Annotated in this window: 41 protein-coding genes (1 of these 41 cut by a window edge); 21 read left to right on the top strand and 20 right to left on the bottom strand. The window is 64.0% G+C overall.

What is annotated here, in order from left to right:
• The 6 genes from hppD to MnOB_RS19085 form a co-directional block, all read right to left on the bottom strand.
• A protein-coding gene (gene hppD / locus MnOB_RS19060) for a 4-hydroxyphenylpyruvate dioxygenase (protein WP_077525799.1) crosses the window boundary here: on the bottom strand, nt 1–904 show its 5' portion. 173 nt of this gene lie to the left of the window's left edge; 904 of the gene's 1077 nt are visible here — the first part of the coding sequence; the start codon lies at nt 902–904; its stop codon lies beyond the left edge, outside the window.
• A gap of 143 nt (nt 905–1047) precedes the next feature.
• Complete coding sequence (gene maiA, locus MnOB_RS19065) at nt 1048–1680, bottom strand: maleylacetoacetate isomerase (RefSeq protein ID WP_077525800.1); 633 nt, start codon at nt 1678–1680, stop codon at nt 1048–1050.
• 741 nt (nt 1681–2421) lie between these two features.
• Nucleotides 2422–4512, bottom strand: coding sequence for an LTA synthase family protein (locus tag MnOB_RS19070; RefSeq protein WP_077525801.1), 2091 nt, complete (start codon nt 4510–4512; stop codon nt 2422–2424).
• Nucleotides 4513–4729: 217 nt separating this feature from the next.
• Nucleotides 4730–5611, bottom strand: coding sequence for an RNA polymerase sigma factor SigJ (gene sigJ, locus MnOB_RS19075; RefSeq protein WP_077525802.1), 882 nt, complete (start codon nt 5609–5611; stop codon nt 4730–4732).
• 1 nt (nt 5612) lies between these two features.
• Nucleotides 5613–6044, bottom strand: a complete 432-nt coding sequence (locus MnOB_RS19080; protein ID WP_077525803.1) for a carboxymuconolactone decarboxylase family protein — start codon at nt 6042–6044, stop codon at nt 5613–5615.
• 342 nt (nt 6045–6386) lie between these two features.
• Entirely contained in the window at nt 6387–7295 is a 909-nt protein-coding gene (locus MnOB_RS19085) for a LysR family transcriptional regulator (RefSeq protein WP_077525804.1), read from the bottom strand.
• 174 nt (nt 7296–7469) lie between these two features.
• Here MnOB_RS19085 and MnOB_RS19090 point away from each other — a divergent pair, with 174 nt between their 5' ends.
• On the top strand, nt 7470–8795 hold the full coding sequence (locus MnOB_RS19090; RefSeq protein ID WP_077525805.1) for an MFS transporter: 1326 nt from the start codon (nt 7470–7472) through the stop codon (nt 8793–8795).
• A 174-nt stretch (nt 8796–8969) separates the two neighbouring features.
• Nucleotides 8970–9290 carry a DUF2025 family protein gene (locus MnOB_RS19095; RefSeq protein WP_077525806.1) on the top strand — a complete coding sequence of 107 codons (321 nt, stop codon included), beginning with the start codon at nt 8970–8972 and terminating at the stop codon, nt 9288–9290.
• Between the two features lie 79 nt (nt 9291–9369).
• Here the strand turns inward: MnOB_RS19095 and MnOB_RS19100 are convergent, their stop codons facing one another.
• The 3 genes from MnOB_RS19100 to MnOB_RS19110 form a co-directional block, all read right to left on the bottom strand.
• Complete coding sequence (locus MnOB_RS19100) at nt 9370–9651, bottom strand: VOC family protein (RefSeq protein ID WP_077525807.1); 282 nt, start codon at nt 9649–9651, stop codon at nt 9370–9372.
• Nucleotides 9652–9772: 121 nt separating this feature from the next.
• The gene (locus MnOB_RS19105; RefSeq protein WP_077525808.1) at nt 9773–10057 is read right to left on the bottom strand and encodes a hypothetical protein; all 285 of its coding nucleotides are present in this window, start codon (nt 10055–10057) and stop codon (nt 9773–9775) included.
• Between the two features lie 120 nt (nt 10058–10177).
• Nucleotides 10178–10834, bottom strand: coding sequence for a methyltransferase family protein (locus MnOB_RS19110; protein ID WP_077525809.1), 657 nt, complete (start codon nt 10832–10834; stop codon nt 10178–10180).
• A 102-nt stretch (nt 10835–10936) separates the two neighbouring features.
• On the opposite strand from MnOB_RS19110, the gene MnOB_RS19115 reads away from it, so the two are divergent.
• Nucleotides 10937–11311: a hypothetical protein gene (locus MnOB_RS19115; protein ID WP_077525810.1), complete on the top strand. Its 375-nt coding sequence runs from the start codon at nt 10937–10939 to the stop codon at nt 11309–11311.
• Between the two features lie 462 nt (nt 11312–11773).
• Here the strand turns inward: MnOB_RS19115 and MnOB_RS19125 are convergent, their stop codons facing one another.
• A complete protein-coding gene (locus MnOB_RS19125; RefSeq protein ID WP_077525812.1) occupies nt 11774–12754 on the bottom strand; it encodes a GlxA family transcriptional regulator in 981 nt (326 codons plus the stop codon).
• Between the two features lie 105 nt (nt 12755–12859).
• On the opposite strand from MnOB_RS19125, the gene MnOB_RS19130 reads away from it, so the two are divergent.
• The 5 genes from MnOB_RS19130 (at nt 12860) to MnOB_RS19150 (ending at nt 16417) form a co-directional block, all read left to right on the top strand.
• Nucleotides 12860–13414, top strand: coding sequence for a cysteine hydrolase family protein (locus MnOB_RS19130; protein WP_077525813.1), 555 nt, complete (start codon nt 12860–12862; stop codon nt 13412–13414).
• A gap of 117 nt (nt 13415–13531) precedes the next feature.
• On the top strand, nt 13532–14317 hold the full coding sequence (hisN, locus tag MnOB_RS19135; RefSeq protein ID WP_077525814.1) for a histidinol-phosphatase: 786 nt from the start codon (nt 13532–13534) through the stop codon (nt 14315–14317).
• Between the two features lie 303 nt (nt 14318–14620).
• The gene (locus tag MnOB_RS19140; protein ID WP_077525815.1) at nt 14621–14830 is read left to right on the top strand and encodes a cold-shock protein; all 210 of its coding nucleotides are present in this window, start codon (nt 14621–14623) and stop codon (nt 14828–14830) included.
• A gap of 200 nt (nt 14831–15030) precedes the next feature.
• A complete protein-coding gene (locus MnOB_RS19145) occupies nt 15031–15702 on the top strand; it encodes a class I SAM-dependent methyltransferase (protein ID WP_234358292.1) in 672 nt (223 codons plus the stop codon).
• Between the two features lie 88 nt (nt 15703–15790).
• Complete coding sequence (locus MnOB_RS19150; protein ID WP_077525817.1) at nt 15791–16417, top strand: cysteine hydrolase family protein; 627 nt, start codon at nt 15791–15793, stop codon at nt 16415–16417.
• Between the two features lie 114 nt (nt 16418–16531).
• Here MnOB_RS19150 and MnOB_RS19155 read toward each other — a convergent pair whose 3' ends face one another.
• A complete protein-coding gene (locus MnOB_RS19155) occupies nt 16532–20659 on the bottom strand; it encodes a sulfite reductase subunit alpha (protein WP_077525818.1) in 4128 nt (1375 codons plus the stop codon).
• Nucleotides 20660–21254: 595 nt separating this feature from the next.
• On the opposite strand from MnOB_RS19155, the gene nirB reads away from it, so the two are divergent.
• Both nirB and nirD read left to right on the top strand, forming a co-directional pair.
• Nucleotides 21255–23813 (top strand): nitrite reductase large subunit NirB, encoded by a 2559-nt coding sequence (nirB, locus tag MnOB_RS19165; RefSeq protein ID WP_077525820.1) that lies wholly within the window; start codon nt 21255–21257, stop codon nt 23811–23813.
• Nucleotides 23813–24181 (top strand): nitrite reductase small subunit NirD, encoded by a 369-nt coding sequence (nirD, locus tag MnOB_RS19170; RefSeq protein WP_077525821.1) that lies wholly within the window; start codon nt 23813–23815, stop codon nt 24179–24181. Before nirB ends, nirD begins: the two co-directional genes overlap by 1 nt.
• A gap of 327 nt (nt 24182–24508) precedes the next feature.
• Here the strand turns inward: nirD and MnOB_RS19175 are convergent, their stop codons facing one another.
• Nucleotides 24509–24781 carry a hypothetical protein gene (locus MnOB_RS19175; RefSeq protein WP_077525822.1) on the bottom strand — a complete coding sequence of 91 codons (273 nt, stop codon included), beginning with the start codon at nt 24779–24781 and terminating at the stop codon, nt 24509–24511.
• A 144-nt stretch (nt 24782–24925) separates the two neighbouring features.
• A complete protein-coding gene (locus tag MnOB_RS19180; RefSeq protein WP_077525823.1) occupies nt 24926–25585 on the bottom strand; it encodes a gamma-glutamylcyclotransferase in 660 nt (219 codons plus the stop codon).
• A gap of 377 nt (nt 25586–25962) precedes the next feature.
• Here MnOB_RS19180 and MnOB_RS19185 point away from each other — a divergent pair, with 377 nt between their 5' ends.
• From MnOB_RS19185 to MnOB_RS19205, 5 genes are all read left to right on the top strand, one after another.
• Nucleotides 25963–26619 carry a DUF3313 domain-containing protein gene (locus tag MnOB_RS19185; RefSeq protein ID WP_077525824.1) on the top strand — a complete coding sequence of 219 codons (657 nt, stop codon included), beginning with the start codon at nt 25963–25965 and terminating at the stop codon, nt 26617–26619.
• A gap of 187 nt (nt 26620–26806) precedes the next feature.
• A complete protein-coding gene (locus MnOB_RS19190; protein WP_077525845.1) occupies nt 26807–27145 on the top strand; it encodes a DUF3302 domain-containing protein in 339 nt (112 codons plus the stop codon).
• Nucleotide 27146: 1 nt separating this feature from the next.
• On the top strand, nt 27147–28106 hold the full coding sequence (locus MnOB_RS19195) for an HlyD family secretion protein (RefSeq protein ID WP_077525825.1): 960 nt from the start codon (nt 27147–27149) through the stop codon (nt 28104–28106).
• Nucleotides 28107–28350: 244 nt separating this feature from the next.
• Complete coding sequence (ppk2, locus tag MnOB_RS19200) at nt 28351–29169, top strand: polyphosphate kinase 2 (protein WP_077525826.1); 819 nt, start codon at nt 28351–28353, stop codon at nt 29167–29169.
• A 74-nt stretch (nt 29170–29243) separates the two neighbouring features.
• Nucleotides 29244–30779, top strand: coding sequence for an MltF family protein (locus tag MnOB_RS19205; RefSeq protein WP_077525827.1), 1536 nt, complete (start codon nt 29244–29246; stop codon nt 30777–30779).
• 55 nt (nt 30780–30834) lie between these two features.
• Here the strand turns inward: MnOB_RS19205 and MnOB_RS19210 are convergent, their stop codons facing one another.
• Nucleotides 30835–31335, bottom strand: a complete 501-nt coding sequence (locus MnOB_RS19210) for an outer membrane beta-barrel protein (protein WP_077525828.1) — start codon at nt 31333–31335, stop codon at nt 30835–30837.
• 38 nt (nt 31336–31373) lie between these two features.
• On the bottom strand, nt 31374–32051 hold the full coding sequence (locus tag MnOB_RS19215) for a DUF3313 domain-containing protein (protein WP_077525829.1): 678 nt from the start codon (nt 32049–32051) through the stop codon (nt 31374–31376).
• Nucleotides 32052–32337: 286 nt separating this feature from the next.
• Here MnOB_RS19215 and MnOB_RS19220 point away from each other — a divergent pair, with 286 nt between their 5' ends.
• Nucleotides 32338–33195 carry a winged helix-turn-helix domain-containing protein gene (locus tag MnOB_RS19220; RefSeq protein WP_077525830.1) on the top strand — a complete coding sequence of 286 codons (858 nt, stop codon included), beginning with the start codon at nt 32338–32340 and terminating at the stop codon, nt 33193–33195.
• A complete protein-coding gene (locus MnOB_RS19225; protein WP_077525831.1) occupies nt 33192–33662 on the top strand; it encodes a hypothetical protein in 471 nt (156 codons plus the stop codon). The genes MnOB_RS19220 and MnOB_RS19225 overlap by 4 nt, the downstream gene beginning before the upstream one ends.
• Nucleotides 33663–33723: 61 nt before the next feature.
• Here MnOB_RS19225 and MnOB_RS19230 read toward each other — a convergent pair whose 3' ends face one another.
• The gene (locus tag MnOB_RS19230) at nt 33724–33903 is read right to left on the bottom strand and encodes a hypothetical protein (protein WP_158713834.1); all 180 of its coding nucleotides are present in this window, start codon (nt 33901–33903) and stop codon (nt 33724–33726) included.
• Between the two features lie 805 nt (nt 33904–34708).
• Between MnOB_RS19230 and MnOB_RS19235 the strand changes: the two genes are divergently transcribed.
• Together MnOB_RS19235 and MnOB_RS19240 are read left to right on the top strand one after the other, a co-directional pair.
• On the top strand, nt 34709–35782 hold the full coding sequence (locus tag MnOB_RS19235; RefSeq protein ID WP_077525833.1) for a hypothetical protein: 1074 nt from the start codon (nt 34709–34711) through the stop codon (nt 35780–35782).
• Nucleotides 35782–36204 carry a hypothetical protein gene (locus MnOB_RS19240; RefSeq protein WP_077525834.1) on the top strand — a complete coding sequence of 141 codons (423 nt, stop codon included), beginning with the start codon at nt 35782–35784 and terminating at the stop codon, nt 36202–36204. Before MnOB_RS19235 ends, MnOB_RS19240 begins: the two co-directional genes overlap by 1 nt.
• 4 nt (nt 36205–36208) lie before the next feature.
• Here the strand turns inward: MnOB_RS19240 and MnOB_RS19245 are convergent, their stop codons facing one another.
• The 4 genes from MnOB_RS19245 to msuE form a co-directional block, all read right to left on the bottom strand.
• Nucleotides 36209–37330, bottom strand: coding sequence for a sigma-54 interaction domain-containing protein (locus MnOB_RS19245; protein ID WP_077525835.1), 1122 nt, complete (start codon nt 37328–37330; stop codon nt 36209–36211).
• A complete protein-coding gene (locus tag MnOB_RS19250) occupies nt 37327–38511 on the bottom strand; it encodes an acyl-CoA dehydrogenase family protein (RefSeq protein ID WP_077525836.1) in 1185 nt (394 codons plus the stop codon). Before MnOB_RS19250 ends, MnOB_RS19245 begins: the two co-directional genes overlap by 4 nt.
• Nucleotides 38512–38580: 69 nt before the next feature.
• Nucleotides 38581–39729 carry an FMNH2-dependent alkanesulfonate monooxygenase gene (ssuD, locus tag MnOB_RS19255; protein WP_077525837.1) on the bottom strand — a complete coding sequence of 383 codons (1149 nt, stop codon included), beginning with the start codon at nt 39727–39729 and terminating at the stop codon, nt 38581–38583.
• 10 nt (nt 39730–39739) lie between these two features.
• Entirely contained in the window at nt 39740–40303 is a 564-nt protein-coding gene (gene msuE / locus MnOB_RS19260; protein ID WP_077525838.1) for an FMN reductase, read from the bottom strand.
• A 283-nt stretch (nt 40304–40586) separates the two neighbouring features.
• Between msuE and MnOB_RS19265 the strand changes: the two genes are divergently transcribed.
• Both MnOB_RS19265 and MnOB_RS19270 read left to right on the top strand, forming a co-directional pair.
• Nucleotides 40587–41651, top strand: a complete 1065-nt coding sequence (locus MnOB_RS19265) for a sigma-54 interaction domain-containing protein (RefSeq protein WP_077525839.1) — start codon at nt 40587–40589, stop codon at nt 41649–41651.
• An 811-nt stretch (nt 41652–42462) separates the two neighbouring features.
• The coding region (locus MnOB_RS19270) for a peroxidase family protein (protein WP_077525840.1) at nt 42463–51338 on the top strand (8876 nt) is incomplete at its 3' end.

A 51338-nucleotide genomic window follows, 5' to 3' on the forward strand; every position in this document is an offset into this window, starting at 1 on the left:
CTTCAGTGGTGCCATCCAGCAGGATGCCGCGCGATTGCAACTCGGCTTCCGGTTCGCCGTGGTCCGGCAGGCGGCCCTGGAGCATCTCGTAGTAGGTGGCCGGCGGCGCGGTCATGAAGCGCATGCCGAGGGTTTTCAGTTCGTCCCAGGTCTTGACCAGATCGTCGGTGAAGAAGGCCACGTGCTGGATGCCTTCGCCGTTGAACTGCATCAGGAACTCTTCGATCTGGCCCGCGCCCTTGGAGGACTCTTCGTTCAGCGGGATGCGGATCATGCCGTCCGGCGCGGTCATGGCCTTGGAGGTCAGGCCGGTGTACTCGCCCTTGATATCGAAGTAGCGGATCTCGCGGAAGTTGAACAGCTTCTCGTAGAAGTCCGCCCAGTAGGCCATGCGGCCGCGGTACACGTTGTGGGTCAGGTGATCGATGAACTTCAGGCCGGCACCTTTCGGGTGGCGGTCGACGCCTTCGATGAATTCGAAGTCGATGTCATAGATCGACGAGCCTTCGCCGAAACGGTCGATCAGGTACAGCGGCGCGCCGCCGATGCCCTTGATCGCCGGCAGGCGCAGTTCCATCGGGCCGGTGGGGATCTCGATGGGCTGGGCACCCAGTTCCAGGGCGCGGGCGTAGGCCTGGTGAGCATTCTTCACACGGAATGCCATGCCGCAGACGGACGGGCCGTGCTCGGCGGCAAAGTAGGCGGCCTGGCTCTTGGGCTCGTTGTTGAGGATCAGGTTGATCTCGCCCTGGCGATACAGGTGCACGTCCTTGGAACGGTGAGTCGCGACCTTGGTGAAGCCCATGATGGCGAAGATGGGTTCCAGGGTATTCGGGGTGGGGGACGCGAACTCGATGAATTCAAAGCCCTGCAGGCCCATGGGGTTTTCGAACATGTCAGCCATTTTTTGGCACCTCAAGCAATTGATTGGAAGTTATAGGTCAATGCGAGGTGGCTGCCGGGGGCGCGCAGGAAATGCCGCGAACGCTGCGGGCGAGGTAGTCGCCGATGGTGACTTTGAATCCGAGGCTTTGCATGGACGTTGCCTCAGGCCGGTTTGTCGGCTTGCTGGTCAGGGTGCGCCTGGATGAAGGCGGGATGCTCGAGGGCAAGGCCTTCTACCCGGGTGATCTTCGGATAGTGTGACAGGTCCAGCTCGAAACGGCGGGCGGCATAGACCTGCGGTAGCAGGTAGACGTCAGCCAGGCCCGGTTCGCCGAAGCAGAAACCTTCCTCTCCTATCAGGGCTTCGACCGCATTGAAGCCTTCCGCGATCCAGTGACGAATCCAGTTCATCACCTCGGCTTCTTCAATCTTGAGGCCGCGCAGGCGGTTGAGCACCGAGACGTTGTGCAGCGGATGGATATCGCAGCCGATGATGGCCGCCACCGCGCGCTGTTGGGCACGGGCTTCCAGGCCTTGGGGCAGGAGGGCGGGCTGCGGATGGCGTTCTTCGAGGTATTCGATGATGGCAGGGGACTGGGTCAGTACCCGGCCGTCGTCGGTACGTAGGCTGGGCACGCGACCCTGGGGATTGAGCGCCTTGTATTCGGGACTGTGCTGCTGGCCGCCATCCTGGATCAGGTTTACCGGGATATGCCGGGCTTCCAGCCCCTTCAGCGCCAGGGCGATGCGCACCCGGTAGGAGGAGGTGGAGCGGTAATAGGTGTAGAGGTCCATGGCATTCGCTCGGCGGCAGGCGTTCCGGTGTGAGGTCCGGGTGCCAGCATTATTGTTTTCGTAATCAATTTACACTTTGCGTAATTTGCGGGCTGGGGGCGGGGCTGTCAAGCGGCGAGCGGAGCGAGGAAAACCTGTGGGGGCGAATTTATTCGCCAAGGGTTGCAACGGGCGAGGGGTGACTCGCGCTGGCGAGGGACAAGTCATCCTGAGGCCCACACGGGCCTGAAACCGGGCAGAGGCGGTGGGGCAGTGACCTCGCCCCTTCAGAAGGCCGAGCGGAATCGTTGCAGAGGGGGACGAGCGGCATGGATGCCGCGAGAGGCGTGTGGGGCCATGGATGGCCCCTCTCGCCGTGCCCCCGGCGCAACGATGGAGGGAGGGGACCCGACGAAGTCGGGCCGGATGCAGGGGCAAGCCCTTTTGGTTTCTTTTGGGGCGACTGCCAAAAGAGACTCGCCGGGAGGCGAAACCAGAAACATCCGCAGAACTCGGCAAGCAGCCTACTGCCTCTCATCGATGGGTATCGCTCCGCTCCACCCATCCTACGGACCTGCTCGTGCGGGACCTTCGGGTCTTTGTAGGGTGGATCACGCTCCATCGATCCACCGGTCGTGGCTCACCTGGACTCCGTTGGTGGATGCAAAGAGCGACATCCACCCTACGGGGCAGCTGTGCTGCCCTTGGCGAATGAATTCGCCCCTACAAAAAAAGGCCCCGCATCGAGCGGGGCCTGGGTCATCACTGGTTCTGCTTGGCGTCCTGGACGCCGGCCGTGTTGTTCAACAGGCTGCCGGTGGCGGTCTGCAGGAAGGCTTCCAGGTACTTCTGCAGGCGCGGGTCGCTGTCGCCTGGGATGCGCACGGCCTTGGCGTCGGCACCCAGTTGGTACTGGTAGAGGCGGGGCGGGAAGTCCTTGGGCTGGATCAGGATGCGGTCGGCACTGACGATGGCCACCGTCTGGTCGCTACCCGACGGTTTGATCACGCCGATGCCCGGATCGTCTTTCGGCAGGTTGAGCAGGTCACGGCCCCAGCACTGGTGGCGTACTTCCCCGCCCAGGCGACCCATGATGGTGGGCACGATGTCGATCTGGGTGGCGACGTTGTGGTTCAGGCTGCCGAACTTCTCCTGCACGCCCGGGCCGATCAGCAGCAACGGCACGTTGAAGCGGAACAGGTCCATCTCGGTGAGCTGCTTGTCGCTACCGAAGCCGTGGTCGCCGACCACCACGAACAGGGTGTCCTTGAAGTAGGGCTCCTTGCGCGCCTTCTCGAAGAACTGGCCCAGGGCCCAGTCGGCGTAGCGCATGGCGGTCAGGTGCTCGTCATGGGCGCCGTGGCCGGTGACCTTGTCCACCGGCAGGTCCACCGGCAGGGCATAGGGCGTGTGGTTGGAGAGGGTCTGCAGCAGCGCGTAGAACGGCTTGTCGGTGGGCATCTTCGCCAGTTCGGCGGCGCCCCGATCGAACATGTCCTGGTCGGACACGCCCCAGGTCTTGTCCATGAACACCGGATTGACGAAGTCCTCGCGGCCGATGAAGCGGGTCATGCCCTGGTTGCTGAAGAAGCCGGACTGGTTATCCCACTGGAAGTTGCCGTTGTAGACGTAGAGGTCGTTGAACTCGCGGGCGCTCAGCAGTTGCGGCAGGCCGGAGAACTTGTGCGCGCCTTCCGGGGTGCGCATCAGGTACTCGAAGCTCGGCAGGTTGGGGAAGCAGGCCATGGTGGCGAACATCCCCTGGTGGGTATGGGTGCCGTTGGAGAAGAAGCGGTCGAACAGCAGTCCCTCCTTGGCCAGTTTGTCGAAGTACGGGGTGATGCCTTCCTGGCTGCCCATGGCGCCGACATAACGACCGGCGAAGCTCTCCATCAGGATCACCACCACGTTCTTGATCGGCAGGGTGCCTTCAGCCGGCGGGGTGAAATCACGACGGATGGCTGCCGTATCGGCGTCCACCAGCTTGTCGTTGGGGGTCAGCAGCATCTGGCGCACGGCGGCCAGGGCCTCGTCTTCGGGCAGCGTCGCCTTCCAGGCATTGTCGCGGTGGGACGAGAAGCTGTTCTTGGCGGCGTCTACCAGAGTCAGGGTGCCATTCAGGCCCAGCTGGTTGGCGAACATCGAATCGGTGGTAAAGGCATCGCCCCAACGCAGCGGCGGCCCCTGGCGCAGGTGGCCACGGACGGCGACAACCGCAATCACCAGGCAGACCATGAAGATCGCCACGCGGCTGAACCAGGGCGCGGTTGCACGGGCGTTGGGCTGGGCGCTCACGACCCTCGTCGCGCGCGGACGACTGATCAGGTCCAGGCCACGGAACATCAAATAGAGCAGGGCGGTGGTGAGGGCCCAGGCGATCAGGTAGCGACCTACCGGGAAACCGTTCCAGATCATGCTGGCGACAGTGCCCAGGTCTTCCTGCAGGTACTGGAACACCAGGCCGTTCAGGCGCTGGTGGAACTCGCGGTAAAAGTCCAGCTCGCTGATGCCGAGGAACAGGGTGAGGCTGGCGAACAGGGTCAGCCAGAGCCGGTGCAGGCCGCGTGCGGCCATGGCGCGGACGCTGAACAGCGACAGCAGTAGCGGAACGAGGGCAAATACCACCACCCGCAGGTCGAAGCGCAGGCCGTTGAAGAAGGCCTCGACGAAGACCGAGGCTGGGCTGTCGCCGATCTGGTCGCTGTTGTACACCAGCAGCGCCACTCGCAGCAGGCTGTACATCAGCATCAGCGCAAGAGCGCTGAGCAGGGTGAAAGCCAAGTGGCTCTTGACGGTGGGGGTGTCCAGGTTGAACGAGGACTGCCGGGTGGCTACAGGTTCCTGTGCGGTCATGCGATCAAGCATCCATTGGTCTACTCAGGGCGGGGCGGCACCTTTGGAGGTGAACGATGCCGGGGGTCAAGTAGATCACCTGATGGCACATTGGTTCCAGATAGGTCCGCCGAAAGGGACGGACATTGCCAGAGGGAATGTGAAGAAAACGTCGAATGGCGGCCTGCGGCGGCGCCGAGATGTGTCGGACTGTTTCGTCGGATTGGGGCGGGCATCGTCAGTTGGGCACCCCGAGGCCCGCCAGTTTCTCCGGATTGCGCACGATGTAGATGTTACTGACCCGGCCGTCTTCGTCGTACGCGAAGGTGACCGAAGCCGCGATTTCGTCGCCATGGGCGAGAATCACTCCGCGCCCGCCGTTGAGCTCGGCGGGTAGCCAGTCATAGTCGCTCCAGTAGCCGCGCAGGGAATCGAAGATGAAGTCCAGCACCTCTTCCTTGCCCTGGAGGATGTGGCCCAGGGTCGGCACCTTGCCACCGCCATCGGCGCACAGCTCCACTTCGTCCGAGAGCAGGGCGGTCAGCCCGGCAGTGGCGCCGCTGACGATGGCGCCGTGGAAGGCCTCGAGCAATTGCTCCTGGCGTTCCCGTGGCGGCTGGTGACGCACCTTGCCTTCCGCCAGGCCGATGCGGGCGCGGGACACCAGCTTGCGGCAGGCGGCTTCCTGCACGCCGATGGCGCGGGCCACGTCCGCGTAGTCCTGGTCGAATATCTCGTAGAGCAGGTAGGCCGCCCGCTCCCGTGGCGTGAGGCGTTCCAGCAGCAGGAGGAAGGCGGTGGACAGCGAGGAGGTGAGTTCCAGCAGCATTTCCGGCGACTCCGTGGTTTCGCTGTGGATGGGCTCCGGCAGCCAGGTGCCGACGTACTCCACCCGCGCCCGGTGGCCGAGGCGCAACTGGTCAATGCAATGGCGGGTGCAGAGGGTGGTCAGCCAGGCATGTGGGTTGTCCAGGGTTGCGGGGTCGCTTTCGCGCCACTTGAGGAAGGTTTCCTGCACTGCGTCCTCGGCGTCGCTGCGCGAGCCGAGAATGCGGTAGGCCAGGTTCATCAGGAAGCGGCGGCTGTCTTCGAAGACAGCCGTGGCGTCGGCGGTTCTCACTTCAGTGCCTCGATATCTGGATGCGGTTCCAGAGGTTGATCATCGCCACGGTAGCGGTCAGCGCGCCGATTTCGACTTCGCTGAAATGCTCGCGCAGGTTGGTGCGCAGGGCAGCATAGTCGGTGCGCCGGTCGAGTTGGGTCAGCGCCTCGGTCCAGGCCAGGGCCGCTTTTTCACGCGGGGTGAAGTCGTTGCAGTGGTCCCAGACCACCAGGCGATCCAGGCGCTCGCTGGTTTCGCCGTCTTCCCTCGCCTCGCGGGTATGCATCTTCACGCAGAAGGCGCACTGGTTGAGTTGCGAGGCGCGCAGTTGCACCAGATGGTGCAGGCTGCGTTCGAGGCCGAGGGCATCCAGCGGCGTGTGCACCTCGCCCATGGCGTTGATGACATCGGGGATGACCTGCTGGTAGTTGAGGGGGCTTGCCTGGTTCATCACGTGTTCCTCGTTCGGGACTGGAAGGGGGTTACACCTTCACGACGAATCAGGGGTTGGGTTTGTGACGTGGCATTGGAGATTTTGCATTTGTGGAAGCGAATTCATTTCCACCGGGCAGGACTGTGTCCTGCTTCGCGATTGAAATCGCCCCCACAGGAAAAGTGCCAGGGCTGATCGCTCGCGCGGACTACCCCCTCTCCCTATGGGAGAGGGCTGGGGTGAGGGTTCTGTCCGGCCCGCTCGGTGCCAATCCTTTCGCGAATGAATTCGCTCCCACGGGGATCGGTCAGGGCAGGGCTGCGCCCTGCTTGGCGATTGAAATCGCCCCTACAAGGTTGCCTACCTGCGCTCGCGGATTGCCGCGGCCTCACGGGTCACCAGGTCGATGAACGAGAGCGCCAGGGGCGAGCGTTCGTCGCGCCGGCGCACCAGCCAGACGGCGGTGGTGGCGCCCGGATCGAGCAGGGTGCGGTAGACCACGCCGTCGACGCGGGTGCGGCGGAACGAGGCGGGCAATATCGAGACGCCAAGCCCTGCCGAGACCAGACCAATGATGGTCATGGCTTCGCTGGCTTCCTGGGCGACGCGGGGCAGGAAGCCGGCGTTGCGGGCGAGCGTGAGCATCTGGTCATAGAGCCCGGTACCGAAGGTGCGCGGGAAGAATACGAAGGGTTCGTCCGCCAGTGCGGAGAAGTGGATGCCGTCCTCGCTGCCAGCGGCCAACGGGTGGTCGGCACGCAGGATGGCCACCAGCGGTTCGCTGAACAGCTCCACCGCCAGCAAGTTGTCCGGCAGGCTGAGCGGACGGATCACGCCCACCTGCAGGCTGTCTTCCAGCAGCGCCTTGACCGTTTCCGCGCTGCTGCCTTCGGTGAGTTCCAGGTGGACGTCGGGGTAAGCCTGGCGAAATGCATGGATGCTGCGGGGAATGGTGGAGGTGAAGGGCGCTGAGGAAGTGAAGCCCACCTTCAGCTCTCCCAGTTCGCCACGGTGGGCGCGGCGCGCCAGTTGCACCGCCTTGTCCACTTGCACCAGTACCTGGCGGGCTTCATCGAGGAAGCGGCGGCCGGCTTCGGTCAGCTCGACGCGGCGATTGGTGCGTTCCAGCAAGCGTGCACCGATCTCCTCTTCCAGCGCCTGAATTTGCTGGCTCAGCGGAGGCTGGGAAATGCCCAGTTGCTCGGCGGCCCTGCCGAAATGCAGTTCTTCGGCCACGGCAATGAAATAGCGCAGGTGCCTGAGTTCCATGGGGATCTCCAGTGATATTTAAAACATATCAAATGTGTCGAACAATATATTGGAGATAATATAAACCGCTCGATATCCTTCGGCCCATAACCCCAACAACGAATATCCCCAGCCCCTGATCCAGGCGGCACGGCCTCGTTGTGCCTGCTCGCCGCTACATTCCGAAGGTGCCCCGTGAGCAAATCCCAGGCAGTACTCAAGACCGAAGACGAACCCGCGTTTAGCGAGGCGGCCCGTGACGCAGCCAGCAAGCTGCCGGATGCCGCCGCCAATGACCCTGAGCTCTCCACCTACATCCGCAAGGGCACGCCGCAATTCATGCGCACTTCCCTGGCGCTGTTCTCCGGCGGCTTCGCAACCTTTGCCCTGCTGTACTGCATCCAGCCCATGATGCCGGTGCTGTCCAAGACCTATTCCATCACCGCCGCACAGAGCAGCCTGGCCCTCTCGGTGTCCACCGCCATGCTCGCCCTCGGCCTGCTGGTGACCGGTCCGCTGTCTGATGCCATCGGCCGCAAGCCGGTGATGGTGGTGTCGCTGCTCGCCGCTGCGCTGTTCACCCTGGCCAGCGCCGCCATGCCGACCTGGGAAGGTGTGCTGCTGATGCGTGCCCTGGTGGGGTTGGCGCTGAGCGGCCTGGCCGCCGTGGCCATGACGTACCTCAGCGAGGAAATCCACCCTCATCACCTCGGCCTCTCCATGGGCCTCTATATCGGTGGCAATGCCATCGGTGGCATGAGCGGGCGCCTGATCAGCGGGGTGCTGGTGGACTTCGTCTCCTGGCAGGCGGCAATTGGCGTGTTGGGTGGCCTGGCGCTGGTCGCCGGGCTGGTGTTCTGGCGCGTGCTGCCCGAGTCGAAGCATTTCCGCCCGCAGCCACTCAAGCCGTCCACCCTGGTGGAGGGCTACCGCATGCATTTCCGCGATGCCGGCCTGCCCTGGTTGTTCCTGACCGGCTTCCTGCTGATGGGGGCGTTCGTCACCCTCTTCAACTACATCGGTTACCGCCTGCTGGCTTCCCCCTACCAGATGAGCCAGGCCGTGGTGGGTGTGCTTTCGGTGGTTTACCTCACCGGTATCTACAGCTCGGCCTGGGTCGGTTCCCTGGCCGACAAGCTGGGTCGGCGCAAGGTGCTCTGGGCCTCGATCCTGCTGATGCTGGGTGGCCTGGTGCTGACCCTGTTCAGCCCGCTGGGGATGATCCTGGCCGGCATGGCGATCTTCACCTTCGGCTTCTTCGGCGCCCACTCGGTGGCCAGCAGCTGGATCGGCCGCCGTGCCCAGCGCGCCAAGGGCCAGGCGTCCTCCCTGTACCTGTTCTGCTACTACGTCGGTTCCAGCCTCGCCGGCACCCTCGGCGGTCTGTTCTGGCACCACTACGGCTGGCAGGGCGTCGGCCTGTTCATCGGCGGACTGCTGGTGATCGCCGTGGCAGTCGCCCTGCACCTGGCGCGGCTGCCGGCGCTGCCGGGCAACGCCATCGTGCAGCCCGCACACTGATGTCTCCACCCGGGATCGCCACCGCGATCCCGGGTGCGACAACGCGCCCCTCGCAGCAATATCCCCGCTGATGACGAGGGCTGGCAGAATGGCCAGCCTACCCACCGACCAGAGTGGGAACCCACTGCCTTTCATGCGTGCACCACCCCTTCGAACCGATCAGGGAAGTACTGCATGAGCATCACCTCCACCGATATCTGCAATGCCGCCGATGCCCTCAACGGGTTCGTCGGCTTCAACCGCAAACTGGGCAAGTACATCGTGCGTTTCAGCGAGGACTCGTTCGGCATGGACGTGCCCGACGACAGCATTACGCCGGCCTGTGAGTTCGTCTGGACGACCAAGACCGACCAGGTGATGACCTTGAGCCGCGAGTGCCTGCAGATCCTGCTGGAACAGAACATCAACGATCGCCTCAACCTGAGCGACGTGCTGCTGGTCTATCTGCGCCGCACCGACTTGCCGGAAATCAGCGCCGAGCGCCGGCGTCTCTGACCTGTACTGGCATCGCCGGGGGCGCTTCCCCGGCGACGAACTCAGGGCAACCAGCGCAGCCCCATCACCCCTCCCACGATCAGCCCCATGCAGGCCAGCCGGCCAGGAGCCAGGGCCGTTGCAGGCCGTTGGCGCTTTTCAGGTCCAGGGCGAAGGCTACTTCCAGCACGGGCCGGTATGAGCGAGCGCAACTTCGCGCGGCGCTGATATGCAGGCATACGGGCCCCAGGCTCAGGCCGGCATAGGTCGCCGGTTCGCCGAAGCGAAAGTCCAGCTGGAAGCCCAACGGGCCGGTGTAGAAGGCGATCGACCGCTCGATGTCGGTCACATGGAATACCGTATTGCTGCCAAGGGGGTTCATTGCTGCGGTCCTTGCTCATCAGGAAATGCGTGCAGGATAGCCGGCCGCCGCAGCAGTGTTTGGGCTGGGCGGGCGCAACTGCATCACGTACTTCGTGGACTGAAGCTGCGCCCCGCCGGGATCAGACGTAGGGTTGGTTGCCGAAGCCGCGCGGCAGGCGTTGCCGGCCCGGTATTTGTCTGAGCCGTTCTACCCACACCGAGCGCCAATCGCTGGCAGAGTGGGCGGCCTTGGCCTGACGCGCGGCGCGCCTTGCAGCGTTTCGTGCGTCTCGACGAGCCTCTTTGAAGACGTCGGTATTCTTGCAGTTGCGGCATTTCACCCGCGCCAGTTCGGTGCTGGCGATCAGGTTGCTGCCGTGTCGGCCGCAGGCAAGGTGCTTGCCGACCTTGTAGTGAGTGATCATTCGCAGATCTCCTGAAACTCAGCGCCCGGCTATTCGCAGGAAGAGCGCAGGGCACCCGTGGGTTGCATGCGTTTTGACCGGACGAGAATTCCCAGGGTTCGAGTCATTGGGCCGAACGGTCTAGTAGATGCCGGGAATCAGGCGTGAAGTTCGCGCGCAATAGGCTTCGTACTCCTCACCGAACTCGGTGCGCAGCAAGGCTTCTTCCGCATGGATACGCGCCAGCAGCGGCGGCAGGGTCAGGACCACCAGCATCAGGCCGATGCCGGAACGGAAGGCAAGGGCCCAGCCGAGCGAGGCGATCATCAGGCCCAGGTAGCTGGGGTGGCGGATCACGCCGTAGATGCCGTCGGTCACCAGGCGGTGGCCGGGCTGGATTGCCACCAGTCCACTGAAGCGGTTGCCCAGCACGAACACCGGCCATAGTCGCAGCGCGCCGCCAGCGGCGAACAGGAAGACGCCCAGCCAGCGAACGCCGTCGCCGCCGAAGGTCCAGACATCGATTCGATCGGTGTAGGCTGGCAGGAAGGCACTGAGGATGCCGATGATGCCGAACACCGGGAGTACCCAGCGATTGCGCCGGTCCTCGCGCACCCCACTGCTGAGGTTGCCGCCGGAGAAGGGCGCCAGCCCCGCAAGTACGAACAGCACCAGGGTCAGGGCCACCAGCGGCGGATGCCCGAAGAAGGCTGCGAAGCCGCCAAGGCCGAGAATCGCGAGCCCCAGATAGGCGAGGGTGCTGGCAAGGGTGACGAGCAGCAGGCCGGCCCGGGACATGGTGGAGTACCTCCTATCAGCGTCGACAAGCATTGGACAGCGGGCCGTGCGGCCGGTGCTATAACTGAACTCCTTGGGGGATTCACCGAGGAGGGCACCGTCATGGGATGCCGCGGAATCCTGCTGCTGGTATTGCTCGCGCCCTTTGCCCGGGGTGACGGCTATGGCGATTCGTACTACGGGCTGGGGCCTTACCTGGGCACGACCTACTATCCCAGCAGCCCGCTGCAATCCTATGTATCGCCGCCCCCCAGGCCTTTCGCCGACCTGCCGCCGCAACCCTTCGTCGTCGTTCCCGAGTACCACCCGTTTCGCGATGCCCAGTTACCCCGCGTCAGTACTGAAAAGCCGCAAGTGCTGATTCGCACCTTCGACCCGGCATTGGGGGTGTATCGCGATGTCGAGGTGCGGGATGGGGAGGGGGTGCTGGCTGAAGAAGTCTGTGAGGGGTGGTGGTGTGAAGAGTCAATGCGTTGATCTGGAGCGATGGTTAGTCCGGAGTTCAGCTGATTGCCGAGTTCTGTGGATGGTTCTGTTTCGCCTTGCCGGGCGACTCCCTTTGGCAGACGTCGGGATGCCGCACCACCCAAAGGAAGCAAAGGTCTTGCCCCTGCATCCGGGTTTGGCTTCGCCAAACTCCCCTCCCTCCATCGTTGCGCCGGGGGGTACGGCGAGAGGGGCCATCCATGGCCCCACACGCCTCCCGCGGCATCCATGCCGCTCGTCCCCCTCTGCAACGATTCCGCTCGGCCTCCTGAAGGGGCGAATTCGTTGCCCCACCTCGGCTGCCCAGGTTCAGGCCCGTGTGGGCTTCAGGATGATTTGTACCTCGCCGGCGCGAGTCACCCCTCTCCTCTTCAGGGAGAGGGGCCGGGGGAGAGGGTCAAGTCAGACTTGCGCGGAAACCTGCCTGAGCTGTGCTGGAAGCCGCCCAATACCTCACGACTCCCCCAAACTTCGCCGCCCGAACCGCCGTCGGTAATCCGTGGGCGATAGCCCGACCATCTTGTTGAAGACCTTGCGGAACGCCGCTGGGTCCTGATAGCCGACCTCCCAGGCGATCTGGTCCACGGAGCGATTGGTCAGCTCCAGCAGTTCGCGGGCCTTGGCCGCACGCAGTTGCTGGCAGTACTCGGTGGGGCGCAGGCCGGTGGCCTGCTGGAAGCGGCGCAGGAAGGTGCGCTCGCCCAGCCCGGCCTCAGCGGCCATGGCAGGCAGGCTGACCTGGCGCGCGTCGTGGCGCTGCAGCCAGCGCTGCACCTTGAGCACTGCCTCGTCGCCGTGGGTGAGGCGCGGGGTGAAGCGACGGAAGTACTGCTGGGAATGACGGGTCAGGTCGAGGGCGAGGAAGCTGGCGGTATTCGCGGCGATGGTCGGTCCCTGCAGGCGATCCACCAGAGTCAGCCCCAGGTCGGTCCAGGCCATCACACCCCCGGCGGTGATGATGTCGCCGTCGTCCACCACCAGTTTATCGGCATCCACCTTCACCTCCGGATAGCGCTCGCCGAGGTCCTTGGCCAGGCTCCAGTGGGTGGTCAGCGGACGACCGGCGAGCAGCCCGGTCTGGGCCAGCACAAAGGCGCCGGCACACACCGAACAGAGGGTGACGCCGGCGGCATGCCGCAGACTGAGCCAGTCGACGAAGGGTTGCAGGGTTTCGGCAGGGGGCAGGGGGCCAATGCAGGGCAGGGCAATCACCACAGAGGGCCGGCTTTCGGTGTCCGGGTGGCTGTCCCAGGTGCAGCGGATTTCGCCATCTGGGGCGGCGCTCCAGTGGCGCACCCGCAGGGTGGGCAGGTCGGCATCGGCGTGCTCGGCGGCCAGGCGATTGGCGACCGCGAACAGATCGGAGAGGCCATGGGCGGCTGCCAGCTGGGCGCCGGGATAGAGCAGGAGGCCGATCTCCAGCATGGTCTTCATTGTCAGTTTTTCCTGCGAATTTGTCGGTTGCGCCGATCCTCATCCGGCGCCGGGAGGAGCACCTTAGGCCCCACGTCTCCACCCCCACAACCTGAGGTGAAAATCATGAGCAAGCAAGCCGTCATCGTAGTCGACATCCAGAAGGACTATTTCCCCGGTGGTCTGTGGACGCTGAGCGGTGCTGACGCCGCTGCCGACAACGCTGCCCGGATCATCGCCGCTGCCCGTGAGGCCGGTGACCTGGTGGTGCATATCCGCCACGAGTTCACCAGCCCGGAGGCGCCGTTCTTCCGTCCCGGCTCCGAGGGTGCGGAGATCCATCCCAAAGTGCTCAACGCCGACGGCGAGCCGGTGGTCCTGAAGCACTTCGTCAACTCCTTCCGGGAAACCAATCTGAAGGACATCCTCGAGGGCAGCGGCGTGGACAAGGTGAGCGTGGTGGGCAGCATGAGCCACATGTGCGTCGACGGCATCACCCGTGCGGCGGCCGACTTCGGCTACGAGGTCACGGTGATCCACGATGCCTGCGCCAGCCGGGACCTGGAGTTCCAGGGCAAGACCATCCCCGCCGAGCAGGTCCACGGGGCGTTCATGGCTGCCCTGGCCTTCGCCTATGCCAAGGTCGTTTCCACTGACGAGTACCTCGCACAACAGGGGTGATGAGGGCGGGGGACTGCGGCAAAGGCTGAGCAGGGGATGTGCACGTCGATACGGACGACGTTTCGCTCTACTATCTCCAGCTGGATTTCTGCTGATACGCCTGACCCGGAGTTCCCCATGACTGACCAAACCCTTCCCCCCGAGTACCTGGAATTCGCCGAAGAACTCGCGGACGCGGCGGCCCGGGTAACCCTGACGTATTTCCGCCTGCCGCTGGAGGTGGAGAACAAGGAGGCTGAGCGTTTCGACCCCGTGACCCTGGCCGACAAGGGCGCCGAGCGGGCCATGCGCGCGCTGATCGACGAGCGCTATCCCGGCCACGGTGTCCTGGGTGAGGAAGAAGAGAACATCGCGGGTGAAGCGCCCTGGACCTGGGTACTGGACCCCGTGGATGGCACGCGCTCCTTCATCAGCGGCATCCCGCTCTGGGGCACGCTGATCGCCCTCAACGACGGCACCCGTCCAGTACTGGGTGTGATGGACCAACCCTTTACCCGCGAACGTTTCGTCGGCGACGGCAACAGCGCGTCCCTCAACGGCCGGCCCATCCAGACCCGCGCCTGCGGCAAGCTCACCGATGCGACGCTGATGGTCACCAGCCCCGAGCACTTCCGCGAGTCGCCCTATCGTGAGGTCTTCGAGCAGCTCGCCGGCCAGGTGCGCCTGGTGCGCTACAGCGGCGATTGCTACGCCTACTGCATGCTGGCCCTGGGACTGGTGGATGTGGTGCTCGATCCCGGGCTCAAGCCTTATGACATCCAGGCGCTGATGCCGATCATCCAGGGCGCCGGTGGCGTGGTTACCCGCTGGGATGGTGGCGACGCGCAGGACGGTGGCGATGTCATCGCCTGCGGTGATCCGCGCTTGCATGCACAGATCCTGGAGCTGATGCAGTCAGTGTGAGGGCTGGGCGAGGGCGGGGAACGGCAATTCGAGGAGTCCCGGTTGCAGGAATTTCTGCGTTTCCCGCCTAAGCGTATGAATGCCTTGCCTATTCAGCTGGCAGAAATATTCGACGGAAAATAAACCTGTACTTCCTGGTCGAACCGCGTATAGTCCTGCCCACTGCACTGCAATTGTCTCTGCGATACTTGGCTCGATGTTCTGATTGAAGTTATTTCATCTCCTCGATTCGTTACAGCATTAGCACTTCAGTAATTCCTGGTTAATTATCAGGGTTATTTCTTTTTATCTTGGAGATATGAAATGTCCAATCGTCAATCCGGCACCGTCAAGTGGTTCAACGATGAGAAAGGCTTCGGCTTCATCACCCCCGCAGAAGGCGCTGACCTCTTCGTTCACTACCGTTCGATCGAAAGCTCGGGCTTCAAGAGCCTCAGCGAAGGCCAGCAAGTGACTTTCGAAGTCGTACGTGGCCAGAAAGGCCTGCAGGCGGACAAAGTTCAGGTAGTCTGATACTTTTCCTCTAAAAGAGCCCCGCAAATGCGGGGCTCTTTTGTTTATATCTCACGAAAGTTCCACTTGATTCTTCGGCGTATAGTGCTGGAGGGTTTTCTATTTTTTATTCATCGCCTCCATGAATCATTGATAGTGGCAAGCTAGCTATTTGGTTCTGCGCTTCTGGCGGCATCACTCACTGTATTGGAGAGTTCTGCATGCCGGGCTATCAAGTCAGATTCCAGGATATATCAGTGGGGGATATGGACTTTCATATCCGCTCATTACTCGACCATCAGCAGTATCACGATCCCGAACTTGAGGCTGAGCATCTCGGGATATCCCCTGAAAGCTGGCCCCTGTTCGGTCAGGTCTGGCCGTCCGGGCATGTCCTGGCGCACACCATGCTGACGATGGAACTGGAAGGTAAGCGCATCCTCGAAGTGGGGGCCGGCCTGGCCCTGGCCAGCCTTGTCGTGCACCGGCGGGGCGGCGATGTAACGGCCAGTGACTACCACCCGTTGATTCCTGCCTTCCTGACGGAAAACCTGCGGCTGAATGATCTCGGCCCGATCAATTACCAAGCCGCCAAATGGTCCGACATCAATGACGACCTCGGGCTGTTCGACATGATCATCGGCAGCGATGTCATTTACGAGCGCGAACAACCGGCGCAGCTCGCCGACTTCATCGACCGGCATTCGGCTGACGTGGTGGATGTCTACATCGTCGATCCCAATCGCCCGAATCGCTCGAAGTTCTGCCAGGAAATGGCTGAACTCGAATACGACTCGGAGATCACCTGCATGAACCGCGTGATGAACAACGGCGAAGCCTATAAAGGTTCTCTGCTGCACTTCCAGCGCGACGATTCCCGCTTCAATCAATGAACGGCTGCGGCATGCCGTAGTCGTGGGGCGATTTGGCCAGGGCGCTCTACACTGGCACAGGTTATCGACTGCACCGAGGCGCGGCGTCATGACCTACCCACGCGAAAGCACCGGCTTGTTGCTGGTGGACCCGTACAACGATTTCCTCAGCGAAGGCGGCAAGCTCAACGGCCTGGCCAAGCAGGTGGCCGATGCCGTGGGCACCCTGGACAACCTGCGCCGGGTCGTGGCGGCGGCGCGCAAAGCCGGCATCCAGGTGTTCTACGTTCCCCATCACCGTGCACGCCCCGACGACCTCAAGGGCTGGACGCATCCCAGCCCTTACCAGCTCGGCGCCGCCCGCGCCCAGGTGTTCGCGGCAGGTAGCTGGGGTGGCGAATGGCACCCGGACTTCCAGCCCCTGGAAGGTGACGTGCTGGTGCATGAGCACTGGGGCGGCAGCGGGTTCGCCAACACCGACCTGGACTTCCAGCTCAAACAGCATGGCGTGCAGCAGGTGATCCTGGTGGGCATGCTGGCCAATACCTGCATCGAATCCACAGGGCGATTCGCCGCCGAGCTGGGCTATCACGTCACGCTGGTGACGGACGCGACGGCGGCATTTTCAGCGGAAGCCATGCACGCAGCCCATGAGTTGAACGGGCCGACCTATGCGCACGCGATCCTCAACACCGAGGAAGTGCTGGCGGCGCTCACGCCCAACCCCTCTTCCTGAAGTCGGTGCGCACAGCGCACCCTACGGTCCAGAACGGTGAGACTTTTTGTAGGAGCGAGCTTGCTCGCGAAAGAGCGTGCTCGGACTGTTCGCGAGCAAGCTCGCTCCTACCACTCAGTACACATCCCTCACATAGCGCTTCTCCCGCGCCATCCTGCCGACGTAGGCCTCCGCATCAGCTGCACTGAGCCCACCGTGGTCCCGCACCACTGCTTTTAGCGCCGCGTCCACGTCCCGTGCCATGTGCCCGGCGTCGCCACAAACGTAGAAGTGCGCGCCATCCTCCAGCCAGCGCCAGAGCTCGGCGCCCTGTTCGAGCATGCGCTGTTGCACGTACACCTTCTCCACCTGGTCGCGGGAGAAGGCGGTGTCGAGGCGATGCAGGTGGCCGCTGGCCTGCCAGGCGTGCAGCTCGTCGCGGTAATAGAAGTCGGTCGCTTCCCGCTGTTCGCCGAAGAACAGCCAGTTGCGGCCCTTGGCGCCGGAAGCTTCGCGCTCCTGGAGGAAGGCGCGGAAGGGGGCGATGCCGGTGCCGGGGCCGACCATGATCATTGGCCGCTGCGGGTCGGACGGCACGCGGAAGTGGGCGGACTTCTGGATGAAGATCGGCACATCGCCCTGATCGGCGCGGTCGGCGAGGAAGGCCGAGCAGACGCCGTCACGGTCACGCTCTTCGCACCGATAGCGCACAGTGGAAACAGTCAGGTGGACTTCATCCGGGCTGGCGAGTGAGCTGGAGGCGATGGAATAGAGGCGCGGTTGCAGGCGCTTGAGGCAGCCCAGCAATTCCTCTGCGCTGGTGCGGATCGGGAACGCACGCAGCAGGTCGGGCAGTTGCTTGCCCCAGAGCCAGTCGCCCAGTTCCGTCTTGTTCGCCGGCTCCAGCAGGCGCTGGAGTTCCGTACTGCCGGAGCGCTCTTCGATGAAGCGCAGCACATCGGGTGTGACCTTGGCGATCTCGAAATGCCGGCCCAGCGCATTGGCGAGTGGCAGGACGCCCTGGTCTCTCACTTCAACCGAATGATTGCCGTCGAGGTCCAGCGCGGTCAGGACCTCGTTCACCAGCGACGGGCAGTTGCTGGGCCACACGCCCAGTGCATCGCCGGCCTGATAGCTCAGCCCGCTGCCCTTTAGGTCAAGGACGATCTGCCGGGTCTCCTTGCTCGAACCCGGCGCATTCAGCACTGGGTTGCGCAGTAGGCGGCTGGCGAGCGGACGCTGGCGGCTGTAGGCCGGAATCTCTGCGTCCTCGGCGGGAGCTCCAACGGTCTCCAGGACCGGTTGCGGGGCCCTGGCACCGGCCAGTGCCCCTAGAACGGCGGCCAGCCAGGCGCGAGCCGGTTCCTCGTATTCCGGTTCGCAGTCCACGCGCGGCACCAGGCGACGGGCACCGAGGGCTTCGAAGCGGGCGTCGAGCCGGCGGCCGAAGCCGCAGAACTGATCGTAGTTGGAGTCGCCCATGGCGAGCACGGCGAAGTCCAGGCCGGTCAGCAAGGGCGCGTTTTCCGCGTTCAGGGCGCTCCAGAGTGATGCGCCGTTGTCGGAAGGATCGCCATCGCCAAAGGTGCTGGCGATTACCAGGACGGTGCCGGCGCTGGCCAGTTCGGCGGGCTGGATGGCGTCCATCGAGCGCACCGTCGCGGCGCGCCCTTCAGCCTTGAGCTGTTCCGCGCAGACGGCGGCGAAGCTCTCGGCATTGCCGGTTTGCGAACACCAGAGCACCAGCAAGGGGTTATCCACAACGGTCGCGGGCGCCGGTTGCGTCGCAGGTGACTCCCAGCTGCGGGAGAACAGCCCGGCGAGGATGCCGTCTAGCAGCAGGCGGGTATCCGCGGCCAGGGGCGCGCTGGCCGGCAAGGTCGGGACACCACCTTGCTTGCGGCTCTCTTCGCTGCGCAGACCGAGCAGGTAACCCTGCAGGTAGCGCTGCTCGGTGGGCGCCAGGCTGAGGTCGGCGCTGGTTTCGAGATTCAGCAGGCGGGCGAAGGCGTTGATCGGCATGTCGGCGAGTTCCTCCGAGAAACCGGCGGCGGCGCTGGCCGCGACCGACTCGACTTCTAGCAAGGGGATGAGCTGGGGTCTGGCCGGCGTGACGGGCGCCAGGGCGACGGCGCTGTACTTGAATTCCGGCTGCAGCGAAATAGGGTCGATGGCGTCGTTGGTTACCGCGTTGATCGCCAGGTCGTCGCCGTAACGGTCGTTCCAGTGGAAAGGCGCGAAGCAGTTGCCCGGCTGCACGCGGTCGGTGACCACCGCCGGCAAGATGGCGCGGCCACGCCGCGAGCGCACTTCAACCTGGCTCTTGTCGACGATGCCCAGACGGTTGGCATCGCTCGGGTGAATTTCCAGGAAGGCGCCAGGGTTGAGCTTGTTCAGGGTGGCCACCTTGCCGGTCTTGGTCAGGGTGTGCCACTGGTGCTGCACGCGGCCGGTGTTGAGCACCAGCGGGAAGGCATCATCGGGCAGGTCCACCGGTTCCATGTGCGGACGGGGGAAGAACACCCCCTTGCCGTCCCCGGTGGAGAAGGCAATGACCGGGCGGGTGCCGTCGGCATTCAGCTTGAGCGCCTGGCTGACGCCGTCGTTGAGGTAGCGTATGGGGTTGCGCGCGTTGGCTTCGCTGCCGGGGGCGCAGGGCCATTGCAGCGGCCCCCGCCGCAGCAGCTCGAAACTGGCGCCGCGAATGTCGTAGCCGGTCTTGGGGTTCCAGGCCTGCTTGATCTCCTCGAACACTTCCTCTGCGGAGCGGTAGCCGAAGGCGTCGGCGAACCCCATCGCGCAGGCCACGCGGGCGATGATCTGCCAGTCCGGCAGGCTGTCGCCGGGGGCGTCCACGGCCTTGCCGGTGAGGGTGAGATTGCGCTCGGAGTTGATCATCACGCCTTCCGACTCGGCCCACAGCGCGCCGGGCAGGAGGATGTCGGAATAGCGATTGGTCTCGGTGTCAAGGAAGGCGTCCTGGGTGATCACCAGTTCGGCGGCCTGCAGCCCCTCGATGGCACGGCGGCGATTCGGCACGGTAGCCGCCGGGTTGGTGCAGATGATCCAGCAGGCCTTGATGTCCCCGTCACGCATGGCCTCGAACATGGCGACGGTGCCGTTGCCGCCGTCCTGGCGCAGGTGCCCACGCGGGAGTTGCCACAGGTCTTCGATGAAGGCGCGATCGTCAGCCACCAGCAGCGAGCGCTGGCCGGGCAGGCCGGGGCCCATGTAGCCCATTTCGCGTCCGCCCATGGCATTCGGCTGGCCGGTGAGGGAGAAGGGGCCGCTGCCTGGCCGGCAGATGGCGCCGGTGGCCAGGTGCAGGTTGCACAGGGCGTTGGTGTTCCAGGTGCCGTGGGTGCTCTGGTTGAGGCCCATGGTCCAGCAGCTCATCCACTCCGGCGCTTCGCCGATCCATTGGGCGGCCTTGTGGATATCCGCTTCAGGCAGGCCGGTGATGGCGGCGACGCGTTCCGGTGCGTAGTCCTCGAGGAACGCCGGCATGGCTTCCCAGCCTGTGGTGTGGGCGGCGATGAAGTCGGGGTCGGTATGGCCGTTGCGATGCAGCAAGTGCAGCAGACCGTTGAGCAGGGCGAGGTCGGTGCCCGGCCTGATGGGCAGGTAGAGACTGGCCTTGTCGGCGGTGGCAGTGCGGCGAGGGTCGACCACGATCAGCTTGGCCCCGGCCTTGACCCTGTCCATCATGCGCAGGAACAGGATCGGGTGGCAGTCGGCCATGTTGGCGCCCGTCACCAGGAACAGGTTGGCCTTGTCGAAATCCTGATAGGAGCCGGGCGGGCCATCCGAACCCAGGGAGAGTTTGTAGCCGCTGCCGGCGCTGGCCATGCACAGACGGGAGTTGGATTCGATGTGGCGGGTGCGGATGAAACCCTTGGCCAGTTTATTGGCCAGGTACTGCGCTTCCAGCGACATCTGCCCGGATACATAGAAGGAGATGGCGTCCGGGCCATGGGTATCGAGCAGGGCGCGGAGGCGTCGCGCGGTGTCGTCGATGGCCTGGTCGATGCTGGTGCGTACCGGGTCGCGGCTGCGTTCGTGGCGCAGGTAGGCGTGGTCCATGCGGCCGGAATCGGCGAGCGGCTGGGCGCAGGTATTGCCCTTGGTGCAGAGGCGGCCGAAGTTGCTCGGGTGGTCCTTGTCGCCAGTCACCTTGATCACGCGGTTGTCCGCGACTTCCATGACGATGCCGCAGCCGACGCCGCAATAGGGACACACGCTTCGCACTGTCTTGTTCGCCATATCCCGTTCCTTGCACGGAAACGAAAAAGCGCCATGCCACCCTCCGTCGTAACGGGGGAGACACGGCGCCTTTGTCGTGGGGTAGGGCAATCGGCATTGATTGCCTTGGTGGTGCTATCGCAAGGCACATGCCAAGTCCCCTGCAATGTGCTCGAAGGCTTGGTGGGGCGGTGCTTGCGGGCAATTCCCGACTTGATTCGCAATGCGCTGGATGAGCTTCAGGATGGGGCGCGGAAGGTGCGTTCGCACCGTTTTGGTTCTTGTCCGGATGCTCGCCGGATTCGCCAGTAGCAACGGTCGAGGCATCTGCCGGATCTGCTGAAAGCCGCGCCGTTGCTGGCATTGGGGAGGGAACGCGAAACGCGGTTCGGCAATCTGGCACAGCCACTGCATAGGCAGTTCCAGGCTCACCACGAACAGCGTGGCGGGCGGCCCGGCAGATCAATGGCGATCACTTCCCCGGGTTTACAGGTGCCCCAGGCAAAGTGGCTCGGCGGCATCGAAGAACGAACAGGCAAAGGCGCCTGGGACGATAAGTCCCAGGCGCTTTTTTTTGCCCCCAGAAAACGTGATTGGCTTGGGCCGGGTGCTACCTATGAACTCCAACGTCGCTTCCCCTGATGTGCAAACGCTGATCGTCATCGGCAATGGCATGGTCGGCCATCATTGCGTCGAGCAACTGATCGAGCGCGGCGCCCTGGGCCGCTATCGCATCGAAGTCTTCAGCGAAGAGCCGCTGCGTGCCTATGACCGCGTGCACCTGTCCGAATACTTCACGGGCCGCGATGCCGAATCCCTGGCCCTGAGCGAGGCCAGCCTCTATCAGACGCCGGGCGTGACCCTGCACCTGGGCGTGCCGGTGCTGGAGATCGACCGCGAGCGTCGCGAGGTGATCACCGCCAACGGCAGCCTGGCCTACGACAAGCTGGTGCTGGCCACCGGTTCGTATCCCTTCGTGCCCCCCATCGAAGGCGCCGAGGGCGACTCGCGGCTGGTCTATCGCACCCTGGCTGATCTTGACACCATCCGCGCCGCTGCCGCCCAGGCACGCCGTGGTGTAGTGGTGGGCGGTGGCCTGCTGGGCCTGGAAGCGGCCAACGCGCTGAAGTCCCTGGGCCTCGACGCGCATGTGGTGGAATTCGCCCCGCGTCTGATGCCGGTCCAACTCGACGACCTCGGCGGTGCGGCCCTCAAGGCGCGTATCGAAGCGCTCGGCGTGGGTGTGCACCTCTCCAAGGCCACCCAGTCCATCAGCGTCGGGGAGGACTATCGCTATCGGATGAACTTCGCTGGCGAGGATTTCCTGGAAACCGATCTGATCGTCTTCTCCGCCGGTATCCGCCCGCAGGACGCCCTGGCCCGCCAGTGCGGCCTCGAACTGGGCCCGCGCGGCGGCGTGGCCATCGATGGCCAATGCCTGACCTCGGATGCGGGCATCTACGCCATCGGTGAGTGCGCCGCCTGGAACGGCAGCATCTTCGGCCTGGTCGCCCCGGGCTACCAGATGGCCCGCAGCGTCGCCACGCAGCTCTGCGGTGAAGACGCCGATCCCTTCATCGGCGCCGACATGTCCACCAAGCTGAAGCTGCTGGGCGTGGATGTGGGCTCCATCGGCGATGCCCACGGCGCGTTGCCCGGCGCGCGCAGCTACCGTTTCATCGACGAAGCCACCTCCAGCTACCGCCGCCTGGTGGTTTCCGCCGACGGCAAGCAGGCCCTGGGCGCCGTGCTGGTGGGTGACAACAGCTACTACGACACCCTGCTGCAGTACGTGCAGAACGGCATCAAGCTGCCCGCCGACCCGTCCAGCCTGATCCTGCCAGCGGGCGAAGGTGCTCCGGCCCTGGGCGCCGACGCGCTGCCGGCCACCGCCACCATCTGTTCCTGCCACAACGTCAGCAAGGGCGCGATCTGCTCCGCCATCGACAGCGGTTGCACCGACGTCGCCGGGGTGAAGTCCTGCACCAAGGCGGCCACCGGCTGCGGCGGTTGCGCAGCGCTGCTCAAGCAGGTAGTCGAGCACGAGCTGTCGGCCCGTGGCGTGGCGGTGGACAAGAGCCTCTGCGAGCACTTCGCCTACACCCGCCAGGAGCTCTATGCACTGGTGCGTGTGGAGGGCATCGAGACCTTCGAGGAAATGCTCGCCAAACACGGTCGCGGCCATGTCGGCTGCGAGATCTGCAAGCCGGCCATCGGCTCCATCCTCGCGTCCTGCTGGAACCGGCCGATCCAGGACCCCTGGCTGGTGCCGCTGCAGGACACCAACGACACCTTCATGGCCAACATGCAGAAGAACGGCACCTACTCGGTGGTGCCGCGCATCCCCGGTGGCGAGATCACCCCGGAAGGCCTGATCGCCATCGGCGAAGTGGCGAAGAAGTACGACCTCTACACCAAGATCACCGGCGGCCAACGCATCGACCTGTTCGGCGCCCAGCTGCACGAGCTGCCGGATATCTGGGCGGAACTGATCGCCGCCGGCTTCGAGACCGGCCACGCCTACGGCAAGTCGACCCGGACCGTGAAGTCCTGCGTCGGCAGCACCTGGTGCCGCTACGGCGTGCAGGACAGCGTGAAGATGGCCCTGGATATCGAGCACCGCTACAAGGGCCTGCGTTCCCCGCACAAGCTGAAATTCGCCGTCTCCGGCTGCACCCGCGAATGCGCCGAGGCGCAGAGCAAGGACGTGGGCGTGATCGCCACCGAGAAAGGCTGGAACCTTTATGTCAGTGGCAACGGCGGCATGCGCCCGCGTCACGCCGAGCTGTTCGCCACCGACCTGGATGACGAAACCCTGATCCGCTACATCGACCGCTTCCTGATGTTCTACATCCGCACCGCCGACAAGCTGCAGCGCACCTCGGTCTGGCGCGAGAGCCTGGAAGGCGGCCTGGACTACCTCAAGGCGGTGATCATCGACGACAGCCTGGGCCTGGGTGCGGAGCTGGAAGCACAGATGCAACTGGTGGTGGACCGTTACGAGTGCGAGTGGGCCAACGCCATCAACGATCCGGAGAAGCTCAAGCGCTTCCGCACCTTCGTCAACGACGCAAGCGGCGACCCGGACATCCATTTCGTCAAAGAACGTGGGCAGATCCGTCCGGCGCGGGCGGCCGAGCTCACCTTGATCCCAGTAGCCGAGGAGGTGGTCTGATGATCGAAGCAAGCCTGCAACACAGCGAGGTCCGGAGCCGTTGGCAAGCCGTCTGCGGCCGGCAGGACCTGGTGCCCAACTCGGGCGTGGTGGCCTGGGTGAGCAACATCCAGGTGGCGCTGTTCTACCTGAAAGGCGAAGAGGGCGAGCAATTGTTTGCGGTGCAGAACCACGACCCGCTGGCTCAGGCCAACGTGATCGGCCGTGGCATCATCGGCCACCTCGGCGGCGACCTGGTGATCGCCTCGCCGCTCTACAAGCAGCACTACCGTCTGGAGGACGGTTCTTGCCTGGAGTATCCGGAGCAGAAGCTGCGGGTATGGCCGGTCAGGTTGCAAGGGGATGTGGTCGAGGTTGGGGTTGATTGAACGGGTGTTGCTGTAGGGCAGGGCTTTGCCCTGCTTGGCGATTGAAATCGCCCCTACAGGAAAAGCCACCAACCGCCGGGGTGGCACAGACGTCTCCCTCTCCCTCTGGGGTGAAGAGGCATGCTTTCGGAAGCACTGCTTCCGTTGCCGATGAACGCCTGAGCGCGAAGCGATCTGGCCGGGGCGCAGAGCGGGGTTGGGGTGAGGGGATTGCCAGGTGAACCGTGCCGGTCCCTTTCGTGAATGAATTCGCTCCTACAGGGCAGACCTGCGCCCTGCTTTGCGAATGAATTCGCCCCCACAAAAGACATGCCAGACAAGGTGGGGTTAAGCCTTGCTACCGGTCTGCCCATGGGCCCGCGCATACATCAGATGCGCATCCATCAGCAGCGCTTCCATTCCCGATAGCAGGGCTTCCTGGCGCAAGCGGTCGGCGGTGCCTGATGCCTGTTCAAGACGCAGGCGTTCGATCAGGCGGCAGACTTGCACCAGCCGGTAGTCGCCCAGGTGGTGGAACGCCTCAGGGCTGGAGTCGTCGCGCACGTCCAGCACGTCGTCGTTGAAGTCTTCCAGAGTGGGGAAGCGATGCGGGGTCTTCATGCCAATTTCCATGAGTCAGGGAACGGGAGCGTTTCGCTCGGAAAACTACTCATGCGCCTCGTAGGGGTTCAAGGCAGACCCGTGCAGGAAATTTCGTGTTGAGTGGTAAGCAAGTTGCCGGGGCAGGAACGGATTGCCACCGCTTCAGCTGAAGACCAGCGCTCCCTGCTTGCAGCAACGCACCAGCGCTTCTTCCAGCTTGCGGTCGGGCATGGCGTGGGCGCGGAGGGTGCTCGCGGTTTTCTCCACGTAGTCCCGCGTGCTGCCGTAGTGGCCGCTCGCGCCGTCGAACACCTGGCGCAGCACATGGTCCGGCAGGGCGCCGGCATAGCAGGCGAAGTCACGGCGCAACACGAAGCCAAGGGCTTGCACCTGGGGCCCGCCCTCCAACTGGCAGTTGAGCCATTTCGGCTGGTAGGCGGCATCGGGCATTTCCCGCTGCCAGAGGGCGAACAGGTGTTCGTGCAGTTGTTCTTCCGGCAGGCGATAGGCGAAACCCGCGCAGGAGCCGCCACGGTCCAGTCCCAGCACCAGCCCCGGCGTTTCCGGCGTGCCGCGATGGATCAGCGACCAGAGGTAGAGCCCGCGATGGTAGCCGTGGATGCGCGCGCGGCGGGACTCCACCGCGGGACATTCCGGTCGCCAGATCAGCGAGCCATAGGCGAACAGCCAGACCGGTCCGCCGCGATGGCGCGCCATGGTGTTTTCCAGGGAGGCGAGCAGTTCCGCGCGAGTGAGCTGGACCGGCTGCTCGAGCAGAGGCGGGTAGGGCGTGAAAGCGGTTTCTGGAATGCTGCCGGCCATAAGTGAACTGCGATAGGGCTCGTTGTTTGTTTTAGCAGGTAGCGGGTCGTCGGCGAACTGACGGTCGTCGAATTTCGCACAAATTTCTCGCCAGCCGAGCTCAACACGTCCCGCTGATGAATGAAAGGAATGACTTGGCATGCCTTTATCGCGGGGAGTGATAAAGCCCGGGCCCGTTTCAGTCGGGCGCTACCTCTGACGACGTGATGCGGATCGACATGTTTTGTTGCAAGGAACTGCGTCACGTTGTCATCAAAAGCGAAATTTTTGTCGTGAGATGCGAAGAGCTGTGTGGTGGCTATCCCTAGGCTTTGCGACCCGGTTCCAAGGGGTGGAAAGCGTGTTGCGCCCGCCCCGATAAACTCCTGGAGTCATTCATGGCGAAACCGCTTTGCACCCTTGCGCTGGCAGGCGTTGTCCTGCTCGGCAGCGGCTGTTCCAGCACGATCACCCAACCCGAGGAATACTCGGGTTTCCTCGGGGATTATTCGAAGCTCGAAGAAACCATGTCCGCCAGCGGCGAGCCCGTCTTGCGCTGGACCGCGCCGGACTTCGACCCGAAGCGCTATGGCACGCTCCTGGTGGAAAAACCGGTGTTCCATCCGGCCCAGGCCCCCAGCGACCAGATGAGCCAGCAGACCATGGACCAGATCGCCACCTACATGCGCATGGCGCTGCAGCGCGAGCTAATCGGCAGGGCCCGCCTGGTCGGAGCACCGGAGGCGGACACCCTGATAGTGCGTCCGTCCATCTCCGCCGTGGCGATCTCCACCGAGCACCTGAAGGCCTACGAGGTCATCCCGATCGCCCTGCTGGCGGCTGCCACCACCACGGCGGTGGGAACGCGCGACCAGGAAGTGGCCATCTACGCCGAAGTGGAAGCGGTGGATGCAGCCAGCGGCAAGCCCGTCGTCAGAACGGTGCGCAAGGGCCAGGGCTTGAGCCTGGAAAACCGCAAGACACCGCTGGTGCTGGACGACCTCAAGCCCGTGCTCGATGACTGGGCGCGGGACGCGAGCAACTTCAGACCCTGACGGGCTTCTCCCGATAAACCTCCAGGTGGGAACCGGTTGATGGCCGGTTCCTTTTCGCGTGCGCCGGAAACACTGGCGCACAGCGGCCTGGCCTCGAATCCGCAATATCTCCGGCGCCTTGCACAACCCGGCCGGATGCGGACGTCTTTCCCCCCGAAAACCAGGTGATGAAATGGTAAGTGACGGGATTCTCGATTACTTCGCCCTTGGCGTGCTGTTCTTCGTCGTGATCGTGCTGTTCTACGGCATCATCGTGATCCACGACATCCCTTATGAAATCTCCAAGCGGCGCAACCATCCGCACCAGGACGCCATCCACGCCGCCGGCTGGGTGAGCCTGTTCACCCTCCATGCGATGTGGCCGTTCCTGTGGATCTGGGCGATGTTGTATCGCGAGGATCGCGGCTGGGGCTTCGGCACGCCGAAGGCGGAGCTGGAGCAGCAATTGGCCGAGATGCGCCGGCGCCTCGAACGCCTCGAAGGGCAGGGCGTGTCCCGTTCGGCCCGTGCGGTAGAGGAGGCCTGACATGGACCTGTTGTTGATCCTCACCTACACGGCCATTTGCGTTGCCATCTTCAATATCTTCCGCATTCCGTTGAACAAGTGGTCGGTGCCCACTGCCGCACTGGGCGGTGTGGTGCTGATCGGGACCCTGATCTTCCTGATGAACTACAACCACCCGTACTCGGAAGTGGCGCGCAGCTACTTCGTGTCGACGCCGGTGATTCCGACGATCAGCGGTCAGGTGGTGGAGGTGCCGGTCAAGACCAACCAGCCGTTGGAGAAGGGCGACGTGCTGTTCCGCATCGACCCGACGCCGTTCGAGAACAAGGTCAAATCCATCAAGGCGCAGCTGGTTTCGGCCCGTGCCGACCAGTCCCGTGCCCGTGAACTGGCTGCCCGCAATGTCGGCAACCGTCGCGACGTGGACCTCACCACCGCACGGGTGGACGACCTGCAGGCGCAGCTGAACATTGCCCAGTTCGACCTCGACCACACCGTGGTGCGCGCGCCGAGCAAGGGCTTCGTGACCCATGTGTCGCTGCGCCCGGGAATGATGGCCACGCGGTTGCCGCTGCGTCCGTCCATGGTGTTCATCCCGGATGAGGGGCACTACATCGCCGCCTGGATGCGCCAGAACAGCCAGTTGCGTCTGACGCCCGGCGACGAGGCCGAAGTGGCGTTCGACGGCATCCCGGGCCAGGTGTTCAAGGGCAAGGTGAAGCAGGTGATATCGGTGATCGGCGAAGGCCAGGTGCAGCCGTCCGGCAACCTGCTCAGCTTCTCCGGCTCGCCGCCGCCTGGCCGGGTGCCGGTGATCGTCGAGATCACCGACCCGGACTATGCCCGCTACGCGTCCCTGATGCCCGGCGGCGCCTACGGCCAGGCGGCGCTCTACAGCGAGCATTTCCACCATGTAGCGGTGATGCGCAAGATCCTCCTGCGCATGGCGGCCTGGATGAACTACATCTTCCCCTTCCATTGAGCGTTGCACCTGCCTTTCGCCCCGGGACCCTTGCGGGTGCCGGAGCGACGGGCAGGTGTTTTTTTCTGGCTGCGGGAAATCCGGGTTGGGCGGCGCAACGCTTTGTCGCCCCCCGGTTTCAAGGACTGGCGGGACGTTCCCGCCGGCCGGGTGCGGGACGGTCGCAGGGAGTACCCGAGCGCGTCTGGACAACTGCACGGATTTCGCTGCGCGGAATCCGCATGTCTGACAGAGAGAGGGATGTATGACCGGGAAATCCGACAAGTCCAGGGAGTTGGCCAACGGCCTCAGGATGCCTCGCAAGCAGTACGAGGCGGAGCTGAAAAGGTTGCATGTCGAACTGGTGAAGTTGCAGCGCTGGGTGGTGCAGGAGGGAATCAAGGTCTGCGTCGTTTTCGAAGGCCGGGATGGGGCCGGCAAGGGCGGTGTGATCAAGGCCCTCACGGAGCGCACCAGCCCGCGCATCTTCCGTACTGTCGCGTTGCCGACGCCCACGGAGCGGGAGAAGTCGCAGATGTACGTTCAGCGCTATATCGGCCACTTCCCGGCCGGCGGCGAAGTCGTGATCTTCGACAGGAGCTGGTACAACCGCGCGGGCGTCGAGCGGGTCATGGGCTTCTGCAGTGACAAGGAGGTCGAAAAGTTCTTTGCCTTCACGCCGCTGTTCGAGCGCGCGGTGGTCGAGTCGGGGATCATTCTGCTGAAGTACTGGCTGGAGGTCAGTCCGCAGGAGCAGGAGCGCCGGCTCGAGGACCGCATCCGCGACGGGCGCAAGACCTGGAAGCTGTCGCCGATGGACATCAAGTCCTTCACTCGCTGGGACGACTACACCCGGGCGCGCGATGAAATGTTCATCGCGACCGATACCTCGTGGGCGCCCTGGCATATCGCCCGCTCGGAGGACAAGCGCCGCGTTCGCCTCAATGTCATCCAGCACCTCCTGGACCAGATTCCCTACGAGGACGTCCCCGAAGAAAGCGAAGCGAAGCTGCCCAAGCGCGGCAGGATCGGGACCTATCAATCCCCCGACTATCCCTTCCGCTACATCGCCCAGCGCTACTGAGCCGCCAGGCTCACCGCCCGCGGGCCGCGTTCATCCGGCCGCGGGCGGACCTGAATCCGAACACAGGAACTCCCATGGCAACTCGTACAGGGCGCACATTGCTGCGCTCGCTCCCGGGCGTGATCGCCCTGCCGGCCGGCCTGCTGCTGGGCGTCCTGCCGCTGGCCCACGCCGTGCAGCAGAACGTCGTGCCGATTGCAGCGCCGATGCTCGCACCCGAGCCGCCGCCGAATCGAACCTATGATTTCGAGTGCATTCGCGAGCGCCGCACCATCCGCATCCTGGTCCCTTACAGCCGCACCTTCTTCCACATCGAGCAAGGCCGCCAGAAGGGTGTCAGCCATGAAACCGGACTGGCGTTCGAACGCTGGCTCAATCAGCGATACCCGCGCCGGAGTGGTGGTTCGCGCTGGCACGTGATGTTCATCCCGGTGAGCCGCGACCAGTTGCTACCCAGCCTGATCCGTGGCGTCGGCGACATTGCTGCAGGTGGTTTGGTGGCAGACGAGCGCGCACGCTTCGGTGGTCAGGTGGTCAGGTGGTCAGGTGGTCAGGTGGTCATGGCGTCCGGTGAGTTCCGCAGCGAACCGGTGCTGGTGAGCGGCCCCTCCGGCGCGAGGCTGGCGCGCCTCGATGACCTGGCCGGCAAGGAGGTCGCCGTACCCGCGTTGAGCAATGATTTCTGGGGACTGGTGGAACTGAGCCGGACCTTCAGCGAACGGGGTCTGGCGCCGATTCATCTGTTGCCCCAAGCCGAAGGCATCGAGCCCGAGGAGCTGCTGGGACGAGTGAATGCCGGGACGCTCGCCGCAGCCGTGGTGGACCGGCGCGTGGCGAAAGCCTGGCAGCCGACCCTGGACAACCTTGCGATCCAGCCCCTCCAATTCTCCTGGGGCGGCCCCTACGCCTGGGCCGTGCGCGACGGCAATCCCGAGCTGCGTGATGTATTGGCGGAGTTTTTCAGTGACCAGCAGCGCGGCAGGCGCCCGGCGCGAGCCTGGAAGGAAGACCGGCTGGATGCCGGACGCTTTCTCGATGAACCGGCTTCAGCCGACGAGCTGCGTCGCTTCCACCGCCTCAATCGGGCCTTCATCGCGTCCGCCGAGCGCCATGGCCTGGATCCCCTGATGCTGATGGCCCAGGCGTTCCACGAGTCGCGGTTCGACCAGCGTGCGCGCAGCAACCAGGGCGCGGTGGGGGTGATGCAGGTGCTGCCAAGTACCGCGGCGGATCCCAATGTGCGGGTGTCAGGTGTGGGCAGCAGTGCGGAAAGGAACGTCGAAGCTGCCAGCAAGTACCTGCGTTTTCTCGCCGACACCTACCTGGACGACCCGGCGCTGACCCCGGACAACCGTATGTTCATGCTGCTGGCTGCCTACAACGCGGGGCCTGGCAATCTGCAGAAGATCAGGCGCATGGCGCGGGAAAAAGGTCTCGACCCGGATCGCTGGTACGGCCATGTGGAGCGGATGGCGGCCAGGGAACTGGGGCGCGAAACCCTCGACTACGTGAGCAACGTGTACAAGTACTACGTCTCCTACCGATTCGCCCAGGAGCGGGAGGAAATGCAGTCGGAAAGCCTGTTCGGCAGGCTGGAAAAAAGGGGCTGAGATGCAGCCCCTGGGAAGGAGCGGCTCGCTGCCGAGGCAGGAGCCGCACGGGGAATCAGAAGAGCACGTAGGCGCTGGCGCTGGTCTGGTCGAGTTCGATGTCGCCGACCTTCAGGACTTCCTGTTCCAGGCGCACGCCGACGTTGCGGAACACGTCCACTTCGACGCCGAGACCGTAGGTCAGGTCCAGGTCGCTGCTGTCGCCGGCGCTGTCGTCGTCGGCCTCCCAGGCATGCACGCCGGCACTGGCGAACAGGCGCACGCGGTCGCCCACCGGAATGCCGAAATGGGCGGCGGCCTGCAGGGAGTGCCCGTCGAAATCGGCACGCTCGCCTTCGAAGCTGCCCAGGTCGACCCATGCGCCTTCCACCGCCAGGTAGGGGTTGAAGCGGTAGCCGACGTAGGCCTTGTAGCTGTTGTCGTCGTCGCCGAGGGTGTGCTCGTCGATTTCGACCCGGGTCACGCCGCCGCCCACGTACAGGCCGCGGTCATCCGCGAAGGCGCTGAGGGAGCTGAAGGTCAGGAGGGCGGCTGCCAGTTGTTTGCCGAATTTCATCATTTGTCCTGTGGGGTTGGTTGGATTGGAGCGGGGGATCAGGCCGAACCTTTTGGTCGGAACTCTCTGTCCAGGCGTTCGCGAATCTGCAATGCGCTCGCGTCGAGGGCGGGATAGATGTCCTCGACCGTGGGTTTGTCGGATTGCCCGATGTTGCGACCCTTGGCGCGGTCGACGGCGCGAGCGAGGGTTTCGCCGCTGGTGCCGTCGCGGACTTCGCTTTCGAAGAACACATAGAGGGTTTCATCGCGCACGCCGGTGACGTGCAGGGAGAGGCCGATCAGCATGCCGATCGGGATGTACTCCGTGACGTTCGGATCACGGGGTTTACGCTGGAGATCGGCGATCGATACGCGCAAGGACAGGGCCCCCGGTGTGGGCCGGTTCACCAGGCGGTAGCCGGCTGAGGACAATTGCCGTTCCAGTTGGCCACGGAAGTGGAGGAGCAGTTTGTTGATATCTGCATCGGACTCGCTGAAAACCTGCTCGTTATTGGCGAGTGACTTGGGCAAGTCGATGAATATCGATTTGTCGTGTTTGCTTGAAAGTGGCGCTGGATATTTCTTCCAGGCAATGGTGCCTTCGTCTCTTTCAATGATTTGCAAAGGCGCAGTGGCCGGTTGCGTCGATAGTTCGGTCGTGTCGATGGCGGGTGCCATTGAACAGCCACACAGCGCCATCGAAAGCGAGAGGATGGAAAGTTCTTTGATATGCATGGGAATTCCTGTTGGGGTTGCGCCGGCCGGCCTGCTCGATGCACCGGGGAGTGGTCGCAGGCACGAACGCAATCCGGCTTGCCGCAAGCGGTTCGTCCGGATGAAAGAGCACGTGAAGCCTTGCTTTCGCGCCCTTTCCGGCGCCCATGCACTGTGGGCCAAGGGCGGCCAGAACAAGAATCAAAAATCGTTATTTGTGCCGTGTGGTGCGCAGCTGGGAGTCGATGTGCGAGAGAATCCGCATCATTCCTGTGGTTAATGAAATCAATAAGCTCAGAAAAGATTCATGAAAAACCAGTTCAAGTTCTTCCTGAAAAGTGGCGGCGCAGTATTGTTTGATGCCGCAAGCAACCAGTTGCATATAAGTTCGAGTGTGGGTGAACCGCGCGCGGTGACACTTTCCTATTCGGAGTCCCGCTTGTTGCAACTTCTTCTGGATAAACCGGGGGAAACCCGCAGTCGCAACGAAATAATGGAATACGCCTGGGATAACCGTGTGGTTGCCGCCGGAAGTCTGAACCAGGCGATATTCACCCTGCGCAACCTGATCGAAGACGGCACCGACCACGAGTTGCTGCAGACCGTCCCGCGCCGGGGTTATCGATTCAACGCGCAACAGGTCGCCGACGAAGCCACGCCGCCGCCCGCATCGGCGTCCGCGCCGGGCGTCGCCGAGGTCGTGGCCGGGTCGGACGCGGAGCAGGCCCCTACGACCGCCGATTCTCCATCCACCGCCCCACGGCATCGGCTGGCGAACCTGCTCCGCTCGCCGAAGCTGCTGGTACCTGCCTATGCCTTGATGTTCTGCCTGCTCGCCCTGGTGGCGCTGTATCGCCTGGGTGTGTTCGACGACGCAGCGTCGGAGCTGGTGATCGAAGACGTGGCGGCCGGTCCCATGACCTACCACTTCATCGGCGACAGCGCCGAGGAGAACGCCAGGATTCGCGAGACCTTCAAGCCGGCGCTGGATGCGCGCGAGGAAGGCCTTGCCGGACATATCTGGATCAACCGCTCGAACCGCCTCTACGACCTGGCCTGCGTGCGTACCGATGGCACCACGGAGAACCTGATCTTTCTCGAGGACAACAAGATGGCCAACCTGCAACTGGAAATGGTCCGTCGCTGCATGAGGGGCTGGCCATGATGCTGCGCCGCTACAAACACGCCTTCATCCTCGGCGGGCTGGCCTTGCTGGCCGTGGCCGGCCTGGTGTTCGACCGTCCCGCCTACAGGCTCGGCGTTTCCTACCACGGCACCAGCGACATCGTGCTCAACGACGGTGCGCGGATTCGCCTGGAAGAGCGGCTCATCATCGGTGAAAAGATGAGCTTCGCTGCCATGGAGCGAGTCGCTTCGGAGGTCAATTACGCGTCGCTGGTGGCGGACGTCCTGCATTTCGGACCCCGCAGTATCGATGTCCGCCTGCAGAAGGCCCAGACGAGTCGGGCCAGGCCCATGGAACGGATGAGTGAAATCCCCGACGTGCTGTTCGGCCGCCAGTACGGCCTGGCGACGGGGGCGACGATGCGGTTGGAGTTCCTGCCGGCGCCGGAGGGCGCGATCTGCTACTACGCCCGGGAGATCGACAACTTCCGTTGCCTTAACCGCTGAACCCCCAGGCGGGCTCCTGGAGCGGTGGCAACGGCTGGCCACCCTCCGGCGCCTGCCCCTGTCAGGCGCTTTCCGGCAGGCGAAGTTCGGTCACTTCCTTGAGCTTCCCATCCAGGGTGCGGGTTTCCACGCTGAGGATGACCATGGGCCGCTCGGTGCGAACGACCTTGATGCGAGTGAGGGTATCCGAGGTGTTCTGGATGACCAGGGATTCCCCGACATTGCGACACAGGACCAGCATTTCAGGCACTCCGTTGAAGTAGTCACGGTGTCGATTTTCGAAGCCGCCGTGGGCCTGATGCGAATCAAAAATGTTCATTGATGTTGGGGCCCTGTACCGGGCTGGTTTCGGGCCGCTGGCTGCTTCAGGTTGGCTATTGGCTCGCCTGCGCGAGTCACCCCTCTCCTCTTCAGGGAGAGGGGGCGGGGCGGGCCGCGTTCGGAAGAGGGTGATTACCGGCAGCTCGGAGTATCAGGGCAGCCCTTCGGCCTGCTTGGCGATTGAAATCGCCCCTACAGGAAGGTTCCCCACGGGAAGTACGGAGTCGCCGGCTCGAGTCACCCCTCGCCCTCCGGGAGAGGGGCCGGGGGAGAGGGTGAACTGGCAGCTCGGAGTATCAGGGCAGCCCTTCGGCCTGCTTAGCGAATGAATTCGCCCCCACAGGAAGGGTGCCCCCGGGACGTACAGAGCCGCCAGCGCGAGTCACCCCTCTACCTCTGGGGTAAAGAGGCACGCTTTTGGAAGCACCGCTTCCAGTGCCGATGAACGCCGGATCGCGAAGCGATCAGGCCGGGGCGCAGAGCGGGGGCAGGGGGTGAGGGTTGTGTCAGCTGAGCGTTGAAGCCTGGAGGAAACTTCCTCCAACGTCCTTCAAGCCCCTCGGAATCCGCCTCCAGCGCTCTGCTAACCGCAAATGAACATTGCTGATTTTGATTTCTCCGCTCCCCCTCCAAGAATCCGCCCGTCCCGAGGTCGATGACCCGAGGGAGGCTCGGGCCTCCCCCGAAACTTCCGGGGCCTGTCTTGCTACCAGAAGGGGCGTTGAATGAAGTTCGTACCTGTCATCCGGCTGATCTGCTGGATCGTCTGTTCGGTCCTGGTGGCCGTCTCGTTCGGGGTCATGCGCAACTCCGTCATCGGCGGCTTGCTGATGCTCTCCGGCGCGATCTGGCTGTGCCCCGCCAGTTGGCGGGCAATCGAAAGCCTGACCGGAAAAGGGTGCAGCGTCGCTGTGGTCGTGCTCTCGGTGCCGTTGTTCCTGCTGGGCGTGCACATCACCACCACGGCCCGTGAGCTGACCAAGACCCCCGCGCCACAACGCATCTACTCCGAGGGTGAAGCCTCGACGCGACAAGATGCGGCGGACCATCCGGAAGTGAATCCGGGCGCCCTGAATTTCTTCCGGCACATCATGGAGCAGGATTACCTGGTCGCCCTGGACGGGGGGAAGTCGGCGCTGAACGAGCTGGCGATGGTCAACCCGATGGAGCGCATGCCCAGCTCGCGCCTGGCTCAGATCTACGAAGGTGACGAGGAGGCGGTGGACCCGTTCTTCAAAGGTCGCAAGCTCATCGTCACTGGTGAGGTCCTGGGCGTTCGGGTCGACTATGCCGATGACGTGGTCCTGGAACTGCCCGGCGCCCATCCGCAGTTGAACGTGCAGGCGGAGCTCCACAGCGATCCGCGCAAATACTCCGAGCCGGTGGTCGAGGGAAAATACGTCGACCTCTACTGCACTGTTTTCGGCAAGGTCTCCGACGACAGCGCCAGCAGCCTGTATCTGAAGGACTGCACCGAGGTCGATTTCACGCCCGACGCCAAGGCCTATGCCGACAACCTCACCGAAGCCCTGCGCGGCTGGCTTCGCACCGGCGGCAAGCACATCTTCCCCAACGACAACGCGGCGACCTACTTCCTGGTTTCGTACCTGGCAGGCACCCAGTTGCCGCCTGACAACCCCTGCCTGCGAGAGGACGCCGCGCTGGAAGAGTGCGTGAAGTCCCTGGACAACATGCAGGCCAGCGCACTGTTCGAGAATGCGCGCGGTGACCTGCAGCGCTGGCAGGAATGGCTCGGCCTGCCGACCCCGGAAGGTTACGGCCAGCTGAGTAGTCGCTGATGGGCGTGGGCTTTCGGGGCCTGGCGCTCTGCTGCCTGTTCGGGCTGTCGGCAGTCGGCCCGGTGCAGGCGGCGGACGTTCACCTGCGCGGACATTGGCAGCAATTCATTGACGAAGAAGACAGCCTCGTCGGCGTGTTGAGCCGCGACGAGGAGGGCGAGGCGGTGGCCGCCGAGCTGTACTTGCAGGCCTTTCGCAATGGCGTCGCCATCGGCGAGGAGGTACATCGCTTCGCCCTGCCGGAAACGGTCCGACTGTTCGCCATTCCCCTGGAGGACGACGTCGATTGCTACCGCGTGCTGGGCGTCGTCGGCCTGGATGCCGAGGATGAACCGGTCAGCGGCCAGGACGATTCCCCGCCCGTCGTGGGAGAGTGCGACGCCCCGGATTCGCTGCCCGTCGGCACCTTGCTACCAAGCTGAACGGTCAGACCGACAACTGCACTTCCCGCTGGCCATCGATGCGCTGCGTGCTGCGCCGGCTCACCACCAACTCGCCGATGGCGATCAGGCGGCTGCGGGTGACGTTGCGGCTAAGTCCCAGCAGGTTGGCTGTGTGTACCTGGTTGTAGTGGCAATGGCGATAGGCCGCGCGCAGTAGCGCGTCTTCGACCTTCTGGTGGAGGTCGCCAGCCTGCTCTTCGAACAGGCGCTGGAACGCCTGTTGCAGTTGCGCCTCGGCACCCCCTTCGACGCCGCGCGGTTCTTCCGGGCGGTCGATGCGCAGGTTGGACAGGTGCAGGTCGGCTGCCTGGATCACGCCATCGCGGCAAATCAGCAGGGTGTGGTGAATGACGTTTTCCAGCTCGCGGATATTGCCTGGCCAGGAGTAGCCGCGCAGTTTGCGTTCAGCGTCGGGGCTGAGCTCGCTGCGGCCATAGCCAAGGCGCCGGCTGTACTCGTCTATGAAGTGACGGGTCAGCGGCAGGATATCGCCGGGGCGCTCGCGCAGAGGGCTGAGTTCCAGGCTGACGACGTTGAGTCGGTAGTAGAGGTCCTCGCGGAAGTGCCCGGCGTTGATGGCCTTTTCCAGTTGCACATTGGTGGCCGCCAGCACGCGCACATCGATGGGAATGCTCTTGCGCGAGCCGAGGCGCACCACCTCACGCTCCTGCAGCACACGTAGCAGCTTGACCTGGATGGGCATCGGCAGGTCGCCGATCTCGTCGAGGAACAAGGTGCCGCCGTTGGCCGCCTCGAACCATCCCGCCTTGGCCGCCAGGGCGCCGGTGAAGGCGCCTTTCTCATGGCCGAACAGTTCGGCTTCCACCAGGGATTCGGAAAATGCGCCGCAGTTGACCGCTACGAAGGGGCCGTCACGGCGACTGCTGAGGTTGTGCACATGGCGCGCCACCAGCTCCTTGCCGGTGCCGGTCTCGCCGATGATCAGCACGCTGGCCTCGCTCGGCGCCACTTGCTGGAGGTGCGCCAGCAGGGACTGGGACTTCGGGTCCTCGAATACCTGGGCGGTGGCCCTGACCGAAGTGGCCAGGGCCGGGGAGGGGGGCAGCGTGAGCAGGTTGGAAGAGGCTTGGCGCGGTGCTTTCATGAGTAGAAGGTCGGCTTCGGCAGGGTCTGGTTTAGGGCCCACTCGCCCAGTTCGCGGACCTTGTAGTCCACCGGGTCGTGCAGGGTCTGGGTGCGCAGATTGCGCCAGTGGCGATCCAGGCGCAGGGCGGCGTGGGTGGAGCGTGCGCCGGTGACTTCGAACAGGCGGCTGCACAGGTCGAGGCCGGTCCGGGTGGCGGCCACCTTGGCGGTGGCGATGGCCAGGGCCAGTTCGCCGCGCTGGGCCTCCCCGAGGTCTGGTCCTTGGTTCCACGCGGCGTCGAGCAGGCTGGAGGCGCGTTGCACCAGCGCGCGAACACCTTCCAGGCCAACCCAGAACTCGCCGTAGTGGGCCAGGACGTAGGGGTCTTCGCCGATATGGCTGGCCGGCGATTTGAACCAGGGCCGCGCCTCCTTGAGGGTGTAGGCGCGGGCGTCCTCGAAGGAGCCTTCGGCGATGCCCAGGTAGATGTGGGTGAAAATCAGCTGTGCGATCAGCGGGCGCAGGCAGGCGAACGGCGTGCTCAAGGGGCCCGGGTCCAGCAGCAGCTCGTTCTCTTCGACCCGTACGCGCTCGAAGATTGCGCTGCCGCTGTCGGTCTGGCGCTGGCCCATGTTGTCCCAGTCATCCGCCAGGCTGATGCCGCTGCGGGCGGTGGGGATGGCGGCGATCAGCAGCTTGCCGCTCTCTTCGTCGAGGCCGGAGGCGATCAGCATCTGCGAATCCAGCGCGCCCGAGCAGAAGCTCTTCTTGCCCGAGAACTCGCGCCAGCCGGCGAACTTCTTCACCGTGGTGCGTGTATCCAGCGGATTCAGGGCGTTGCCCCAGAACCAGCGGTTGCGTGCCGTGAGCTGGAACCACGGCTGCCATTGTTCGGCGCGGGAAAACAACCGCACGGTGGCCAGCATCAGGTGCTGGAAGCCGAAGACATGGGCGATGGAACTGTCCACGCGGGCGAACTCGCGTATCACGTCCAGGGTGGTTTGCCAGTCGTGACCCAGGCCGCCGTGTTCCACGGGAATGATCAGCGACAGCAGGCCGCTCTGGCGAATGGCGTCGCGCTCGGCCTTGGGCGTGCCGCCACGGGCGTCGCGTTCGGCCGCGGTTTCGGCGAAGCCGGCCGCCAGCTCGCGGGCGATCTGCAGCGGCGTGGGGAGGGTGAGATGCTGCGGGGCATTCACGCGGATTACCTCTTCAGGTGGATTTCTTGTCGTTGCATCGCCCCTTCGCCGGGAAGGGGCGTGGGCGGATCAGCGGGCGGCGGCGGTCTTGGGCAGCACGTCGTTGGCGATCATCTCGCCGAAGGGACCGGTGAGGTTGGTCACACCGCGTCCGGCCAGGCTCGCGTAGGGCTCGGGCAGTAGCGGGAACACCAGCTCGGCGAAGCGGTAGGCCTCTTCCAGGTGCGGGTAGCCGGAGAAAATGAAGCTCTCGATGCCGAGGTCTGCGTACTCCTTGATGCGCTCCGCCACCTGCTGCGGTTCGCCCACCAGGGCGGTGCCGGCGCCCCCGCGCACCAGGCCGACGCCGGCCCAGAGGTTGGGGGCGATTTCCAGGTTGTCGCGGCGACCACCGTGCAGCGCGGCCATACGCCGTTGCCCCTCGGAATCGAAGCGGGAGAAGGATTGCTGGGCGGCGGCGATGGTGTCGTCGGAGATGTGTTCGATCAGCTTGCTGGCGGCGCGCCAGGCTTCTTCTGCGGTTTCGCGGACGATCACGTGCAGGCGGATGCCGAACTTCACGGTGCGGCCGTGGCGGGCGGCACGTTCGCGCACATCGGCGATCTTCTTCGCGACCGCGGCTGGCGGTTCGCCCCAGGTCAGGTAGACGTCCACCTGTTCGCCAGCCAGATCATGGGCCGCGTCGGAGGAGCCACCAAAGTAGAGCGGTGGGTAGGGCTGCTGGAGGGGAGGGTAGAGCGCCTTGGCGTTTTCCACCTGCAGGTGCTTGCCCTTGAAGTCGACCGACTCGCCTTGCAGCACACGACGCCAGATGCGCAGGAATTCGTCGGTGACTTCGTAGCGCTCGGCGTGGCTGAGGTGGATGCCATCGCCACGGTTCTCGTCGGGATCACCGCCAGTGACCACGTTGATCAGCAGACGGCCGCCGGAAAGGCGGTCGAGGGTCGCGGTCATGCGCGCGGAAACGGTGGGAGAGATGATCCCCGGACGGATCGCCACCAGGTAGCGCAGGCGTTCGGTCAGCGGTGCCAGCGCCGAGGCCACCACCCAGGAGTCCTCGCAGGAGCGGCCGGTGGGGATCAGAACCCCGTAGTAGCCGAGGCTGTCGGCGGCCTGTGCCACCTGCTTGAGGTAAGGCAGGGAGACCGGTCGGGCGCCCTGGCTGGTGCCAAGGAAATGACCATCGCCGTGGGTGGGGAGAAACCAGAAAACGTTCATGTCAGGTCCTTCAGGCGATCTTCAGCAGCTTGGCGGCGTTGCCGGTGAACACGGGGGCCGCGCGCTCGGCAGCGAGCTGGATGCGGGCTTTCAGGGCGTCGCTGGTGATCTGGTAGTTGTCGAAGTCGGCCTCGGAGGCGTAGACGCCGATGGGCAGGGTCAGCGACTGGAAGAAGCTGAACAGCGGACGCAGCTGGTGGTCGAGGACCAGCGCATGGCGTTCGCTGCCACCGGTGGCGGCGAGCAGTACCGGGGTGTCGATCAGGGCGTTCTGGTCGATCAGGTCGAACAGGTGCTTGAACTGGCCCGGATAGGTGCCGCGATAGACCGGGGTGGCTACCACCAGCAGGTCGGCGGATTCGATGGCGCGCAGTTCATGCTCGACGGTTTCCGGCAGTTCCTTGCGGGACAGGGCGCCGCCGACCGAGCGGGCGATGTCGCCCAGTTCGATCAGGTGACTCTGGATGGGCAGGTGCTGGCCCAGCTCGGCGACGATGGCCTGGGTCAGGACCAGAGTGCGGGAAGGACGGAAGGTGCTGCCGGTGACAGCGACCACTTTGATCGGCTTGGTCATGGGGAATCCCTTGTGATGTTGCTCTGTGTGCAGCAGGACAGAGCAAAGGGCGTACCAAGGCGAAAAGTGTGCTGAATCAGGGCAGTTCAGCGCTGTTTTCCGGTTTTTTGCTGGTGAATGGCCAACAGTTGTGCTGATGAAGTGTTGCTGTGGCAACACCTCTGCGGGCATTCGGACAGTTCGTATATGCGAAATACGAATATATAAATATCAATCAATAATTTTTTTATCTATATGTGTTCGGGCATCATTCCCCTGCGCTATCGGCTGCCAGGAATGCACCATGTCTCTGCTTACTCTCCCCAATGCCCGTGAACTGACCAAGTCGGTACGGGCCACCGTGCTGGTCTTCAAGGACCCGGCTTCCCAGGAACTGCTCGGCCGCATCGAGCGCCTGGCACCCAGTGAGGCCAATGCGCTGATCATTGGCGAGACCGGCACCGGCAAGGAGCTGGTGGCCCGGCATATCCACAATCTCAGTCGCCGCGCTGGCGGCCCGTTCGTTGCGGTGAATTGCGGCGCCTTTGCCGAAACCCTGGTGGAAAGCGAGTTGTTCGGCCACGAGAAGGGCGCCTTCACCGGTGCCACCCAGGCCAAGGCCGGCTGGTTCGAAACGGCCAATGGCGGCACCTTGTTCCTCGATGAGATCGGCGATCTGCCACTGAACATGCAGGTGAAGCTGCTGCGAGTGCTGCAGGAGCGGGAAGTGGTAAGGCTGGGCTCGCGCACGCCGATTCCCATCGACGTGCGCCTGGTGGCGGCGACCAACGTGAACCTGGCGGATGCCGTTGTCGCCGGGCACTTTCGCGAGGACCTGTTCTACCGGCTGCATGTGGCCAGTATCAAGTTGCCGCCGCTGCGCGAGCGCAAAGGCGATGTCCTGCCCCTGGCGGAATTCTTTCTCGCCGAACATTCGCGGCGCCTCGGCTACACCCCGGCGAGCCTGAGCGAGGGGGCTGAGCGCAAGCTGCTCGCCCACAGCTGGCCGGGCAACATCCGCGAACTGGAGAACGCCATCCACCACGCCCTGCTGGTTTGCCGCAATCGCGAGGTTCAACCCGGCGACCTGCAACTGGTGGACCTGCGTCCGGCCTCGACCCGGCAGGACGTGCCGTTACAGCCCATCGGACTTGAGGCCGCGCTGGAGGCACTGTTCGAGGAGAACCAGCCGGACCTCTACGAGCGGATCGAGGAACGGCTGTTCCGCACCGCCTACCGCTTCTGCCACGGCAACCAGTTGCAGACCGCCCGCTTGCTGGGCATCAGCCGCAATATCGTGCGGGCACGGCTGGAGAAGATCGGCGAACTGGAAGTGGTGAGTCGTACCCCCAGCGTGCGTCTGGCCTGATACCCATTCCTGCGCCCCTCATCGTGGGGCGCTAGCGGACCGTAGGAGCGAGCTTGCTCGCGAAGCTTCTGAGCCGCCCCTTTTCGCGAGCAAGCTCGCTCCTACAAAAAGCTGACTTCAGGCAAAAAGCACGGTTTTTTGACTCACTAATTCGCGGATTTTGCAAGCCTATGCCTGCTGCTTCCGGGCGGTGGCAAACAGCGGATCAACGGAAGATTGATCGTTGAATGGCTCTAGGACGGGCTTTTCAGCGTTGGGTGATGGCCCCGAAAAGGGTGGGGATGGCCCCGTAATGGCGTGTTTTTCTCATCTTTGTAAGCACATATTTCAGTATTAAAACATTAAAAAACAATGAGTTAACTAATCAAAAAGAGCAAAAATAGTAGGAATGGCGGTCGCTTGACAGTGTTTTTGGCCGAATCTTTAGTCAGGTATGTAAGAAATTGTTTCGTGCCGTGGGCAGCTGCATCGTGAGGGCGCTGCAGCCTTAGCCGGGAAACAATAAAAGCTAGGGAGAACGTCATGAGCACTGTCCATCCAGCTCCATTCCAGGGGGCGATTCCGCCCATCTCTGCACATCTCTCCGAGTATCACGGCCCGCCGGGTCGTTGACCCCGGTGCCGGTCCACATCGCCGGCACCTTCAGGGATAGAACCTCCTGCTGAAGAGCATGAACTGCGCTAGCACCAGCGTCGCTTCAAGGTAGGCGTCATCTAGTCCCCCAAATCCCGAAGTCAAGTCGAAAGCGTGGCGCCTGACCTTGCTGCCATGGCGCACGCCCCTACGCAGTCGGAATTGAGGAATCAGCAAAATGGCCAATTTCAACCTCGCGGACCTGGATTTCATCCTCCAGCAGATTCTCATCGCTGAAGCACACGCTTCCGGCGAGGACCTTCGCGACTTGCTACCCAACGTGCAGGTGCCGTTCGGCCTGCGCACCATCGATGGTTCGTTCAACAACCTGTTCGCCGGCCAGACCGAATTCGGCGCTGCGGACAACATTTTCCCGCGCCTGCTGGACCCGGTGTTCCGCCCTGCGGAGGCGGGAACCTCCTATGCGCAGACGACCGGCACGGTGATCGACTCCCAGCCGCGCACCATCAGTAACCTGATTGTCGACATGACGGCCAACAACCCGGCAGCGGTGGCGACGGCCTTCGACCCCGGCCCGGACGGGGCCCTCGGAACCCCCGACGACGTGCTCAAGGACGGCGCCCAGATCGTGACCAGTCCTGGCCTCGATGGCCTGTTTGGCACGGGCGATGACACGCCGACCTTCTTCATTCCCAACGTCGCGCCAGATGCCGGCCTGTCCGCCCCCTTCAACGCCTGGATGACCTTCTTCGGGCAGTTCTTCGACCACGGCCTGGACCTGGTGACCAAGGGCGGCAACGACATCATCTTCATCCCGCTGCAGTCGGACGACCCGCGCTTCGTCGCCGGTAGCCCGACCAATTTCATGGTGCTGACCCGTGCCACCCAGTTCGGCGGCCCCGGCCTGAACCAGAACACCACCTCGCCCTTCGTCGACCAGAACCAGACCTACAGCTCACACCCCTCACACCAGGTGTTCCTGCGTGCCTACGAGATCGGCGCAGACGGCCATCCACACGCTACCGGCAAGCTGATCACCAACCGCTCCCTGGGCGCCGATGGCGATTTCGGCACCGCCGACGACGTGGAAATCGGCGGTATGGCCACCTGGGCGGTGGTCAAGGCCCAGGCCCGTGACATCCTCGGGATCAACCTGACCGACGCCAATGTGTTCGATGTGCCGCTGCTGGCCACTGATGCCTACGGTAACTTCATCAAGGGCCCGAACGGCTTCCCGCAAGTGGTCATGAAAGGGGCCGACGGCCTGGCCGGCACCGCCGACGATGTCCTGGTGGAAGGCAACCCGCTGGCACCCATCGACCTGACCAATGCGGTCGGCACCGGCCACCAATTCCTCATCGACATTGCCCATAGCGCCGATCCCACCGGCGGCCTGACGGCGGATGCCGACAACATCATCAACGTCGGCACTGCGCCCGCAGCCGGGACCTACGACAACGAACTGCTGGACGCGCACTACATGGCCGGTGACGGCCGGGTCAACGAGAACATCGGCCTGACCACTGTGCACCAGGTATTCCACTCCGAGCACAATCGCCTAGTGGAACAGACCAAGAGCACCCTGCTAGCCTCCGGCAACCTGGCCGAGCTGGCCCCCTGGCTGATGCCGGGCACGGCGCCGACCGTATTCCCGACCACCGCGGCCGAGATCGCTGCCCTGGACTGGAACGGCGAGCGCCTGTTCCAAGCCGCCAAGTTCGGTACCGAGATGCAATACCAGCACCTGGTGTTCGAAGAGTTCGCCCGGACCATCCAGCCCCAGGTCGACGAGTTCCTGGCGCCGTCCGGCTATGACACCACCATCGATCCGTCCATCGTCGCCGAGTTCGCCCATACGGTTTACCGCTTTGGCCACTCGATGCTGACTGAGACCATCGATCGCTTCGACCCAAACTTCAACCCGATCACGGTCGACCCGTTGCACCCGACCAACGACCAGCAACTGGGCCTAATCGCCGCCTTCCTCAACCCGCTGGCCTATGCCGCCAGCGGTCCGACTGCGGAAGCTGCCGCCGGCGCCATTGTCCGTGGTGTGACCCGCACCGTGGGTAACGAAATCGACGAGTTCGTCACCGAGGCCTTGCGCAACAACCTGGTAGGCCTGCCGCTGGACCTCGCCGCCATTAACATCGCCCGTGGCCGTGACGCCGGCATTCCCTCGCTGAACGCCGCGCGCCGCGAGTTCTACCGCATGACCGGCGACGAACAGCTCAACCCCTACACGAGCTGGGTGGACTTCCTCGATCACCTGAAGCACCCGGAATCGCTGATCAACTTCATCGCCGCGTACGGCACCCACACCAGTATCACCAATGCCACCACCCTGACGGCCAAGCGCGCCGCCGCGACCCTGCTGGTGCTGGGCGGTGCTGGCGAGCCGGCAGACCGCCTGGACTTCCTGCACAGTACCGGTGCCTGGGCCAGCGGTGCCGATGGCGTGACCACCACCGGCCTGGATCTGGTGGACTTCTGGATCGGCGGCCTGGCCGAAGAGAAGATGCCCTTCGGCGGCATGCTGGGCTCGACCTTCAACTTCGTCTTCGAGACCCAGTTGGAGTCCCTGCAGAACGGCGACCGCTTCTATTACCTGTCGCGTACCGCAGGCATGAACTTCGGCACGGAGCTTGAGAACAACTCCTTCGCCAAGCTGGTGATGCTCAACACAGACGTCACACACCTGCCCAACGCCATCTTCTCCACCCCGACCTGGACCCTTGAGGTCAACCAGGCTGCCCAGCACACCGGGCTCAACGATGCCGGCCCGGACGGTATCCAGGGCACGGCAGACGATGTGGTTGGTGCCGATGGCATTGCTGGCAACTCCGATCCCCTCGGCGGCATCGTCATCAACGGCGTGGTAATCACCCCGCTGGTGATGCGTGACGACCCCAACACCGCCGCGGTGGAAACCAACTACCTGCGCTACACCGGTGAAGACCACGTGGTCCTCGGCGGTACCGCCAACAATGACACCATCATTTCCGGCGATGGCGACGACACCCTCTACGGAGACGGTGGCAACGATGTGCTGGAAGGCGGCTACGGCAACGACACCGTCATGGGCGGCGCCGGTGACGACATCATCACCGATGCCGGCGGCGACAACCGCATGGAAGGTGGCGACGGCAACGACGTGATCCACGTCGGCAACATGATGGCCGGCGGGGCCGGCAACCTGATCCTGGGCGGCAACGGCAAGGACTTCATCGTCACCATTGAAGACATGTCCACCACCTTCGGTGGCCAGGGCGACGACTTCATCTACAGCGCCAAGACCAGCCTGCCGCCCACCGGTAACGAGGGCGACGACTGGATCGAATGGGGTACCCAGGACGGCGCGCCCGGCGATAACTTCGCCCCCCTGCTGGCCGACAACGTCATTGGTAACGACGTCTTCATCGGCGGTGGCGGCTTCGACGAAATGATCGGGGAGGGCGGCGACGACATCTTCGTGGGTAGCGATGCCCAGGACAAGATGGACGGCATGTCCGGCTATGACTGGGTCACCTACAAGAACGACAACATCGGCGTCACCGTCGACCTGGCCCTGGCCGCGTTCCTCGGCATTGGCGAGGTGGGTGACCATATCGCCTTCCCGGTGGCTCAATCGCCGGCCTCGATCTTCGACCGCTTTGCTGAAGTGGAAGGCCTGTCCGGTTCTGCCTTCGCCGATATCCTGCGCGGCGACGACGTAGACCCGACCACCATCGTCGACCACGGCGGCGCCACCGGCGGCGCGCTGACCAATCTAGACCTGATCACCGGCCTGCGGGCGTTCCTCGGTAACCAGGCCTCGGTCGGTGCGGACGCCATTCTTGGCACCGCGGACGACCTGGTGGACACCTTCATCGGCGGCAATATCATCCTCGGCGGTGGCGGCAGCGACATCATGGAAGGTCGCGGCGGCAACGACCTGATCGATGGTGACCTGATGCTGAACGTGCGCATCAGCGTACGTGCCAATGCCGACGGCACTGGTGCGGAGATCGCCAGCTTCGACAGCATGGTGGACCTGATTCCGCTGATGCTGAACCACACCTTCAACCCAGGCCAACTGGTAGCCGTGCGTGAGCTGCTCAATGGCGGTGCTGATTTCGACACCGCCAACTACCAGGGGCGTGCCAACGAATACACCGTCGTCGCCAATGCCGATGGCTCCTTCACGGTGACTGACTCGGTGGCTGGCCGCGACGGCATCGACCGCCTGACCAACGTCGAACGGATCCAGTTCTCTGACGCCCGCCAGGTGCTGGTCGCCGGCCTCAACGCCGAGCCGGTTGGATCACTGACCATCACCGATACCAACGGCGGCACCTTGCAGGTCGGGGACTTCCTCACCGTATCGGCTGCTGGCGTCACTGATGCCGACAATCCGGGCGCCATCACCGACGTCAACTACGTCTGGCAGGTGGAGCGCGATCCGGGCACCGGTGTGTTCGAGGACATCATCGCCGCTCCGGCGGGCGATCTGGCCTTCCAGAGCGCCAACGGCCTGCGCTTCCGCATCACGCCTGATCTGGCCGGGCTGTCGCTCCGGGTGAAAGGTGTTTACGCCGACGGCAATGGCGTGACCGAGCAGGTGTTCTCGGCAGCCAGCGCCGCTGTGGCTCCCTTTACCCCGCCGCCGCCCACTACCGCGGTTGATCCGGGGCCGGGCGTTACCCAGAGTGGACCTGGCATCCAGTTGGTACGTGGGGACTTGGACTTCATCCTTGACCAGATCCGCATTGCCGAAGCCCATGCCAGTGGCGTCGACCTGCTGTCCCTGCTACCGAACGTGCGTGCCTCCATGGGGCTACGTACCGTCACCGGTGAGTTCAACAACCTGCTGAACTTCTCCGGTATCGACCAGAGCCAGTTCGGTGCCGCCGACAATACCTTCCCGCGGCTGCTGCCGGCGGAGTTCACCAATGAGCAGGACGAAGCACCGTTCCTGGGTGTTACCAACACCAACTACAACTCCTCCACCAACGTGGTGGACAGTGACCCGCGCACGATCTCCAACCTGATCGTCGACCAGACCAACAACAACCCGGCAGCCGTTGCGGCGGCCGCGGGGACTGATGGTTCGACCCTCGTGACCAGCCCGGGCCTGGATGGCCTGTTTGGTACCGCCGATGACCAGCAGGTGAACTTCATTCCGAACACCATGCCGGACGCCGGCCTGACTGCGCCGTTCAACGCGTGGATGACCTTCTTCGGGCAGTTCTTCGACCACGGTCTGGACCTGGTGACCAAGGGTGGCAGCGGCACGGTCTTCATTCCGCTGCAGCCGGATGATCCGCGCTTCGTCATCGGTAGCCCGACCAACTTCATGGTCCTCACCCGCGCTACCCAGGTAGGTGGCGTACCGGGGCAGAACGAGAACACCACGTCGCCCTTCGTCGACCAGAACCAGACCTACAGCTCGCACCCGTCGCACCAGGTGTTCCTGCGCGAGTACATCTCTACGCCCAATGGGCCGAGGGCGACTGGTGAACTCATCACCAACCGCAACCTGGGCGCTGATGGCGTGTTCGGCACCGCCGACGATGTGGAAATCGGCGGCATGGCCACCTGGGCGGTGGTCAAGGCCCAGGCCCGCGACATCCTCGGGATCAACCTGACCGATGACGATGTGTTCAATGTGCCGCTGCTGGCTACCGACGACTACGGCAACTTCATTCGCAATCCGATCACCGGATTCCCGCAAGTCGTGATGGTCGGCCCGGATGGGCTGCCGGGTACCGCTGACGATGTGCTGGTATCAGGTACTCCGGCGGCGCCGGTCGACCTGACCAATGCCGTGCGCACCGGTCACCAGTTCCTCATCGACATCGCCCACAGTGCCGATCCCACCGGTGGCCTGACGGCCGACGCCGACGATATCGTCAACGTCGGCACCACGCCGGCGACCGGAACCTACGACAACGAGCTGCTGGACGCGCACTACATGGCCGGTGACGGCCGGGTCAACGAGAACATCGGCCTGACCGCTGTGCACGCGATCTTCCACTCCGAGCACAACCGTCTGGTCGAGCAGACCAAGAGCACCGTGCTGGCCAGCAACGACGTGGCCTTCATCAATGAGTGGCTGCTGGCTCCGGTCACCACGTTCCCGACCACGCCGGCCGAGATCGCAGCCCTGCAATGGAATGGCGAGCGCCTGTTCCAGACCGCCAAGTTCGGTACCGAGATGCAGTACCAGCACCTGGTGTTCGAGGAGTTCGCACGGACCATCCAGCCGAACGTCGACCCGTTCTTCGCGCCGACCCAGGTCTATGACGTCAACCTCGATCCCTCGATCGTCGCCGAGTTCGCCCACACGGTTTACCGTTTCGGCCACTCGATGCTGACCGAGACGGTCGACCGCTTCGACGCCAACTTCAACCCGGTCACGGTCGATCCGCTGCACCCGACCAACGACCAGCAACTGGGCCTGATCGCGGCCTTCCTCAACCCTCTGGCCTATGCCGCCAGCGGGCTGACCCCGGAAGACGCCACCAGCGCCATCGTCCGTGGCGTGACTCGCACCGTGGGTAACCAGATCGACGAGTTCGTCACCGAGGCCCTGCGCAACAACCTGGTGGGCCTGCCGCTCGACCTCGCCGCACTGAACATCGCCCGGGGCCGTGACACCGGCGTGGCAACGCTCAACCATGCGCGTGCGCAGTTCTACGAGGCCACTGGCGATGCCAACCTGAAGCCCTACGTCAGCTGGGCCGACATGGTGATGCACCTGAAGCATCCGGAGTCGCTGATCAACTTCATCGCGGCGTACGGCACCCACGACTCCATCGATGTGACGGCAACGACTTTGGCCGAGAAGCGCGCGGCGGCCACGGCCATCGTCCTCGGCGGTGCTGGTGCACCTGCCGACCGGTTGGACTTCCTCAACAGCACCGGCACTTGGGCTGGCGTGGAGACCGGCCTGAACCTGGTGGACTTCTGGATCGGTGGCCTGGCCGAGAAGGTCACGCCGTTCGGCGGCATGCTGGGCTCGACCTTCAACTTCGTGTTCGAGAACCAGCTGGAGAAACTCCAGGACGGTGACCGCTTCTACTACCTGGAGCGCACCGCCGGCCTGAACTTCAACGCCGAGCTGGAAGGTAACTCGTTCGCCAAGCTGATCATGGCCAACACCACTGCCACCCACCTGCCGGGCGTAGCCTTCCTGACCCCGGCCTTCACCCTCGAAGTCAACCAGGCCCTGCAACACACCGGCCTCAACGATGCCGGGGCTGATGGTATCCAGGGCACGGCTGACGATGTGGTGGGCGCCGACGGTATTGCCGGCAACTCAGACCCGCTGGGCGATAACCCGCTGCTACCGCTGGTAAGCCGCGACAACCCGGCGACCCCGGGTGCGGACACCAACTACCTGCTGTATCGCGGCACCGACCATGTGGTGCTGGGCGGTAGCTCCAACGCCGACATCCTGCGTTCCAGCGAGGGCGATGACACCCTCTATGGCGACGGCGGCAACGACCGTCTGGATGGCGGCTACGGCAATGACTTCATCAATGGTGGCGACGGCGACGACATCATCACGGACGTGGGTGGCGACGACAACATCAAGGGTGACAACGGCAACGACGTGATCCAGGGCGGCAATGGCGTCAACCTGATCCTCGGCGGCTTCGGCAACGACTTCATCGTCACCGGTGAGGACGCCAGCGAAGCCTTCGGCGGCCAGGGCAACGACTTCATCCTGGGCTCGAAAGCCAACGAGCAGGACATGGGTAACGAAGGGGACGACTGGCTGGAAGCCGGCACCTCCGACGGCGCTCCTGGCGATAACTTCGATCCGGCCGGCAACGACCCGATCGCCGGCAACGACGTGTACGTCGGCAGCGGCGAAAACGACAAGTTCAACGCCGAAGGCGGTGACGACATCATGGTCGGCAGCGCTGGCCAGGGTGACCGTTACATCGGGTCTTCCGGATACGACTGGGCGACCTTCAAGAACGATACCCGCGGCGTCACCGTCGACATCAGCGATCGCTTCTTCGATCAGCCGCAACAACCGGGGTCGGGTGCGTCGGTGCTGGCCCGCTTCGACGGCGTCGAAGGTCTGTCGGGATCGGCGTTCGGTGACGTGCTCAGTGGCGATGATGCCGATGCCACCACCCTGCCGACGGTAGGCGCCAAGGGCAGCGTGCTGACCAACATCGGCTTGATCGCCGGCCTGCAGGAGTTCCTGGGTGCCGGTGTCACCTTCTTCGAGGGTGGCAACATCATCCTCGGTGGCAGCGGCAGCGACATCATCATGGGACGGGGTGGCGATGACCTGATCGATGGCGACAAGTGGCTGAACGTACGCATCAGCGTGCGCCAGAACCTTGATGGCAGCGGTCCGGAGATCGCCAGCTTCAACAACATGACCGACATGGTGTCGCTGATGGTCAACGGCACCTACAGACCGGGGCAACTGGTGATCGTGCGGGAGATCCTGCAGGGCACTGCGGCGCTGGATACCGCGGCTTATCAGGGGCTTTCGTCCGAGTACGACTTCACCGTCAACCCCGATGGTTCGGTCAGCATCACCGACCGGGTGGTCGGCCGTGACGGTACCGACCGCCTGACCGGCATCGAACGCCTGCAGTTCACCGATGGGATCCTCGACCTGTCCGGCACCGATGCGCGCCCGGTGGGCGTCGTGAGCATCAGTGATGGCACGCCTGAGGTCGGCTCGCTACTGAGCGCGTCCCTCGCCGGTGTCACCGATGCCGACAACCCCGGTGGCGCTATCACCGGTCCGGTGTCCTATTACTGGCAGGTGGAAACCAATCCGGGTACCGGCATCTTCGAAGACATCACCTTCGTCGCCGCCGGCGAGGTGGCCCGCGCCACTGGCCGGACCTTCCGCATCACGGAAGACCTGGCCGGTCTGGCCCTGCGGGTGATGGCCATCTACAAGGACGCCAATGGTGTACTGGAGACCGTGCTGTCGAATGTGACCGATCTGGTATCGGCCACGCAGGTCAACGATGCGCCGACGGGGGCACCGGTGATCAGCGATATCACGCCGACCCAGGGCCAGGTGTTGACGGCCTCGCGGGGTACGGTGGAGGACGTCGATGGCACGACGAC

This window comes from Metapseudomonas resinovorans, assembly GCF_002003485.1.
GTDB lineage: Bacteria > Pseudomonadota > Gammaproteobacteria > Pseudomonadales > Pseudomonadaceae > Metapseudomonas > Metapseudomonas resinovorans_D.

Excerpts from the sequence above, each read along its gene's own strand:
- msuE (WP_077525838.1), bottom strand. The coding sequence starts at position 40,303 with ATGACCAAGCCGATCAAAGTGGTCGCTGTCACCGGCAGCACCTTCCGT.
- nirD (WP_077525821.1), top strand. The coding sequence starts at position 23,813 with ATGATCGAAGCAAGCCTGCAACACAGCGAGGTCCGGAGCCGTTGGCAA.
- MnOB_RS19205 (WP_077525827.1), top strand. The coding sequence starts at position 29,244 with ATGGCAACTCGTACAGGGCGCACATTGCTGCGCTCGCTCCCGGGCGTG.
- MnOB_RS19085 (WP_077525804.1), bottom strand. The coding sequence starts at position 7,295 with ATGGAACTCAGGCACCTGCGCTATTTCATTGCCGTGGCCGAAGAACTG.
- MnOB_RS19180 (WP_077525823.1), bottom strand. The coding sequence starts at position 25,585 with ATGGCCGGCAGCATTCCAGAAACCGCTTTCACGCCCTACCCGCCTCTG.
- MnOB_RS19155 (WP_077525818.1), bottom strand. The coding sequence starts at position 20,659 with ATGGCGAACAAGACAGTGCGAAGCGTGTGTCCCTATTGCGGCGTCGGC.
- MnOB_RS19210 (WP_077525828.1), bottom strand. The coding sequence starts at position 31,335 with ATGAAATTCGGCAAACAACTGGCAGCCGCCCTCCTGACCTTCAGCTCC.
- MnOB_RS19105 (WP_077525808.1), bottom strand. The coding sequence starts at position 10,057 with ATGATCACTCACTACAAGGTCGGCAAGCACCTTGCCTGCGGCCGACAC.
- MnOB_RS19215 (WP_077525829.1), bottom strand. The coding sequence starts at position 32,051 with ATGCATATCAAAGAACTTTCCATCCTCTCGCTTTCGATGGCGCTGTGT.
- MnOB_RS19145 (WP_234358292.1), top strand. The coding sequence starts at position 15,031 with ATGCCGGGCTATCAAGTCAGATTCCAGGATATATCAGTGGGGGATATG.
- MnOB_RS19140 (WP_077525815.1), top strand. The coding sequence starts at position 14,621 with ATGTCCAATCGTCAATCCGGCACCGTCAAGTGGTTCAACGATGAGAAA.
- MnOB_RS19150 (WP_077525817.1), top strand. The coding sequence starts at position 15,791 with ATGACCTACCCACGCGAAAGCACCGGCTTGTTGCTGGTGGACCCGTAC.
- MnOB_RS19230 (WP_158713834.1), bottom strand. The coding sequence starts at position 33,903 with ATGCTGGTCCTGTGTCGCAATGTCGGGGAATCCCTGGTCATCCAGAAC.
- ppk2 (WP_077525826.1), top strand. The coding sequence starts at position 28,351 with ATGACCGGGAAATCCGACAAGTCCAGGGAGTTGGCCAACGGCCTCAGG.
- MnOB_RS19245 (WP_077525835.1), bottom strand. The coding sequence starts at position 37,330 with ATGAAAGCACCGCGCCAAGCCTCTTCCAACCTGCTCACGCTGCCCCCC.
- MnOB_RS19125 (WP_077525812.1), bottom strand. The coding sequence starts at position 12,754 with ATGAAGACCATGCTGGAGATCGGCCTCCTGCTCTATCCCGGCGCCCAG.
- MnOB_RS19175 (WP_077525822.1), bottom strand. The coding sequence starts at position 24,781 with ATGAAGACCCCGCATCGCTTCCCCACTCTGGAAGACTTCAACGACGAC.
- MnOB_RS19235 (WP_077525833.1), top strand. The coding sequence starts at position 34,709 with ATGAAGTTCGTACCTGTCATCCGGCTGATCTGCTGGATCGTCTGTTCG.
- hisN (WP_077525814.1), top strand. The coding sequence starts at position 13,532 with ATGACTGACCAAACCCTTCCCCCCGAGTACCTGGAATTCGCCGAAGAA.
- MnOB_RS19265 (WP_077525839.1), top strand. The coding sequence starts at position 40,587 with ATGTCTCTGCTTACTCTCCCCAATGCCCGTGAACTGACCAAGTCGGTA.
- nirB (WP_077525820.1), top strand. The coding sequence starts at position 21,255 with ATGAACTCCAACGTCGCTTCCCCTGATGTGCAAACGCTGATCGTCATC.
- MnOB_RS19220 (WP_077525830.1), top strand. The coding sequence starts at position 32,338 with ATGAAAAACCAGTTCAAGTTCTTCCTGAAAAGTGGCGGCGCAGTATTG.
- MnOB_RS19070 (WP_077525801.1), bottom strand. The coding sequence starts at position 4,512 with ATGACCGCACAGGAACCTGTAGCCACCCGGCAGTCCTCGTTCAACCTG.
- ssuD (WP_077525837.1), bottom strand. The coding sequence starts at position 39,729 with ATGAACGTTTTCTGGTTTCTCCCCACCCACGGCGATGGTCATTTCCTT.
- MnOB_RS19080 (WP_077525803.1), bottom strand. The coding sequence starts at position 6,044 with ATGAACCAGGCAAGCCCCCTCAACTACCAGCAGGTCATCCCCGATGTC.
- MnOB_RS19130 (WP_077525813.1), top strand. The coding sequence starts at position 12,860 with ATGAGCAAGCAAGCCGTCATCGTAGTCGACATCCAGAAGGACTATTTC.
- MnOB_RS19115 (WP_077525810.1), top strand. The coding sequence starts at position 10,937 with ATGGGATGCCGCGGAATCCTGCTGCTGGTATTGCTCGCGCCCTTTGCC.
- MnOB_RS19110 (WP_077525809.1), bottom strand. The coding sequence starts at position 10,834 with ATGTCCCGGGCCGGCCTGCTGCTCGTCACCCTTGCCAGCACCCTCGCC.
- MnOB_RS19185 (WP_077525824.1), top strand. The coding sequence starts at position 25,963 with ATGGCGAAACCGCTTTGCACCCTTGCGCTGGCAGGCGTTGTCCTGCTC.
- MnOB_RS19225 (WP_077525831.1), top strand. The coding sequence starts at position 33,192 with ATGATGCTGCGCCGCTACAAACACGCCTTCATCCTCGGCGGGCTGGCC.
- MnOB_RS19195 (WP_077525825.1), top strand. The coding sequence starts at position 27,147 with ATGGACCTGTTGTTGATCCTCACCTACACGGCCATTTGCGTTGCCATC.
- maiA (WP_077525800.1), bottom strand. The coding sequence starts at position 1,680 with ATGGACCTCTACACCTATTACCGCTCCACCTCCTCCTACCGGGTGCGC.
- MnOB_RS19240 (WP_077525834.1), top strand. The coding sequence starts at position 35,782 with ATGGGCGTGGGCTTTCGGGGCCTGGCGCTCTGCTGCCTGTTCGGGCTG.
- MnOB_RS19095 (WP_077525806.1), top strand. The coding sequence starts at position 8,970 with ATGAGCATCACCTCCACCGATATCTGCAATGCCGCCGATGCCCTCAAC.
- MnOB_RS19100 (WP_077525807.1), bottom strand. The coding sequence starts at position 9,651 with ATGAACCCCCTTGGCAGCAATACGGTATTCCATGTGACCGACATCGAG.